Origin of the sequence: Flavobacterium sp. MAHUQ-57, assembly GCF_051908335.1 — a bacterium.
GTDB lineage: Bacteria > Bacteroidota > Bacteroidia > Flavobacteriales > Flavobacteriaceae > Flavobacterium.
Genome location: NZ_JBPZTE010000006.1, coordinates 1,443,583 through 1,487,041 on the forward strand (window position 1 = coordinate 1,443,583; position 43,459 = coordinate 1,487,041).

The 43,459-nt window shown below is 33.2% G+C and carries 42 protein-coding genes (1 of these 42 cut by a window edge); 16 read left to right on the forward strand and 26 right to left on the reverse strand.

The window, feature by feature from the left end:
- From ACS8MM_RS07100 to recR, 20 genes are all read right to left on the reverse strand, one after another.
- Positions 1-995 carry the 5' portion of a 3-oxoacyl-ACP synthase III family protein gene (locus tag ACS8MM_RS07100; RefSeq protein WP_379714660.1) on the reverse strand. Its footprint begins 16 nt before the window's first position, so the window shows 995 of its 1,011 coding nt (coding positions 1-995); it begins with the start codon at positions 993-995; its stop codon lies beyond the left edge, outside the window.
- Complete coding sequence (locus ACS8MM_RS07105) at positions 979-1,599, reverse strand: sugar transferase (RefSeq protein ID WP_379714663.1); 621 nt, start codon at positions 1,597-1,599, stop codon at positions 979-981. Before ACS8MM_RS07105 ends, ACS8MM_RS07100 begins: the two co-directional genes overlap by 17 nt.
- 4 nt (positions 1,600-1,603) lie before the next feature.
- Positions 1,604-2,752: a glycosyltransferase family 4 protein gene (locus tag ACS8MM_RS07110; protein ID WP_379714666.1), complete on the reverse strand. Its 1,149-nt coding sequence runs from the start codon at positions 2,750-2,752 to the stop codon at positions 1,604-1,606.
- A gap of 16 nt (positions 2,753-2,768) precedes the next feature.
- Entirely contained in the window at positions 2,769-3,842 is a 1,074-nt protein-coding gene (locus tag ACS8MM_RS07115) for an ATP-grasp domain-containing protein (RefSeq protein WP_379714668.1), read from the reverse strand.
- A gap of 10 nt (positions 3,843-3,852) precedes the next feature.
- Positions 3,853-4,386 (reverse strand): hypothetical protein, encoded by a 534-nt coding sequence (locus ACS8MM_RS07120; RefSeq protein ID WP_379714671.1) that lies wholly within the window; start codon positions 4,384-4,386, stop codon positions 3,853-3,855.
- On the reverse strand, positions 4,371-5,543 hold the full coding sequence (locus ACS8MM_RS07125; RefSeq protein WP_379714674.1) for a pyridoxal phosphate-dependent aminotransferase: 1,173 nt from the start codon (positions 5,541-5,543) through the stop codon (positions 4,371-4,373). Before ACS8MM_RS07125 ends, ACS8MM_RS07120 begins: the two co-directional genes overlap by 16 nt.
- A gap of 59 nt (positions 5,544-5,602) precedes the next feature.
- Positions 5,603-6,661: an EpsG family protein gene (locus ACS8MM_RS07130; protein ID WP_379714677.1), complete on the reverse strand. Its 1,059-nt coding sequence runs from the start codon at positions 6,659-6,661 to the stop codon at positions 5,603-5,605.
- 9 nt (positions 6,662-6,670) lie between these two features.
- A complete protein-coding gene (locus tag ACS8MM_RS07135) occupies positions 6,671-7,519 on the reverse strand; it encodes a glycosyltransferase family 2 protein (protein ID WP_379714680.1) in 849 nt (282 codons plus the stop codon).
- An 18-nt stretch (positions 7,520-7,537) separates the two neighbouring features.
- On the reverse strand, positions 7,538-8,797 hold the full coding sequence (locus ACS8MM_RS07140) for a glycosyltransferase (protein WP_379714684.1): 1,260 nt from the start codon (positions 8,795-8,797) through the stop codon (positions 7,538-7,540).
- The gene (locus ACS8MM_RS07145; protein WP_379714687.1) at positions 8,794-10,056 is read right to left on the reverse strand and encodes an O-antigen translocase; all 1,263 of its coding nucleotides are present in this window, start codon (positions 10,054-10,056) and stop codon (positions 8,794-8,796) included. The genes ACS8MM_RS07140 and ACS8MM_RS07145 overlap by 4 nt, the downstream gene beginning before the upstream one ends.
- Positions 10,057-10,071: 15 nt before the next feature.
- A complete protein-coding gene (gene rffA / locus ACS8MM_RS07150) occupies positions 10,072-11,223 on the reverse strand; it encodes a dTDP-4-amino-4,6-dideoxygalactose transaminase (protein WP_379714689.1) in 1,152 nt (383 codons plus the stop codon).
- Between the two features lie 10 nt (positions 11,224-11,233).
- The gene (locus ACS8MM_RS07155) at positions 11,234-12,109 is read right to left on the reverse strand and encodes a formyltransferase family protein (RefSeq protein WP_379714691.1); all 876 of its coding nucleotides are present in this window, start codon (positions 12,107-12,109) and stop codon (positions 11,234-11,236) included.
- 1 nt (position 12,110) lies between these two features.
- Complete coding sequence (gene rfbA / locus ACS8MM_RS07160; protein ID WP_379714694.1) at positions 12,111-12,983, reverse strand: glucose-1-phosphate thymidylyltransferase RfbA; 873 nt, start codon at positions 12,981-12,983, stop codon at positions 12,111-12,113.
- A gap of 74 nt (positions 12,984-13,057) precedes the next feature.
- Positions 13,058-14,104, reverse strand: coding sequence for a dTDP-glucose 4,6-dehydratase (rfbB, locus tag ACS8MM_RS07165; RefSeq protein ID WP_379714696.1), 1,047 nt, complete (start codon positions 14,102-14,104; stop codon positions 13,058-13,060).
- A 2-nt stretch (positions 14,105-14,106) separates the two neighbouring features.
- Positions 14,107-15,468 carry a UDP-glucose 6-dehydrogenase gene (locus ACS8MM_RS07170; RefSeq protein WP_379714698.1) on the reverse strand — a complete coding sequence of 454 codons (1,362 nt, stop codon included), beginning with the start codon at positions 15,466-15,468 and terminating at the stop codon, positions 14,107-14,109.
- A gap of 24 nt (positions 15,469-15,492) precedes the next feature.
- Positions 15,493-16,764 carry a nucleotide sugar dehydrogenase gene (locus ACS8MM_RS07175; RefSeq protein ID WP_379714700.1) on the reverse strand — a complete coding sequence of 424 codons (1,272 nt, stop codon included), beginning with the start codon at positions 16,762-16,764 and terminating at the stop codon, positions 15,493-15,495.
- 1 nt (position 16,765) lies between these two features.
- A complete protein-coding gene (locus ACS8MM_RS07180) occupies positions 16,766-17,731 on the reverse strand; it encodes an SDR family oxidoreductase (protein WP_379714702.1) in 966 nt (321 codons plus the stop codon).
- A gap of 14 nt (positions 17,732-17,745) precedes the next feature.
- The gene (locus tag ACS8MM_RS07185; protein WP_379714705.1) at positions 17,746-20,202 is read right to left on the reverse strand and encodes a polysaccharide biosynthesis tyrosine autokinase; all 2,457 of its coding nucleotides are present in this window, start codon (positions 20,200-20,202) and stop codon (positions 17,746-17,748) included.
- 5 nt (positions 20,203-20,207) lie between these two features.
- Positions 20,208-20,999, reverse strand: coding sequence for a polysaccharide biosynthesis/export family protein (locus ACS8MM_RS07190; RefSeq protein WP_379714708.1), 792 nt, complete (start codon positions 20,997-20,999; stop codon positions 20,208-20,210).
- Between the two features lie 73 nt (positions 21,000-21,072).
- Positions 21,073-21,693, reverse strand: a complete 621-nt coding sequence (recR, locus tag ACS8MM_RS07195) for a recombination mediator RecR (RefSeq protein WP_379714710.1) — start codon at positions 21,691-21,693, stop codon at positions 21,073-21,075.
- A gap of 166 nt (positions 21,694-21,859) precedes the next feature.
- Here recR and ACS8MM_RS07200 point away from each other — a divergent pair, with 166 nt between their 5' ends.
- Both ACS8MM_RS07200 and ACS8MM_RS07205 read left to right on the forward strand, forming a co-directional pair.
- Positions 21,860-23,356, forward strand: coding sequence for a sodium:solute symporter (locus ACS8MM_RS07200; RefSeq protein ID WP_379714712.1), 1,497 nt, complete (start codon positions 21,860-21,862; stop codon positions 23,354-23,356).
- A 1-nt stretch (position 23,357) separates the two neighbouring features.
- Positions 23,358-23,798, forward strand: coding sequence for a c-type cytochrome (locus ACS8MM_RS07205; RefSeq protein WP_379714714.1), 441 nt, complete (start codon positions 23,358-23,360; stop codon positions 23,796-23,798).
- Here the strand turns inward: ACS8MM_RS07205 and ACS8MM_RS07210 are convergent.
- Positions 23,795-24,151, reverse strand: coding sequence for a CoA-binding protein (locus ACS8MM_RS07210; RefSeq protein ID WP_379714716.1), 357 nt, complete (start codon positions 24,149-24,151; stop codon positions 23,795-23,797). The two genes, ACS8MM_RS07205 and ACS8MM_RS07210, sit on opposite strands and share 4 nt — an antisense overlap.
- Positions 24,152-24,261: 110 nt before the next feature.
- Here ACS8MM_RS07210 and ACS8MM_RS07215 point away from each other — a divergent pair, with 110 nt between their 5' ends.
- Complete coding sequence (locus ACS8MM_RS07215; protein WP_379714718.1) at positions 24,262-24,888, forward strand: MarC family protein; 627 nt, start codon at positions 24,262-24,264, stop codon at positions 24,886-24,888.
- Between the two features lie 36 nt (positions 24,889-24,924).
- On the forward strand, positions 24,925-25,251 hold the full coding sequence (locus ACS8MM_RS07220; protein ID WP_379714720.1) for a hypothetical protein: 327 nt from the start codon (positions 24,925-24,927) through the stop codon (positions 25,249-25,251).
- 150 nt (positions 25,252-25,401) lie between these two features.
- Here ACS8MM_RS07220 and ACS8MM_RS07225 read toward each other — a convergent pair whose 3' ends face one another.
- A complete protein-coding gene (locus tag ACS8MM_RS07225; RefSeq protein ID WP_379714722.1) occupies positions 25,402-26,130 on the reverse strand; it encodes a hypothetical protein in 729 nt (242 codons plus the stop codon).
- A gap of 924 nt (positions 26,131-27,054) precedes the next feature.
- On the opposite strand from ACS8MM_RS07225, the gene ACS8MM_RS07230 reads away from it, so the two are divergent.
- The 11 genes from ACS8MM_RS07230 to ACS8MM_RS07280 all read left to right on the forward strand — a co-directional run bounded on the left by ACS8MM_RS07230 (position 27,055) and on the right by ACS8MM_RS07280 (position 35,908).
- On the forward strand, positions 27,055-27,885 hold the full coding sequence (locus tag ACS8MM_RS07230; protein ID WP_379714724.1) for a hypothetical protein: 831 nt from the start codon (positions 27,055-27,057) through the stop codon (positions 27,883-27,885).
- A gap of 185 nt (positions 27,886-28,070) precedes the next feature.
- Complete coding sequence (locus ACS8MM_RS07235) at positions 28,071-29,510, forward strand: toll/interleukin-1 receptor domain-containing protein (RefSeq protein WP_379714727.1); 1,440 nt, start codon at positions 28,071-28,073, stop codon at positions 29,508-29,510.
- Positions 29,511-29,691: 181 nt separating this feature from the next.
- The gene (locus ACS8MM_RS07240; RefSeq protein ID WP_379714729.1) at positions 29,692-30,291 is read left to right on the forward strand and encodes a hypothetical protein; all 600 of its coding nucleotides are present in this window, start codon (positions 29,692-29,694) and stop codon (positions 30,289-30,291) included.
- A 192-nt stretch (positions 30,292-30,483) separates the two neighbouring features.
- A complete protein-coding gene (locus tag ACS8MM_RS07245; protein WP_379714731.1) occupies positions 30,484-30,852 on the forward strand; it encodes a hypothetical protein in 369 nt (122 codons plus the stop codon).
- A 219-nt stretch (positions 30,853-31,071) separates the two neighbouring features.
- The gene (locus ACS8MM_RS07250) at positions 31,072-31,680 is read left to right on the forward strand and encodes a hypothetical protein (protein ID WP_379714734.1); all 609 of its coding nucleotides are present in this window, start codon (positions 31,072-31,074) and stop codon (positions 31,678-31,680) included.
- A gap of 153 nt (positions 31,681-31,833) precedes the next feature.
- Positions 31,834-32,313, forward strand: coding sequence for a hypothetical protein (locus ACS8MM_RS07255; RefSeq protein ID WP_379714736.1), 480 nt, complete (start codon positions 31,834-31,836; stop codon positions 32,311-32,313).
- 194 nt (positions 32,314-32,507) lie between these two features.
- A complete protein-coding gene (locus ACS8MM_RS07260) occupies positions 32,508-33,083 on the forward strand; it encodes a hypothetical protein (RefSeq protein ID WP_379714739.1) in 576 nt (191 codons plus the stop codon).
- 194 nt (positions 33,084-33,277) lie between these two features.
- Entirely contained in the window at positions 33,278-33,802 is a 525-nt protein-coding gene (locus ACS8MM_RS07265) for a hypothetical protein (protein WP_379714742.1), read from the forward strand.
- Between the two features lie 214 nt (positions 33,803-34,016).
- A complete protein-coding gene (locus ACS8MM_RS07270; RefSeq protein WP_379714745.1) occupies positions 34,017-34,412 on the forward strand; it encodes a hypothetical protein in 396 nt (131 codons plus the stop codon).
- A gap of 299 nt (positions 34,413-34,711) precedes the next feature.
- Positions 34,712-35,125 carry an energy transducer TonB gene (locus tag ACS8MM_RS07275; protein ID WP_379714748.1) on the forward strand — a complete coding sequence of 138 codons (414 nt, stop codon included), beginning with the start codon at positions 34,712-34,714 and terminating at the stop codon, positions 35,123-35,125.
- A gap of 177 nt (positions 35,126-35,302) precedes the next feature.
- Entirely contained in the window at positions 35,303-35,908 is a 606-nt protein-coding gene (locus ACS8MM_RS07280; protein WP_379714751.1) for a hypothetical protein, read from the forward strand.
- 402 nt (positions 35,909-36,310) lie between these two features.
- Here ACS8MM_RS07280 and ctlX read toward each other — a convergent pair whose 3' ends face one another.
- The 3 genes from ctlX to ACS8MM_RS07295 form a co-directional block, all read right to left on the reverse strand.
- Positions 36,311-37,246 carry a citrulline utilization hydrolase CtlX gene (gene ctlX, locus ACS8MM_RS07285; RefSeq protein WP_379714755.1) on the reverse strand — a complete coding sequence of 312 codons (936 nt, stop codon included), beginning with the start codon at positions 37,244-37,246 and terminating at the stop codon, positions 36,311-36,313.
- Positions 37,247-38,203, reverse strand: a complete 957-nt coding sequence (locus tag ACS8MM_RS07290; RefSeq protein WP_379714758.1) for an arginase — start codon at positions 38,201-38,203, stop codon at positions 37,247-37,249.
- A 116-nt stretch (positions 38,204-38,319) separates the two neighbouring features.
- Entirely contained in the window at positions 38,320-39,603 is a 1,284-nt protein-coding gene (locus tag ACS8MM_RS07295; RefSeq protein WP_379714761.1) for a citrate synthase, read from the reverse strand.
- A 286-nt stretch (positions 39,604-39,889) separates the two neighbouring features.
- Here ACS8MM_RS07295 and ACS8MM_RS07300 point away from each other — a divergent pair, with 286 nt between their 5' ends.
- Positions 39,890-40,582, forward strand: coding sequence for a hypothetical protein (locus ACS8MM_RS07300; protein ID WP_379714763.1), 693 nt, complete (start codon positions 39,890-39,892; stop codon positions 40,580-40,582).
- A 104-nt stretch (positions 40,583-40,686) separates the two neighbouring features.
- Here ACS8MM_RS07300 and ACS8MM_RS07305 read toward each other — a convergent pair whose 3' ends face one another.
- Positions 40,687-43,284 carry a DUF7619 domain-containing protein gene (locus tag ACS8MM_RS07305; protein ID WP_379714766.1) on the reverse strand — a complete coding sequence of 866 codons (2,598 nt, stop codon included), beginning with the start codon at positions 43,282-43,284 and terminating at the stop codon, positions 40,687-40,689.
- Positions 43,285-43,459 lie beyond the last annotated feature (175 nt).

Below are 43,459 nucleotides of genomic sequence, written 5' to 3' on the forward strand. Positions count from 1 at the left end.
ATTCTTATTAGTCCTCCTGACCAGGACAATCCAACACCAAATCCAACAATCACAATATCTTCAGCATTAATTGATTCTTTGGAATCAGTATAGCGTTTCAAAGCTATTGGTATTGTAGACGAAACTGTATTCCCCCCATCAGCCAAATTATTATAGAAATTTTCAGTGTTTATTTTCAGACGTTTTCTCATATGATTCAACATAAACTCATTTGCCTGATGAAATATAAACTGGGAAATCTCTTCTTTTTGGATTTTATTTTTTTCTAAAACTTCTTCAGTAAATTTAGGAATTACCTCGCTTGTAAAATTAAAAACTTCAGGACCATTCATATACAAATGATTGTTCGTATAAATATTTTCAGAACCATAATCAATTTCCTCAGGATCTGTCTCTAGTGGAAAACGACTACATCCGTTTTTAACAATTAATTTATCATAACCAGATCCGTCAGTTCCTGACAAAAAATGCCCGATATTTTCTTCTTCTGAAAAGGAAATCAAGGTTGCTGTTGCTGCATCTCCAAATATAGCTCTGTTCGAACGATCTTTTTTATGCAAATATTTAGAATACGTTTCAGCGGTTACCAGCAACACGTTTTTAGCCTGCCCTGAATTGATTAATCCTTTTGCCATCCCTACTCCATATGTAAATCCGGAACAGCCTAAATTAAAATCAAATGCCCCAATATTTCTATTTAAACCAAGTTTATTTTGAAGTACACATGCAGTAGTTGGTAAAAAGTATTCCGGACTCTGAGTACAATAGAGAATAAAATCAATAGTATTTCTGTCGATTCTTAAAAAAAGTTTTTCACAGGCTTTAACAGCTAAATCAAATGCTGTCTCATTATCCGAAACCCAGTACCTGTTTTTTATTCCTACTTTTTCCTCAAATCTTGTAAAATCATAATCAGGGAATTGTTTAGACAAATCCTCATTTGTAACTTTCTTGACCGGAAAAAAAAAATCAATAGCTTTAATTGAAGCCCCCATAATCATTCCCTTTAAAAGGTTCTGTCATCGTAACGTCATCAGGGTTTATACCTTCCGACTTAATAACCTTGTACAAGGTCAAATATATAATTTTAAAGTCTAATAAAAAAGAAAGATTATCGACATAAAACACATCCAATTCAAATTTTCTGTCCCATGAAATTGCATTTCGACCATTCACCTGTGCCCAACCAGTAATTCCTGGTTTCACTTCATGACGGCGGTTTTGAAAAGAACTATACAGGTGTAAATAACCTGTTAGCAAAGGTCTTGGTCCAATTAAACTCATATCTCCTTTAAGCACATTAATCAATTGTGGAATTTCATCAAGCGACGTCTTTCTTACAAATTTCCCAATAAAAGTAAGCCTATCCAAATCTTGTAAAAGCCTTCCATGTGCATCTTTTTTATCATTCATTGTTTTAAACTTGATAATAGAAAAAACTTTACCGTTTTTCCCAGGACGCTGTTGAATAAAAAATGGCCTACCCGAATTGACTATAAAGAGACAAACAGTAATTACAATAAAAACCGGACTCAGAATAATAATACCGAATAAAGACAAGATAAAATCAAATAAACGTTTAATAATTGTTTTATACATTATATCAGGCTTTTTTATACTCTTCCAATAAAGACTCCCATATCGTTTGTCTATTATACTTATTTACAATTATATCACGTGCTTTATCTGATAATTCTTCTTTAAGCAATGGTATTGTACACAATTTATTCATTGCATCATAAATTGCGAATTCATTTTTCACAGGTATGATCAAACCATTAACTTTTTCAGTAATAATCTCATTACATCCATTTATATCTGTCACAATCGAAGGCAATCCCATTGCTCCAGCTTGCATAACCACATTTGGAAACCCTTCCCTATAACTCGGAAATACTAAAGCATCAGCAATACTAAAAAAAGGTCTGACATCGTTTTGAAAACCAGCCTGTATTATGGAGTCATTTTTTTCCAAAACCTCAATTGTTGTAGGCAGTAATGGATCTAAATCTCCCTCAAAACCTCCTACCAACAAAAGCTTGACATTTTGTTCTTTCTCTCTTAATGACACAAAAGCTTTTACCAGCTCATTGATTCCTTTATCAGAAACCAAACGCCCTACAAAAATAAAAACAAAATCACTCTTTTTAATACCTAATTCATTTCTTAACGCATCTTTCTCAACATCAGCATAAAAATCGGGATTAAAATAGGCAGTGTCTATACCGTTTGAGCTTCCCTGTCCAATTATTGATAATTTTTCCGTTTTACAATATTTGTTTTCGATTATAATTTCTTTTAACCCTGAAGAATTAGGCAAAACTTTGGTTGCACAGGCATAAATAATCTTTTCAACAAAATCCAGAATACTTCTTTTAAAACCAGTAGCTTCTAACAAAGGTAAGCCAGCAACTGTATGCCATCTGTTTGGAACCCCAGCCAATTTCGCAGCTAGCATTCCAACCAAACCTGCTTTTGGCGTATGAGAATGAACCATAAAAGGTTTTTCTTTTTTAAGAAAAACATACAATTTCCAAATTGCAGTCAAATCTTTAAATGGAGTAATTTTACGTGTCATTTCGACACAATAACCCGAGACACCTTCTTTTTTGACATATTCTTCAAGCTTAACTTTCTCCGAAGAGACAGCAATAACTTCATAAAAATTATTCATGAAATGCAGTTGTCCCGTCAGAAGTTTTTCAAGCGAAATAGGTATGGTTGTTATACGTACAAGTTTTTTTCTTTTCATAGCTTACAAAGGTATGCTATAACGAAAATTTTCTAAAATAATTGTCGGTTATTTTTTGGCGTAAATCAAAAACCACATCAACATAGGTTTTATAGTATGCTTCAGAGACAAAAAGTTTTTTCTTGTATTCTTTGTATGGGATTGATTTGTAGCGATCAGGTAAAGCAGGATTCAATTGATAAGAAGGACTCACTTCAAGTATCAAAGGCAATGTATTCAAATCATCTTTTTCCCAAGTTATATCAAAGGCACCGGTTGTCATTTTCATCCGGTTCATATAATCCACAAAAAGTGTTCTCCATTGCTCTGGAAACTCCCCAAAAACAGTCGAATTACCAAAAGAAGTTGCGGTTGGCTTCCATTCATCAGTGGAGTTCACACGCCAGTAAAACGAAATGACTTCTTCATTTAAAATCACAACTCTTAAATCACGACGCATATCAACCAATTTTTGAACAATGGTTTTAGAATGTCCTTTATCCCAAACTTTTTCAAGATTGACCAACAATTCTTCCATTGAATTAACTTTGGTTATACCTCTTGAACCTGCTGAATGAATTTCCTTGATTAATACAGGAAACTTTATTTCATCCAATTCCGATTGCACAAAATTACGACTAAGCACTACAGTTTTCGGATGACTGATTTCTAATTTTGCGAATTGATCCTGCATGAAGGCTTTATTTTCCCAATATTCAATTTCTGAAGTTTTTGGAAAAACATTATTACCTTGCCCTTCCAGTAATTTTACCGTCTGATGTAGTGTTTCAGAATAATTTGCCAACTTATAAGGGTTACAATTTTCTGAAACATTGTAAAAAACTTTTTTATTGACACACTTTCCTATATTACTACCAATGACAATTTTAAAAGGAATATTTTTTTGCGCAATAGCTTCTATTAATGCAAAATCACTTAATAAATCATTATGTTTCAAGTATCGTAATAATGTCGTTATTGGGTTTGTTTTAATCCAAACAATGGTATCGGCATTTTTATCGTGGTTTTTAATCCATTTTAATAAAGAAATCCTAATAAACAAATATAGGAAAGCAAGAATTTTTGAAATTAATCGGTTAAGAAATTTCATAGAGATCAATTTAGTGATTATTTAATTTTAAGATTGAATTGTAATCATAATATTTCACGTTTAATTTTTTCACTTCCTGAATTACTTCATCATAAAAAAGCACTTTCTCTTTTTCATGATTATAACTTAGATCGTCAAAATAAACAACACCAAAACGTTCACATAGGTATTTAAGATAAACTAATTTATCTTTCGGATTATTGGTAAGTATTAATATTTGGGGAGCATTAAAACTTCTTTTTTTCAACCATTTTTTGGTAACATCATAATCAACAATATTCCTATTACTTAAAAATACCACAGGCAAATCTCCGTAATTTTCTTTTATGTATTTTATAGTGCCCTCCAATGGTTCTAAATTTCTAAAATAAGCAAACCTGCCTTTTTTAAAATCATGCAGGTTTTTCCATGTATCAGCAATGGTATTATCAATATCTAAAACCAGAAATTGTTTTGTTTCACATTTCCGGGAAAATATTTTCAATTTATTGATAAAAAAAAACTTTATAAGAGGATTATATAAGGCTTTTATGATTGCGCGCATAACAACTCTTTTATTGCTTTAATGATCTGTAGGTTTTCTTCAAAAGTACGTGAAGCAATCCTAACAAACTGACCATCCAAACCAATTTTATCAGAACAATCTCTGACATAAATTCCATAGTTAACCAATAAATTAACGGTAAATTCAAACGAAGTCATTCCGTTTTCGATTTCAATTAGCGCAAAATTTGCTTTGGAAGGATAAACATTAATCCCTTTTATATTTTTCAGTTCATCTAAAAACATAAAAGTGTTCATGATGTATTTCTTTCTTTCAACATTATACTTTTCGATAAATGCCTCATCAGAATAAACCTTAAAGAAATAATTGGTAAGCCCTGAAACATTCCAAAGGTATCCGTTTCGCAACAAAACATCCACTTTTTCACTATTCATTACGGCATAACCTGCTCGTAATCCAGCAATACCAAAGTCTTTGGACATACTTTTTACTATAATAAGATTTGAATATTTATCTGTCAGTTCTTCAGAAGTAATTTGTGACAGTTCAATATCTTCATAAGCAAAATGAATAAAGCTTTCATCTATGATAACATTATCAACTTCGGTTAAATTTGATATCAAGTAATGAAAATCTTCCTGTTTTAAGTAACCTCCGTTTGGATTGTTCGGATTAATGATTACAATTGTATCTGGCTTTTCTTTTTTTACAAATTCCACATATTTTTTGGGATCAAGAAGAAATTTATCTTCTTTCAAAAGTGGAAAGTAAACTATATCGATTCCCTCTTTCACAAACTCATAATAGGATGAAAAAGTAGGCGATATTATAGCTATTTTATTCTTTACAAAGTTATGAAGGATACCTTGAATAATTTCAATAGCTCCATTTCCTACAAATATTTTCTTGTGATCGACATTAATAGCCTCCGAAATATACTTGGCTATTTCTCTATTTTGTGGTGGATAGAATTCTAAAACGTCACGCAGCCTGTTATTATCTATTAAATCCTCATGAAGGAATTTCATAAACAAATCTGTTGCATATGGATTTGACAAAAAACAAGCATCAATATTGATTTCAAGTTCCGGGCATTCTTTCATTATGGTATCCACACTTGGCGAATGCGTTCCGGAATTATTTTTTAGCTCCTTTATTTTATCAATAACATTATTATTTAAGTAATTTTTTGTCATAAATTAATCTTTTAGCGAGCGTAAATGTATAATAAAAATCTTTTTGAAAAAATTATGAATTACCTAATTGTATTATAAAATACGGTAAACATTAAAACATTAAGAAAAACCAGAAAAAAAGCTCCGAATTTATACCTATTATTATTAAGTAATGGCTCTAATATAAAAGGTAGAAAGATCCATGACAAAGCGCCGATCCTATCTGAAAAAGCTACATTAAAACTCAAAAAGAAAAAAGAACTTGATATCAAGAAAACTTTCAAAAAATATCCATATTTCTTTTGATCTTCAACATCATCAATTTTCTTATAAAAAAAGTATCCGAGTGCAGCAAAAATCATATTAAAAAGAACAAAAGAAGCCTTAAATCCCAACTCATAATCAATCCAATCCTCTTTATCAAAATAAGAATCAAAACGATTTTTAAAGAATATATTAAAAAAAGGCAGAAAATCCAGCAAGGAATTAATCCCCACTCCCATATAAGACAAAACTATAGAAATAAAAAAAATAGCGTAAAACAATTTATAGGTAATATTTCTTTTGGCAATCAAAAAAAACAAAAAAGGTATTAAGACAGATCCGTGAAAAGAAACTCCTAAAGCTCCAATAGCATAGGCCTTCAATTTCTTCATCTTAAGAATAAGCACAATAGAAAACAATAAAAAAGGAACTGCTAGACCGCTCCTAACTACATTAATCCCAAAAGATTCAAAAAAGAAAAAGCTGGTAAAAGTAAAATACATCAAATACATTTTTGACTTATCCCAAACATAAAACAAAAAAATCATTGATAAATTATACATTAGCGCAACCCCTACAAAAAAACCTCTTTCATCAGTAATTACCCTAAATATTTCAACAAGCAATGAAAAACCTAAGTCTTTGGCGTCCCTAAGGGTATTATACCTAAACTGTTCAACATACATCATCGTATCAGAGCCAATGGAATAATCCCTATATCCGAACACAAATGAATAACTTAGTGCTATGACAATCCCAAAAAACAGATTATTCCTTACATTTTTCTCCTTTTTTATATTATGTTCAATAGAAAAAAACACAGCAAAAATTGCAGATAATATATATACAAACAAATAGGAATCCTGATAATACATACTTTATGTTTATTTATCTGCTTTCACATTGTTTAGAATATCTTGATAGATCCCTTTTTTTTCAGGTTCAACGCCTTTAAACCTATGCCTAACCGATAGATAATCCAGTTGTAAAATTTCTAAAACACGGCAATATATGAATTTAAAATAATTCAGGTATACAATTCTAAACTTGTCAGAAAATGATAGATTATATTCTTTGGCAAATTTCTTTTTCCCCGGAAGCGATGTTAAAAATTTACTACTATTGTTTGTACTAATCTCGCGGTAAAACAATAAAGGCTCACTGATATTCAAAAAAACGGAATCATTAATTGATCTGTTCCAAAGTTCAAAATCTTCAACTCTGACGAAATCATTCGAATACATATGTTTTTTGAACCATTTTGTTTTGGCAAAAACCGTAGGATGGATAGGCACTTTTTCATCTAGTGTATCTCTTCTTGTTTTAATCACAGACGAATGCTTATATCCCAATATATTATTCTCATCATCAATACTTACAGCATCGGAATGAGTAACATCTGCATGCGGGTTTTTCTCCAATAACGCCAATTGTTTTTCAATTCTCTCCGGAAACATAATATCATCAGCATCCATACGTGCAAAATATTTCCCTTGAGCAAGATCAATCAACTGATTTAACCTGAAAATCAATCCTTTATTTTCACCATCTGAAATAATTTTTATACGAGGATCTTCAAACTGCTTAACAATTTCCAAGGATCCATCTTTTGAACCATCGTCGACAAGTATAATTTCCAAATTTTGATACGTTTGGTTCAAGATTGATTTAATACAATCCCCAAGATGGTTTTCAACATTAAAAAAAGGCACTCCAATTGTTACTAACTTCATTACTCTACTTCAAAAAATTTATAAACGTTTAAAAAAACTTAATTCATAAGTTCCCTTAATTTTTGACATCATCAAATGTATACTCAGTGATATCACAAAAAACAGACTATCTGCCCAATTCAATTTAAAATTAAAATTCTTACTATCATTGATCATTTTGCAAAAAATCTCCTCTGATTTCTGAATACTGAAAGCAAAAGCTCTTTTCCTTGCTTTATCACATTCTGCTTGATATTCTTCACTACTTTGATTGAGCAATTTAAATATATAGGTCTCTATAGCATTAACTGAATAATCCAAACCCTTTTCCTGATAAGAATACGTATGAGTATCATGTAAAAAACCATAAGTGATAGGCTCTTGCTCATTCTCAATACCAATCAATGCTGGAATAGCACAGGCAGAAGCCTCAATAAGAGCAGTTCCTGCCCCAATAAACATCAAAGAATCATTGATTGTCTCTTTGAATAAATGGTAAGGAACTCCAGGATGGAATTTGATTTGACTTTGAAGATTTTCATTTTTTACGATTTCCTCCAAATTTTCTCTTTCTATTCCATCTCCATACGAATCATAATGCAGTGCGACTCCTTGGCTGTTCATACTCTTAATGATCTCAATCATTTGGAAATTGTATTTCTTCCATGCAGTCAACCTTCCGATAGAAACTATTCTCTTATTCTGAACACCACTTTGGCTTCCCTCATATTTTTCCAGGTTAATTCCAATTGGCACAATATTACTTCCTCCGAATTTTTGATCATAGTCGGTTTCATAAAAAGCGCGGGACATTTCACTGTAGAAAGTAATATTTTGGGCTGGAAGTTTTCGAAGAAATTCATTGATTTTCTTTCCAAAAAAACTACCTGTGAAATCTTTCACATTAAATTCATTAATATGATAAACTCCAGTAGTGATATTTATTCCAGGTTTCAGCTTCAACAACCTTGCACTAAACAACATTGAATTTGTATCTGGTGCGTGAATATGCGTAATATCAGAAAGTATATCATTCTTGAACTTTCTCACTTTTAAAGGAAAAAGTAATTTTAGTATTGGGAAAGTTTTTCTAAAAAAAACAGGCATATAAACATAATCGTCCCAATGATATACAGTCGCGTAGCTTTTTAATTCATTAAGAAGGCCTTCATCAAATTTAGTGGTAAAAAACAAAACCGTTACTTGAATATTTCTATTGTGCAACTGTTTTATCATCCTAACCAAAAATGTTTCAATACCGCCTAATGGCAAACAGGAGTATAAAAACAATATTCTCATAATTTATCTTCGTTGTAAAAATAATATCCCATAAATCCTAGGCTTACCAAAAAACATAAGAAATAAGTTAAAACATGGGCATAATTAGCGCCAATCACTCCATATTTAGGCACAAATAAATATGAAAAAGTTAACATACACGTAAAGATCAACAATTCAAACAGCAAGTATACTTTTAGCTTCTCTTTGAGAACAATCAAAAATCCAAAAACTAAACAAAGAACTTTGAACACATCACCTACAGCTTGCCAGGTAACTAATTTTTCTGCTGGTTCAAATGACTCTGTAAAAAATAATGAAATCAAGAAGCTCTTCATGAAATACACTATAATCACATATATTGATACTAAAGGAATTAAAATTAGATACGCATTCTTGATCACTTTTTTTAATTCTGAAACAGATTCACTTTTTCCTAATTCGGGCAAATAATAATTGGCCATTACTACATTAAGAAAAACCAAACCGGACTCAGACAATTTTGCAGCCGACTGCCAGTACCCAACATTATTCCATCCACCATTATCCAGTATTAATTTACGAATAAGTACTTGTGCCAAAGGTAAAAGACATGAAGAAAAAATAAGCATGAAGGAATACTTCAGAAGACTTTTCACATTTTCTTTTTCAACTGAAGAAAAACGAAATAACTGAATTTCTTTTCTCAATTTAAAAAAATATGCAATTAAAAAAATGAATCCTGGGGAAACTGCAAGCCAAATAAGTCCTAGCATAGCGCCGGGTACTCTAAATAAATAAACAAATAAAATTAATCCCAAAGTTCCTACAACTGAAGCGATTATTGTTAGGATTGAAAAAAACTTACTTCTCTGCATTCCGTTTAAATATCCTCCATATATAACAGAAAAAATATTAAAAAACTGCAAAAAGGCTAGAATTCTGATTACAAATGCATAATCCGGAATTTCAAAAAGCTCTTTGGATATAACTCCAGCAAAAAGGAAAAGAAACATTCCCAATAGTAATGAAAATCCAAATCCAATCCAAAATCCGGCTGAGATAACATTATTAATTTTTTCGGAATCATTTTTGAATTGGGATACTTTACTGATTATCCCATTTGAGATACCTCCTCCAGCTGTTGTCGCTATTATAGCCATCAAACTCATAAGCTGTCCTAACATTCCAAACCCTTCCACACCGATGTAATAGGAAATTATCTTTATCCCGACAACTCCCAGTACAATCTTCAAACCAGTAGACCCAGCCAAATATAAGCCCGATTTTATAACACGCATTATTGAATCGATTTATTAAATTTTATAAAAATCTTTTATTGCATTGTTGATATAATCAACTTCAGAGTCAGATAAATCGAAATATAAAGGCAAACGAACCAATGTATCAGAAAAATGATCTGTATAAGGCAAATCACCTAAGCCTAATTCTTTATGTTTTTCAATATAAAATGGGCTTTTATGCAAACTCAGGTAATGAAAAACAGCCAAAATACCTTTTTCTTTCAAATGCGCCAATAAAGCGGTTCTTTCCTCTAAATTATTTGTTACCAAATAAAACATATGCCCGTTATTAGTTGCGTATTCAGGAACGAGAGGCAGACCGACATTCTTTTTCTTATTGATTTCAGAAAGACTTTGATTATATGAATTCCAAATTTGTAACCTTCTTTTTTGAATCATATCCAAATTTTCAAGTTGAGCCCAAAGGAAAGCTGCAATTGTTTCAGAAGGTAAAAATGAACTTCCCATATCAACCCAGCCATACTTATCTACTTCTCCTCTGAAAAAAGAGGATCTGTTTGTTCCTTTTTCCCAAATTATTTCTGCCCTATCTGAAAACTGTACATCATTGATTGCTAACATGCCTCCTTCACCCGAAATGATATTTTTCGTTTCATGAAATGAAAAAGCAGCAAGATGTCCAATTGATCCCAAAGCCTTTTTAATTCCATCTTTTCCGGTATAAAAACTATCAATTGCCTGAGCTGCATCTTCAACGACAAATAACTTATACTTTTCGGCCAATTCCATAATCCCATCCATATCACAGGCAATTCCAGCATAATGTACAGGTACAATAGCTTTTGTTCTGGGGGTAATTAGTGCTTCAATTTTTGTAACATCCATATTGGGATTGTCCCTTTCTGAATCTGCAAAAACTATGTTAGCTCCTCTCAGAATAAAAGCATTTGCTGTGCTAACGAAAGTATACGAAGGCATTATCACTTCGTCACCCGGTTTAATATCAATCAACAATGCGGCCATTTCTAGCGCATCGGTACAAGAAGTAGTCAAAAGACATTTTTTGAATCCATAGTTGTTCTCAAAATACTCCTGACACAACTTTGTATATTTACCGTTTCCCGATAATTTTCCGGTATTTACGGCATCATAGATATAATGTGTTTCTTTACCCGTTAAGTGGGGTTTATTAAATAAAATCATGCTTAACAAATTATTTTAGACGAATTCTGAAAGAATTAAAAACTACTTCATTACCATTTTCATGTTTTGCAACATCAATACGCAAAAGTCCTTTACCACAAACAATAACCGGTTTACGATTATCTTTAAAGATTAATTTTCCTGCTTGTCTGTTTTCAATACTGACATCATCAATTAAAGTAACTTCCTCTATTCTGATTTTTTCATTTTCATAAAAACAAGAAGCTCCATTGTAAGGATATCCGACTGAATCTACAAGTCTTTTGATATAAGCAGCATCATTATTCCAATCAATCGCATAATCCTCTTCATCCCTCCAAAGACTATACGTTGCATCTTCTTCATTTTGTGGAATGGCTTCCAAATCGACATTACCAGAAATTTTAGCTAGAATCTTAGTCAGTAATTCAGCGTATAAATCACTAATTAGTGTAATGGCGTCATTTATTTTTATGGGATATTTTACAGTAATGGAGGATTGGTAAATCACATCTCCTTTATCATAACTTTCTGTTCCGAACAAAGCAGTTACACCAACTTTTTCATCTCCATTAAGCAAAGCCGTAACCAAAGGATTAAAACCTCTATACTTAGGCAATAAAGAATCATGGATTACAATAAGTTTTTCATTTTCCCCGACATTAATCAACCAGCGCCAACCTATTGCTATGTGATAAGAAGCGCTGAGTATTGAATCATCACCACTTCTGAATTTATAATTTATTTTTCTCTCTATTGCTATTTTTTCAATAGCTTCAGAGTAATCATTTACAATACTTTTATCTTTAGCAATAATCAGAAGATCTATTGCTTCAATGAGTGTCTGATCTAATTCTGATATTGCCTTAAGCGCCTTATACCCCAGACCATAAACAACAGCCCCCATACTATTTAGCAATTTTCCTTAAATATTCGGCATAACCACTTTTACCAAGTCCTTCTGCACATGCTTTAAATTCGTCTTTGGTAATAAAATTTTTACGGTATGCCACCTCTTCGATACATGCGATTTTTAGACCTGTTCTTTTTTCAACTGCTTTTACGAATTCCGTTGCTTCGGTAAGGGATTCATGCGTTCCTGTGTCTAACCAGGCAAAACCGCGCCCCATCAATTGAAGGTTTAATTTCCCATGTTCCAAATATTCCTGATTCACCGTTGTAATTTCCAATTCACCTCGATCTGATGGTTTTATTTTCTTAGCAATTTCAACTACAGAATTAGGATAAAAATATAAGCCAACCACTGCAAAATTAGATTTGGGCTCTAAAGGTTTTTCTTCAATAGAAAGCACTTTACCATTAGCATCGAATTCTGCTACACCATAACGTTCCGGATCATCTACATAATAACCAAAAACAGTAGCTTCTTTATTATCAGTTACTATATTTACTGCATTGGATAATAAGTTTTGCAAACCAGCTCCATAAAAAATATTATCTCCAAGCACCAAACATACATCATCGTCTCCAATGAATTCTTCTCCTAAAATGAAAGCTTGTGCCAACCCGTCTGGTGAGGGTTGTTCAACATAAGAAAACTGTACACCAATTTGGCTCCCATCTCCAAACAAACGTTTAAAATTAGGTAAATCAAGTGGAGTCGAAATAATCAATATCTCTTTTATACCTGCTAACATAAGTACCGAAAGAGGGTAATAAATCATCGGTTTATCATATACAGGTAGTAATTGTTTGGATACTACTTGGGTAAGCGGATGCAAACGAGTTCCTGATCCTCCAGCTAAAATTATTCCTTTCATTGTAAAATCTTTAAATTTCAGACTATGATTTCATTTCAAACAGTATACAATTTCTGTTTAAAATCAGTCATAAATTATTGATATTGTTTTTTATAATAGTTGGCATACTCACCCGAAGTGACATTATTCAACCATTCGGTGTTAGCCAGATACCAATCGATGGTTTGTTCCAATCCTTCTTGAAAAGTAACCGAAGGTTTCCATCCCAATTCCTGATTAATTTTGGAAGCGTCAATAGCATAACGCAAATCATGTCCAGGTCTATCTTTAACGAAAGTAATTAGTTTCTCTGATTCACCTTCCGAACGACCTAACTTTTCATCCATTCTTTGGCACAACAAACGAACTAAATCAATATTTTTCCATTCATTGAATCCTCCAATATTATAGGTTTCATGATTTCTTCCTTTATGAAAAACTAAATCAATTGCTACAGCGTGATCTTTAACAAACAGCCAATCTCTCGTATAATTACCATCGCCATAGACAGGTAACGGTTTATTATTGATGATATTGTTAATAAATAACGGAATCAATTTTTCTGGAAAATGAAAAGGTCCATAATTATTGGAACAATTTGTAAGTACGTAAGGCAAACCATAAGTTTCTCCATATGCTCTCACAAAATGGTCTGAACTCGCCTTTGAAGCTGAATACGGAGAATTGGGATCGTAAGCAGTAGTCTCGGTAAATAATCCCTCGGCACCTAAAGATCCATACACCTCATCAGTTGAAATATGATAAAAACGTTTGCCTTCAAAATTCTCTTTCCAAAGATTTTTGGCAGCATTTAATAGGTTCATAGTTCCAATCACATTGGTTTTTACAAATGCCAGTGGGTCAGTAATAGAGCGATCCACATGAGATTCTGCAGCTAAATGTAGTACCCCTTCAAACTGATATTTTTCAAAAATACCGTTGATGAAATTTTCGTCAACAATATCTCCTTTTAAAAAGGTATAATTGGAAGCACTTTCAATATCCTTGATATTTTCAAGATTACCTGCATATGTCAATGCATCCAAATTATAGATATGATAATTAGGATATTCATTCACAAAACGTCGTACAACATGTGAACCAATAAAACCTGCGCCTCCAGTGATTAGTATATTTTTCATATTTAGTTTGAACTACCTACTGCTGTGTAAACGAATCCAATTTCCTTCATTTTTTGTTTATTCAGAATATTTCTTCCGTCAAAGACAAAAGCAGGTTTTAACATGTTATCATATATTTTTTGCCAGTCATAAGAAGCAAACTCATCCCATTCCGTCAAAATTGCAACTGCATGTGCATTCTTGCAGGCTTCGTATGGATCTGTTTCAATATTTACTACATCAGACTGGTTACCTAAGTCAAATTGAATTTGAGCGGCTTCCACCTTAGGATCGTAAACCGTTACTTTGGCTTCTTCATTGATAAGATCCTGCGCTACATTAATTGCAGCAGATTCACGAGTATCGTTAGTATCTTTTTTAAAAGCCCAACCCAGCATCGCGATTTTTTTACCCGAAACGGTATTGTACAAAGTTCGAACGATGTTTTTAGCGAAACGATGTTTTTGGTGATCGTTCATAATAACAACCTGTTCCCAATAATCTGCTACTTCATGTAATCCATAAGATTTAGCAATGTAGACCAAATTCAGAATATCTTTTTGGAAACAAGAACCTCCAAAACCTACAGAGGCTTTTAAGAACTTAGGGCCAATTCTGGAATCCATTCCTATTGCTTTTGCAACTTCTGAAACATCTGCTTCCGTTTTTTCGCACAATTCAGAAATAGCATTAATTGAAGAAACACGTTGCGCAAGGAATGCATTAGCTGTTAATTTCGACAATTCCGACGACCAAACATTTGTGGTAAGTATTCTTTCTTTGGGCACCCAATTTGCATATACTTCTACTAGAGATTGAATTGCATCAGTATCATTACCTCCAATCAAAACACGATCAGGATTATGCAAATCAGGCACAGCGGTTCCTTCGGCAAGAAATTCAGGATTCGATAATATTTGAAAATTCACTCCATTACCAGTGTTGTCTAAGATACTTTTAATCGCTTCGGCAGTTCGAACCGGTAATGTAGATTTTTCAACAACAATCTTATCTGATTTAGCAACGCGGGCAATTTGGCGTGCACACAATTCGATATATTTCAAATCGGCCGCCATACCTTTACCTGCACCATATGTTTTAGTGGGTGTATTCACAGAAATAAAAATCATTCCTGCCTCATCGATAGCTTTATCAACATCGGTGGAAAAGAACAAGTTTCTGCCTCTAGCTTCTTTCACTACATCGGCTAAACCTGGTTCGTAAACTGGTAGTTTATCAAGATCCGCATCATTCCAAGCTGCGATTCTGGATTCGTTCAAGTCAACTACTGTTACTTTTATATTGGGACATTTTTGTGCAATGACAGCCATTGTAGGTCCTCCCACATATCCGGCGCCAATACAGCAAATAGAATCAATCTTCATACATTTACTTTTAATTGTGCAAAATTACAGTTTTCCGTCGACTTGGGCACCTAAAACTCCTTTAACATCATATAAAACCGAATTTTCATTTTTCAAGGTAGAAAAATCAAGTTTCAAAAATTCATTATGCGCTACACCTAAGACAATTGCGTCGAATTTTTTTTCAGGTAAAGTTGTTAGAATATCTAAATCGTACTCATGTTTTACTTCTTCTGGATTTGCCCATGGGTCAAAAATGGCAACTTTTAGCCCATACTCCTTTAAAGAATGTATTACATCAACTATTTTGGTATTACGAACATCAGGACAATTTTCTTTAAAGGCAATACCCAGCATTAAAACTTCGGCATTTTTAAGATTAATTTCTTTTTTGATCATCAATTTGATGATCTGCGAAGCAACATAGCCTCCCATACTATCATTCAAACGTCTACCTGCTAGAATGATTTCGGGATGATAACCCATTTCCTGAGATTTTTGAGCCAAATAGTATGGATCAACACCAATACAATGTCCGCCAACCAAACCGGGTTTAAATGGTAAGAAATTCCATTTAGTACCCGCTGCTTCCAATACATCATAGGTATCAATCCCTAAAAGATTAAAAATTTTAGACAATTCATTCACAAATGCAATGTTAATGTCACGTTGAGAGTTTTCTATCACCTTGGCTGCTTCTGCCACTTTAATAGTTGGAGCCAAATGCGTACCGGCCGTTATAACCGACTGGTATAATTCATCCACTTTTTTTCCTATTTCTGGTGTAGAACCTGAAGTGATTTTTAATATTTTTTCTACCGTATGCTCTTTATCTCCAGGGTTAATTCGTTCCGGTGAATAACCAGCAAAGAAATCGATGTTGAATTTCAATCCACTTATTTTTTCCAAAACTGGAACACATTCTTCTTCAGTAACCCCTGGATAAACCGTAGATTCGTAAATTACGATATCTCCTTTTTTCAATACTTTTCCAACCGTTTCACTCGATTTGTATAAAGGATTCAAGTCGGGTCTATTATTTTTATCTACTGGTGTAGGTACAGTAACGATATAATAATTACAATTCGCAATATCTTCCAAAGATGTTGTACAATATAGACCAACGTCATTTGCATCTTTTGGCCTTAGAGCCGATTTTAAAGTGGCTTCATCTACTTCCAATGTAAAATCGTTTCCTTGATTTAATTCATCAACTCTTTTTTGGTTGATATCAAATCCTACAACATTATATTTTGTAGCAAACAATCTTGCTAAAGGCAAACCTACATAGCCTAAACCAATAATTCCAATCTTCATTTTATTTCAAATTTTCCCAGTACCATTTTACAGCTTCTTTCAAACCTGCTTCCAATGAAAACTCGGGGTTATATCCTACTAATTCTTTTCCTTTTTCAATACTTGCTAAAGAATGAGGAATGTCTCCCTCTCTATTTGGACCATACTTAATTTCTACATCCGCAATTTTAGCATCGAACTTGGCCAGTTCATTTTTTAGAATGTTAACCAATTGATTCAAAGTAGTCCTATCACCAAATGCAGTATTAAACACAGTATTGATTGCACTTGGATTTTGAGTCAACATTGCCAATTCATTCATCTGGATGACATTATCGATATAGGTAAAATCTCTGGAGTAATTTCCATCACCATTAATCACGGGACTTTCATACTTCATCAACTGCATTACAAATTTTGGTATCACTGCGGCATAAGCCCCGTTTGGATCCTGTTTTCTACCGAACACATTGAAGTATCGCAAACCTATAGTTTCAATTCCATAGGTTTTGCCAAAAATTTCAGCATACAATTCATTAACATACTTCGTAATGGCATAAGGCGAAAGCGGTTTTCCTATAACTTCTTCTACTTTTGGCAGTCCTTGAGAATCTCCGTATGTAGACGAACTCGCAGCATAGACAAATCGTTTTACACCCGCTTCTTTAGCAGCGTGTAATACATTTAAAAAACCAGAAACATTCACTTCATTGGAAGTTAACGGATCTTTAATTGATCTAGGCACTGAACCCAAAGCGGCTTGATGTAAAACATAAGTTACTCCCTGAACCGCTTTTTGGCAATCCTCATAATTTCTAATATCCCCTTCAATAAACTCAAAATTCTTAGTATTGAATAGATGTTCTATATTTTTTTTGTGGCCAGTTGCAAGATTATCCAAACAAACCACATGGTATTCTTTTTCTAAAAAATACTCACATAAGTTTGATCCGATGAAACCTGCCCCTCCCGTAATTAAAATTTTCATATCGGAAGTGTCATTTATTTTTTAAACAAGTTGTCAAAAAACTCTTTTATTCTATTTCTTTTTTCAGGCATATCTAGGTATCCTTCTCCATAGGCTCCATAACCATATCCATAACCGTAACCGTACCCATAACCGTAGCCATATTTAGCTTTATTTTCAAAACCATTGAAAAGAATACTGATATTATCCAACTCTCCTCTTTTGTGTTTGTTATTGACCAAAGTCAACATATCTTTTCGGGTCACATTTTGCCTTACCACATATATAGTTGCATCACAATACTCTGTTAATTCTAGAGCATCTGATACAAGTCCAACCGGTGGTGTATCTAAAATAACGTAGTCGTACTGAAGTTTTAAATCTTCAATCATTTGTTTCATGCTTTCACCCATGATTAATTCGGAAGGATTTGGAGGTACTGGCCCAGCCGTAATCAGGTCAAGATATGGAATTTCCGTTTTCAGCGTAATTTCTTCCAATGTTTTCTGTCCAATCAGGTGATTAACCACACCAACATTATTTTCATATCCGAAATCCTGAAATATTTTAGGTTTTCTTAAATCAAGTCCAACGATAACTGTTTTCTTTTCACTTAAAGCGAAAACAGTAGCGATATTCATCGAACAAAAAGTTTTTCCTTCACCACTGATGGAAGAAGTCAACATCAAAACTTTAGAACCTGCCTGTTGCTTTTTATACAAAAACTGCAAAGACGACCTAACAGCTCTGAAGCTTTCTGCTAAAGCTGATTTGGGTTTTTCAAATACGGCCAAATTAGAATTCGTATGTTTTTTACCAATAACACCGATTATTGGAATTTTAGTCAATTTTCCGATATCCTCAGTATTTTTAATGGTATTATCCAATAGCGTTAAAACAAAAATTAAAAAAAGAGGCAATAGCACACCTAAGAATAAAGCCAAAACATAATTCACACTGGTTTTAGGGCCAATTAACCCTCCGCCTGTATCCTTCGCAGGATCAATAAATTGAATATCCGATAAATTGGCCGCTTTGACAATATCAGCTTCGCTTCGTTTTTCAAGAAACGAATTATAGATGCTTTTATTCAAATCGTATTTTCTGTTGATTTTAACTAATTCTTGTTGCTGTTCAGGTAACTTTTTAATGGTATACTCGGCCGCATTAATTTTTCTATTTATGGCACTCAAATCATATTGCATCGACACTTTTGCGGCCTCAATATTTTCAAGTAGCACTTTTTTCAAAGCCTCCATCTGAACATCGAAATCCTTAAATTTCTTATCATTTTTCACAACATAAGCCATTTCGGCTCTTTCTGCTGACAAATTGGTAAGTTTAGACACATTGGACACAATATTTGGATCTTCGATACCTGCAACAGAAGGTGCCGGAAGTTTAGAAAAATCACTATTTGAAAGTAAGTAACTTTTAAGCGTGTTGTAATAGGTAATTTTCCTGTTCAATAAATCCTTTTCAACATCTAATTCGGTTAATTGGTCTGTAAATTTACTTCCACCCGCTTCCACTTCATAGATATTTTTGCCTCGGCTAAAATCTTTTAATTCGGCTTCAGTATTTTTCAATTGACCCTCCATTGCAATCAATGTACTATCGATAAAATCAATGGTGTTTTCAGCAAACTGATTTTTCATCTGTAACTGTTTTTTAATCAAAACATTTACAGTTCCATTCAAATAATCAACCATTCTTGCCTTATTTGTACCTGAAAGATTTAATCGTACAATCGAACCCGCTTTAACATCATTTTCAATATCTATTCCTTGGTAGGCAGCTACAACTCCATTAAAATCAGCGAAGCGAATCATATAGGTAGCACCATCATAAAAACCAGGGTTTTTTACCAATTTCAGTTTTAAATTCAAAAAAGGAAGCGCTATTTGTTGACCTAGACTATACTTTCTCTGAAATACATCAACCGGCACGTTCGTTTGTGAATACTCGCCAGTCGAATAATTATATAAACTTGCTTTTGGTTCTTCAAAGGGGATCGACAATTCAAATTCTTTACTATTCAAAAAGTGAATCGTAATTAATTTCCCGTGAAGTTGTGGCAAATTTTTATTTATTTCTACTGAAAAGGGCACTTCTCCATAAGCATCTTCAATGTCATATTTCCCTTGTCGTAAATACTCAATATAGTATTGCAATTCATTGACGACATCCTCATTATGCGAACGTGATTTTATGGTTGTCATTAAAGTACTCACCTGATCGGATGTTCCTCCCCAATTAAAAACCAAACTAGTATTAGAGGTAAAAAAAGGATTATTTTCTTCTTTATAGGCTATTGTCGTAGCCATCCCATAAATTTTTTGCTTTCTAATATTTACTTGATAGGCTATTGTAAAAGTTACCAGTAAACTAATTAAAAACCAATACCAGTATCCTACTATCTTAGAGAAAAGCGCTTTAAAATCGAATGTATTATGCGATTCGAAAAAGGTAAAATCCTTAGTATCCAGCATACCGATTAATTATTTTTAATGATTAAATATGTAGTCAACACTAGAGACAAAGCACTAAAAATAGTGGTAAACGATTGCAATCCGTTGGTACCAATACCCCATGTTTTTTGTTTTAAAGGTTTGACATAAATATAGTCATTCGGTTGAATATAATAATAAGGAGATTTAATGACATCTACATTCGTCAAATCTACAGAATGAATTTCAGTTCCATGTGGATACTGACGAATAATAACCACATCTTTTCTATTACCTACCAAAGTAATATCTCCACTATTGGCCACAGCTTCCAAAATAGTCACTTTATCTTGTAATAAAGTTTTGGTTCCCGGAGACGCTATTTCACCATTGATAGTATATCGTAAACCGGCCAATTTCACTGTAACAAAAACATCTGCTTCTCTATTGAAGTAATCTTGAAGCAACTGCTTTTCAATTTTTTGTCGGACTTCATCAAAAGTCAATCCCATTACCGCAACATCTCCTAAAATAGGAATACGGATATTACCATGGTCGTCAACGGTAAACCCATCAAAGTAAAGTCCTTCAGGACTGGTTGACACTTTACCATCTGACGCAACATTAAACATTTCCACCAATTTTGAATCCAGCGCCTTGATACGGATACTTACCACATCGCTTACTTTCAAACGATACGGTTTCAAAGCCATTTGTTCGATTGCGGCAGTTTGATTTTTTGAATTGGCATCTTGGATATACACCAAATCTTTGTTTGAGATGCATGAAGTCATAAAAAGTAATGACAACATTCCCAAAAAACAGTATATTTTACTCATTATTAGCTAGAATTTCGAAAACAAATATAGTTTTTCATTTACAAAAAAGAAACCTTACAACGATTAAATTGTATTAAATATTGCGAAGTGAGTTCTCGAATGGGATTCGGTTAACGATACTTCTTCCCAGCGTAACTTCATCTGCATACTCCAACTCGTCACCCACCGAAATTCCGCGTGCAATAGAAGAAGTTACGACACCTGTTTCTTTTATCTGTTTGTAGATATAGAAATTGGTTGTATCGCCTTCCATTGTTGAACTCAATGCAAAAATGATTTCCTCTACACCCCCACTTTTGACTTTCTCCACCAAAGAACTAATATTCAACTGACTAGGTCCGATTCCATCAATGGGTGAAATTTTTCCGCCAAGTACATGATAAATCCCACGATATTGTCCTGTATTTTCTATCGCCATAACATCTCTAACATCTTCCACTACACAAACCAAATGGTGATTACGGTTTGTATTAGCACAGATTTCGCAAACGGTTACGTCTGAAATATTGTGGCAGCTTTGGCAAAATTTGATTTCCTCTCTCATGGTTGTCAAAGCCGAAGTTAAAAAGCCGGTTTGCTCTTTCGGTTGTTTTAACAAATGCAGCACCAAACGCAAGGCAGTACGTTTCCCGATACCCGGCAATTGTGCCATTTCATTTACTGCTTTCTCTAAAAGTTTTGAAGAAAATTCCATGGTACAAAAGTAGTAATTTAGACTGTTTGATTGTTCAAATATTGGATTTTTAGACAACCAAAGGATTCTGTTTCTTTAATTCTATCCTGTCCAACAAATAAACTACCATCGAAATTAACCAATTGACAATTTTTCGTATTTTGGCACTTCTAAAATTCAATCACAAATGACGCCATTTGCCATTCTATCCCTTATCGTAGTTTATTTCGGTATTTTATTTTTCATTTCACATGTTATGAGCAAGAATAACAGTGACAATGATTCCTTTTTTAAAGCCAATAAAAACTCGAAATGGTATTTGGTTGCGTTTGGAATGATAGGAACCGCCCTATCTGGCGTTACGTTCATATCGGTTCCAGGGGAAGTAGGAAATCCCGATTTACAATTTAAGTATTTTCAGTTCGTACTTGGAAACGCTATAGGGTTTATTATAGTAGCCACTGTCCTACTACCTTTGTATTATCGCATGAATTTAACCTCAATTTATGGCTATATCGAGCAAAGATTAGGCAAGACGAGTTATAAAACCGCAGCTTCGATTTTCTTAATCAGTCGCACAATAGGTTCAGCGTTTCGATTGTATTTAGTGGTAATCGTTTTACAACGTTATGTATTTGATTATTACGGAATCCCTTTTACAGCAACGGTCTTTCTGTCCTTATTATTAATTTTTGCCTATACCTACAAAGGAGGATTAAAAACCATCATCATTACGGATACATTACAAACCTTCTTCTTGGTTTCCTCCGTGTTTCTTACGATATTTTTCATCTGCAAAAGTTTAGACTTGAGTGTTTTTCAAGCATTTGAAACTGTAAAGGAAAGTCAATATTCAAAAATCTTCTTTTTTGATGATTATTTAAAAGGCAATTATTTTTGGAAACAAATCTTGGGTGGAATTTTCGTAACCATAGCCATGGTAGGTCTTGATCAGGATTTAATGCAGAAAAATTTAAGTTGTGCCAATATTGGCGAAGCCCAAAAAAACATGTTCACTTTTACAGGAATCTTTGTAATTATTAACATTTTCTTTTTGAGTGTTGGCGCCTTACTTTATATGTATGCAGAGAGAAACGGAATTGCAGTTCCTATGTTAGATAATGTAGCCCGAACCGACTTCCTATTTCCCGAAATTGCTTTAAAATCGCTTGGACTAATTCCAGCCATTGTATTTTTATTAGGATTAACTGCAGCCACATTTGCTACAACCGATTCGGCATTAACAGCTTTAACCACTTCTTTCTGTGTTGATTTTTTAGGAATGGAAAAAAGTGAAAACATTAACAATCCAAACATTGTAAGAACACGTCATTTAGTACATATTGGTTTTTCGTTTTTAATGTTTTTAGTCATAGTATTTTTTAATGCGGTGAATGATGCTTCTGTAGTCAAAATGATTTTTAAAATTGCATCTTATACATACGGCCCACTTTTAGGATTGTATTCTTTTGGTTTGTTTGTAAAAACCAAGACGGTTCACGACAAATTAGTCCCTTTGATTTGTTTGATTTCCCCAGCAATCTGTTATTTCATCTCCACCTATTCGTCAGAATGGCTAGGAGGTTATACCATTGCAGAAGAGCTAATTATCATCAACGGATTGATTACCTTCATTGGATTGTTGTGTATTAGTAAACCGGCGACAGGAGAAACCCGTTTTTAAGATGTCCAAAATCAAAAAGAACCTATTAAAAACTGTATCCATTGTAGTATTCGGAATCAGTATAGTAGTTGTTCTTTTATTTTTTTACGCCCTTCAAAGACCACCGAAAGCGATAGTCGAGAAAAGGGAGTATGAACCCTTTGTTCCTTTTTGTGGCACCAAAAACTCTTCAAGCATCGGAAAAGCTATCTTTTCTATTAATTGTGCAGCGTGCCACAAACTCAATGGTTTCAATGACATTATCTTACAGCAATATGCTACTTACAGGGATACTCTTTATTTCGAAAATTACGTACGACATGAGGATTCATTGGTCACAACAAACAAAACAAGAGTTAGCAACCCGATGCATGATTCCGATTTTACTCATAATTTTGATTTCCTAAGTCCAAAAGACATGAGCGAACTCAAAATTTACATTGACTCATTCCTTCTCAATTAAAACTGATTGATAGACAGCAATACCAAAGTACAGGCAGCTTCATAGGGGATGTTGTTTTGTTCCAAAAGCGCATACAATTCGGGATTCTCGGTACCGGGATTGAAGATAACCCTTTGCGGTTGTAATCCCACTATATAATCATAATACTCTTTTTGACGCATTGGATTGACATACATCGTAATCGTATGAATTCCGTTCCAGTCGGGGAATCCTGTTTGAATTTCGACCGGGCCAACCTTTTCGTTTTTTAATCCAATGGCCACTACTTCGTGACCGTGATCCAACAATTTATTTATCGCTAAAAAAGAATAGCGCTGCGGATTGGAAGACGCTCCTATAACTAATGTTTTCATTCTGTTTTTTATTATATCATAAAATTAGTACATTTAAACTAATATAAACTCTAGCTTAACATTACTTTCATAATTGAAAGGAAATTGAAGGCTATCTTTGCAAAAAACAAATGGATTTATTTTTCTACATTTTCGCCGCCTTGTTTTCGGTATTGAACCCTATTGGCGCTATCCCCGTATTTGTTGGACTTACTTCAGGCTACTCTAAAGAGGAATTAGCCAAAACATCACTTTGGACCGCCATCAATGTATTTATCATATTGATAGTGGCGTATTTTATGGGTGAATATGTGCTTCAATTTTTTGGCGTAAAACTAGAAGCCCTGCGAATTGCCGGGGGATTGATTATTGCCAATTCCGGTTTCGGACTGTTATCGGGACAAGTGAAAAAACGCAAAGGAATTAACAAAAAAGTAGAAACCGAAGCGCAACAAAAACACGCTATTGCCTTAACACCACTAGCTATGCCTTTATTGGCAGGACCGGGTTCTATCTCGTTATTGATTGCCTTTTACCAAGAACACAACAATTGGGTGGCCCGATCGATTGCCGTAGTTTCGATACTTGGTGTTGCCGTTGCTATTTATCTTGTATTACGAAGCGCGAACTATTTGGTAAAATACTTAGGCGAATCTGGCATTGTTGCCATTTCGAGAATTGTAGGTTTCTTTGTTATTGCCATTGGCATTCAATATATCGTAGAAGCTTTGATTAAAATTATTCATGCTAATTTTTAATGGGATTGTTACTCATTAGATCGTTAGACTATTAGATTGTTCGATTGTCTGACTACTGAATACTATAAAGAAGTATACCGAGAATTAACGAGTGTAAAAAGTGCGAAAGCAAAAACGCTAAGTGCAGTCGCGAGAAAGCAAAGTGCAGGAGCGAGAAAGCAAAATGCAGGAGCAAGAAAGCAAAATGCAGGAGCAAGAAAACAAAGTGCAGGAGCAAGAAAGCAAAGTGCAGGAGCAAGAAAACAAAGTGCAGGAACAAGAAAGCAAAATGCAGGAGCGAGAAAACAAATTGCAGGAGCAAGAAAGCAAAATGCAGTTGCGAGAAAACATAAAAATGTTGTAGCAGTTACGGTGAAGCCATAAAAATACCTTGTCACTATCTGGAAAATTCTTGAAGTGACAAGGTTTTTTAGTTCTATTCATTTACAACTGTATTTGAAAGAAATGATTTTTACTCCTACTTGTTTTACATTTCAAAATCAAGTGGGATTGTCTTTCATTTTTGTTGTGTTATCAATCCACCTTCTTAAAAGGGATACCGCTTATTTCCTTGAATTGTATACTCCTTGCTCCATAGGCTGCTTTTACGTAATCTTTTACCTCTAGTGCAATGGCTACTAATCCGTTGTCTTTGTCATAAAACAGTTGGTTTCTTTGGTTGCGGGCGTTACCGATGCTCGCATGGGCTTCTGAGACGGCGTCATTTTTTTCGATTAGCTCGATTTGTTTGGCAATTAATGTCTCGATTTTAAGTTCGTTCTCGTTGGGTTTAAAACTCGCTTCCGACTTTAGTACTGCGATGAGTCCCATAAAGTGTTGCACTTGCTGCACATAGGATTGTTGGCTAGCGCTGATTATTTTGGGAGCGGGCGTGTTGAGATCGGTATGCTCGACAATTTTAGAGGCTCTCCTACCCAGCAGTTTGCGTTGGAACCCTTTGGCGTCGTCGATTCTTTGAGGTGAAGCGTCGGTAATTTTTAAGGTATTGACCAAGCGAGTGGATAAGGATTGCAGGTCTTGAAATGCGAGGGTTCTGTTGGCGATGGCTACGTTGAAATCGGAATTTTTCTCGATGACGTTCGCCAATTCTATTCTTGCTTTGTTGACAATGGTGTTGAGATGGGGGATTTTGAGGGTGTCTTTCGGCGGGTTGTAGGTTGTACCGAAGTGGTTTAGTTTGTCGATTAGACTTTTGAAGTTGGCTACATTTTTAGCGTGACCGGTTTCGAATGTTGTACTCATGATTAAAAAATTTTGATTGTTGATTGCGCAATGTCTTTCACTGCGTCTTGCTATTTGAGAGAAATACCTTACAAATGGTGTGCCAAAATTTAGACTGCATAGACTGCTTAGATTTTTAGACTACTTAGACTGCTTGGACTACTTGGACTGCTTGGACTACTTAGACTGCTTGGATTTATTAGACTTCTTAGACTTTTTAGACTTTTTAGACTTTTTAGACTGCTTGGACTGCTTGGACTGCTTAGACTGCTTGGATTTATTAGACTTCTTAGACTTTTTAGACTTTTTAGACTTTTTAGACTGCTTAGACTGCTTGGACTACTTAGACTGCTTGGATTAATTAGACTAGTTAGATTTTTAGACTGCTTGGATCTTTAGACTGCTTGGACTACTTAGACTACTTAGATTTTTAGACTGCTTGGACTGCTTAGATTAATTAGACTTCTTAGACTTCTTAGACTTTTTAGACTGCTTGGACTGCTTGGACTGCTTGGATTTTTAGACTACTTAGATTTTTAGACTGCTTGGTCTGTTTCGATTTGACTTTTAAAACGAAGGGGGTATGGGCAAGTGTGAGGATTTGTGGCTTCGAGTGCCTCAGCCACCAAGATATTTCGACAGGCTCAGTATCCGAGGCTCAGCCACCGGGGTGAAAAACGAGTAGAACTACGTATTGTGGGATTGGAGGGATTTTGGGATATTGCGGAGGGCTAGCACAATAGCACCGCTACCCACTGTGCTTCTGGAAGTATAAAAAACATTAAACAGAACCAAGGCGGATGGCGTAGTTGTAAAAAAATTCTGTATATTTATGAGCGCTGGTTTGTAGTGGGTGTATACCTAGAATAGAGTTGTAGGTGCTAGGAAGTGGTGGGTGTATATTAGTTGTGGGCAATTTTCCGCGTGAACGTAAAATAAAAAACTATGATAAAATGGTTTGCTGATAATACCGAATTAACGACTGAAAAAGGGAAAGAGAATAATGTCTTAATTTTCGGTGGAGTATTAGTCAATGAAGAGGCTGAAAATAAAATAATTGATTTAATGAAAACCATAAAAGGAGAATATACGTTTGCTGATTTACCCGTAAAATGGAACTTCAAGGATTTGGAAAAGACTTATAAGGAGTTAAACAAAGTTGATGATTATAAAAAAATGTTAGCCAAATCTTCCGAATGGAGGACAGCGATAATAGAAAATTCGATAAATATAGATTACAAAATAATAGTTGTGTGTTTAGAGCGACATGAGTCAGACAAACCAATCAAGATTATAAAGGAAAAACTTGTAAATATTTCCTTTGCGCAAGCTTTAATGAGAGTTGGAATGTTTTCAAAATATCAAACAGACGAAACAAAATTTGAAATCATTCTGGATTGGCCAGAAAGTAGTAATCCAAAACCTTTCAATAATGAGTATTATTATGCTTATAATCGCGGTCATTCAGCAAATAAGATCAATTATCTTTCTGGAAAACTTAAAGATTTAGGATTCAATGAATCATTATATTATACCAAATGCACTCATTCGTCTGTATTACAATTTTCTGATATTATAATTGGTGCAACTAAAGATTTTGTATTAAAAACTCTTTACGGTTTTGAAAACTCACTTGGTTATAATTTGACAGAAATATTTAAAGTTAAATTTTGTGGCTATCCTGATAAAACAATTGAGTATGGATTAAATTATAGTCCAAAAAATGAGAATTATAATAAAATTCAAAAAGAGATAAATAAGAAAAATGGGGTATAACAGCTGGCTTCACGCAATGGCAGTATAATTAGAAAATTCATGTATTTCTTTCGCAAGAAATATTATCTTAGCAGAAAGAACTCTGTCCCGAACTATGCCATTTCGTGAAGCTGACAGGAATTTAGCAGTAATAGTTTTGAAACTCTCAATAAATAAAAAACATAATAAAACATAAAAACAGAATTTTGAGCAAAAAAATATTTATTTCATATAGTTGGGGTACAAAAGAACATCAAGATTGGGTAGTTAATCTAGGCAAACGATTAATGGGAGATTCTGTTGACGTAGAATTAGACAAATGGAGTTTGAAAGATGGACATGATGTTCATAGTTTTATGGAATCAATGGTTAAATCAAAAGAGATTTTTCGTGTATTAATTATCTGTGATAAAATTTACAAAGAAAAAGCAAATGACAGACAAGGTGGTGTTGGAACTGAAACACAAATAATAACTCCTGAAATCTATTCAGACGAAAAACAAGAAAAATTTATACCAATTGTTGTTGAAAGAGATGAATATGACAAACCATATTTACCAATCTTTTTATCCTCAAGAAAATATATTGATTTCTCAAATGATGATTTTTTTGAAGATAGTTATGAAGAACTTCTACGAAATATTTTAGAAGCTCCATCAATTCCAAAGCCAAAACTTGGAAGTACAATTCCACTTTATATAACGGAAACAAAAGTAAATAATATTGCATCTAACTCTATTTTAAGAACATTAGAAAATCAGTTCAAAAAAAATCCTGAAAAAATAAATAATTACTCTTCTCAATTTTTAGAACAGTTTTTAACTGATTTATGGGAGTTTCAGTTTAAATCTACTAAACACCAAATTAATGAGTTTGGAGATGACTTAATAAACAATTTGAAATCATACAAATTATTGAGAGATGATTTTATCAAATTTTTATTTATCTCTACATCAACAGAATCGGAATTGGACGTTGATTTATTGATTGAATTTTTCGAAAAAAAAACTTTATATGAAAGACCTAGAGAAGAAGTTAGTAGTTTCACAACATCTACTTTTGATAACTATAAAATAATTTTTCACGAATTGTTCATCTATACAATTTCTGTATGTTTAAAGAATAAAAACTATAAACTTTTAGAAGATTTATTGCAATCAAAATACTATTTCAAAAATTCTTACGGCAAAAATGAAGGCTTAAGATTTACTAAAATTTATACTTATCATAGGAATTTAGAAAACTATTATGAAACCAAATATCAAAAAACATCTGGATTTGGCAATTACATCATAACAAATTTATTTGAAAAAATATCAAGAGAAGACATTATTTTGGGTGATACTATTTGTCATTATATCGGAGAATTATTTGGAACTAATGATTATGAAGATTCTTGGTTTCCAGCTACCTATATATTCAACAACACAAACAGTTTTGATTTTTTTGAAAGAATAAGTTCTGAAAGACATTTCAATAAAGTAAAAGGTATTTTCGCTATTGAAACTCCAGAAGAATTAAAAGAACTAATAATTAAATACTCTGAAACTAAAAAATCCTCTGAAAGAATTAGATATGGTCGCGGATATTCAATACCTTTTTTCCATGAAGTAGTAAAATCTGAAAATATTGCAATAAATAGATAACCACTACTGCTAACATCGGTAACTGTTGCCAATTCCTCTATTTTCAAAATAACTCCAAAAAAAACCTTGTAAAGGATTTTAAAGGATTTTAAAGGATTTTATAAAGAAGTATTTTGGTTATATTTGAAGAGGTTTGTGGGGTAGTTTCACGGGCTGATGTTGTACGATATTATAGAAAACCATGAATACATTTAAACAAAGTAAATTTTTCATAACGAGAGAATTCGAAATTACAGAAACACATTTAAACTATAGGGTTTTAAAATACGGGAATGAAACTGAATTAAAAATTCCTTTTGAAAATCTACGCGAAAAAACTTCTTTTCGTAATTTAAATATTGAATTTCTCTTTATCGCAGGATTTTTTGGATTACTTGCGTCCTTGTCTGTATTTTGGAAAATGGAAGACGAAACGATAGACAGTGGAATGATATTTTTCTTCGGATCCGTTTCAATAGGCTTTTTACTGTATTTTATAATCGGGAGAGTAAATCAATGGAGAATAAGATTGTCCAATAACCAATATGTGTTTATCAATAAAAAAAATCCTTCTCAATCACAAACGGAGGATTTCATAAACGCAATATATGAAGCTCAAAAAGAATATTTAAGATCAAATTATTTAATAATTGATTCTCGTTTAAATTATGAAAATCAAGTTGAAACCTTGAAATGGCTAAAGTCACTAAATGCAATATCTCAAGAAGAATATAAACAAAAATATGAGGAATTGAGAAAACTTATATTACCAGAAAAAAGGACTATTGGCTTTGAAAAATAACATCGCCTAACAGCAGTAACTGTTGCACAACTACCATTTTTTCAAAATAACTCCAAAAGCATCCTAGTAAAGTACTTTAAAGGCGTTTATAAGCAAGTATTTTAGGTATATTTGAAGGGGTTTGTGGGGTTGTTTCGCAGACTTACGTTACTGGCAATTTTAAATCAACTTTTAATTCAAAATCACGTTTTTATGAAAAAATATTATTCCATATTATTAATATCACTTACAATAGGATGCAATAATAATCCTTCACAAACAGAAAAAGAATATATTAAAAACTTAGAAGAAAAAAATGCTGCCTTAGAAAAAGAACTCCAAGAGAAAAAAGACAAATCTCAAGGAAATCTAGATGAATCAACAAAACCTTCAAGTAACTATTTTACTATTGGTTCGACAGAAAATGAAGTACTTGAAATTATGGGAGACCCTGAATCTTATCGTGATGTAGGTGTATTTAAAATGTTTATCTACGGACGGAGTACAATAACTTTTGAAAATGACAGAGTTAAAAGTTATGATAATTCAGACGGAAATTTAAAAGTTAGGGTAAGAAAATAAAACTGCCTACAACAGCCGTAACAGTATCAAAATCTCATTTTTCCAAAACAACTCCAAAAAAAACCTTGTAAAGTATTTTAAAGGATTTTATACGAAATTATTTTGGTTATATTTGGTGAGGTTTGTGAGTTTTTTCACAGACTGACGTTAGCCGTAATATTACTGAACGACAGAGAATTAAGACAAAAAAAAATACATGTAATTAATATAAGATAAAAATTGAAAGAATTTAAAATTTTTGAAAAACAGTTTGTTTGGACTAGAACTAATACTATCAATTTTGTAATTGTAATTTTAGTGTTGATAATTCTTTTTATTTCATTGATTTTGAAAATCGAAAAATCTACACTTTTAACTTCATTATTACTTACAGTTTTAGCTTTTTATTTCATAGGATTGTCTTTAAAACTTACTAACTTTAATCGTGTTCAACAACTTCAAGGGAAATTAACAGGAAAGGTTTTTTTTGAGAAAGATTATATTCAAATCAATGAATTAAGAATTAATCTTGACATAATAAAAAAAATTGAAATTACTGGGGTGGATTGGGTTGGTCTTAGAAATACAAATTACTTATTGAGTTATAATTATGAAAATGGATTATCTAATGGAACTAAAAATTATCTGTTAATTGAATTTAATGACAATAAAAAACGGAAAATACAATTTCAACAAAATAATGCTTGTGAATTTAAAGAAATTGAAGAAGTAATAAAACACTATTATGTAAATAACAAAATAGGATACTTGAATTGTGTTGCTATTCTTTGCTTATCAGAACAAAAAGAATGGAACGAATTTAAAAATCTGAATGAACACTACAGCTAAGAGGCGTTTGGCAAAAAAGCGGGGTCAGTGGTTAAATGAAGCTTTGTGCTTCGTATTAAGTTCAGTGCTTGGTTGACAGTGAAGTGCTTCGAAATTGCCAACTTCGGGGGTAGCTTCGGAACGATATGCGACAAATTTAAAACTATGAATTCAATGGAATTTATTATAAAATATAGAGATGGGCTTCAGCCAAGCAACCATAGATACCAAAAATGGCCCGAAGAATTGACAAACAAAAATTCACGTGTTTTCAAAAGAACCTTCAACCAAACAGAATACGAAAAACAACAACTATATTGGATGTTAAGCAACTACATTGGAGAGAGGAAAGATGGAGAATTCTACTTTCATCAACAGTTTGTTGAAAACAAAGACATTTCAGGAATAACTGTCGAAGATTTAAATAATTTCTTTTTAAAAAATGGAAAAATACAAGATGAATATTCTCCTAAAGAAGGAGATCAATTACTAATCTTCAGCGATTTTTATTATTGCGAAATAAAGAATATCAAACGGAAAGCTTCATTTGAAAATGTTTCGTACATATATCGTGAAGGAAAATGGGTTCACGACTATTATATTCATGCACTGCATAAAACCCAAATTATCCTAAATGGAATTATTACCATTTAATACGCGGTAAAACAGCGTTAACTGTTGCACAACGGCTCTATTTTCAAAACAACTCCAAAAACATCCTAGCAAAGCACTTTAAAGGCGTTTCTACGAAAGTATTTTGGTTATATTTGGGGAGGTTTGTGAGGTAGTTTCGCGGGCTGATGTTAGCGGTAGATTTGCTGAACTAATCGTAAAAAACAAATAAGAATATGAAAAAACTTCAAATATTACTATTCATAATTGCATTTAAAGGATTTTCACAAGCCGATACTACAAGAGTAGAAATAATAGAATCAAGAAATGAATCCAAAGTGGACACCGCATTTGTTGACACATATACAGACTATGAATATGGATATTCAATTAAAAAACCCAATTGGCTAAAAGTTGACAAACAATTTAATTTAAGCATGTGGGGCGGAACATTTCCAGCAGTACATAATATTGTAAACGCTGTTTTAATTGCTGGCTATAAAAAAGATAAATTTAAAAACTTTAAAGATTTTCAGAGAGTTTATATAACCGGAAATAAGTTTGGAGAAGTAACACTTTATAGCAAAAACCACATTTGGTACGGAAGAAATGAAAAAGACTTTAAAAAAATACGAAACGGAGTTTCTTCACGTGTCTTTACTTTCTTCAAAAACAAAATTTATCACAATCAATTTGTATTAATTGAAACCTCTAAAGCATATTTATTCATTAATTTTTGTGCTACACCAGAAACATATAATGAAAACATAACCAAATTTAATGAATTCATGAAAGGCTTAGAAATAAACTAAGCCCGCCAATAACATTAATAATTACAAATAAACCATTTAAAACTAAAAAAAACATCCTAGCAAAGCACTTTAAAGGCGTTTCTACGAAAGTATTTTGGTTATATTTGGTGAGGTTTGTGGGGTAGTTTCACGGGCTGATGTTATGTGGCAATTTTAACGAAAGGCAATTGAAAGAAAGAAAAACACTAAACAGAATGAATAAACTATTTATAGTATTTCTTATACCATTATTTTTACATTCTTGCAACCCAAAAAAGGATACTGAAAAGTTTCCCGCGTTTGACAAAAATGGAAAACTTAATGTTTACAGCGAAGAAGTTTATACAAAAATGTGGATGAAAAATAGAAACTTAAAGGTTAATGTTATAGATACATTTTGTATTAACCAAACAGCGAAAGCAAAAAAAGACATCCAAAACGGGAAATTGATCTATTTTGGTTTTCATGAAAGAGAATTTCCAAAGATGACAAAAATATTAAGTCAATTTGGGATTGAAACAAAAGAACATTTAGGGCGATGTGTTAGATTGGGCGGATTTGAACCTTATTGTTATCAAAAAGAAATGTATAAAGAAATTGATCGAAAATATGGAGAAAATTTTATTGATTCAATTTTTAAAGTTGCTCAAAGGGAGTTCATAATTGAAAATCCGAACATTGAATATATTGTAGATGGAATAGATTTAAGGAAAAAGATACTACAAGAAAACAGCCACTAACAAGCGTGAACGTAGCACAACTACTTTTTTTTTCCAAAACACTAAAAAACAACCTCATTTACTCCCTTATAAGCGAGGTTTTATTTAACAACTACTCATAAAACCAAGGAATTTCTTTTAAAGGAAGTATTTTAGGTATATTTGGTGCGGTTTGTGGGGTTGTTTCATGGGGTGATGTTAGGCGAGAGTTAAAAAAACCAACCAGAAAAAAAATATGAAATATTTTACACGTATTATTTTACTATTTATTAGTCTTTTACAATGGTCTTGTGAAATGCATTATACTTCAGCAATAGTAAATAACTCAAAAAAACCAATTACTGTTAAAGTCAAAATAGACAATGAAGCAATAGACAAAAAACGTAAAGAATATATAGAAAATGGATTTTTATTCGACAAAGAAAATCCGAAAGACTATGAAATATCAATTTCCCCATCAGAATCTTATGATCTAGCTGGAAGTATGCATACAAAACCAGACTTTTATAATATAAAAGAAATAGAAATTTACTCGGGAGATACATTAATTCTTAAATGCAGAAAAGATCAAATGCAAAAACTGTTTACTTCAGAAAGTAATTCAGGTAATTTAGAATTGATTGTAAAATAAACCTGAAATAAAAACTAGCAAAATGAAACCAAATTATGCAGAAACTTGAAAGTTTGATTTTGAAAAAAAAGCAAAATAAATGTATCTGAAAAAATCACTTAAGAAAAAATAACCCTCGCATAACAGTGTTAACTGTTGCGCAATTCCTCTATTTTCAAAATAACTCCAAAAAACATAGTATACAACCTTTTTTAAAGGCGTTTCTACGAAAGTATTTTGGTTATATTTGGTGCGGTTTGTGGGGTTGTTTCACGGGCTGATTTTGTACCTATTAACTCAAAGATTGTTTAAATTTGAAAATGAAAAACTTCCTACTTCTATTTTTTGTTTGTAGTACCCAATGTTTTTTTGCTCAAAACAATGAGTTGAAAAATAAAAAGGCTAGACCCTATTCAATCGAAAAAGACTTCGAAGTGGTTGCCACTTTCCCTACTGGTGAAGAAAATTTCAGAAAATATGTAACTGAAAATTTAAAACTTCCAGAAATAGAGGGTAAAATATCCGGAGAAATCATTATGAGTTTTACAATTGGAGTTGATGGCTTTTTAACAGACATTAAACCTGTAAAAAACACATTAGGAAATTACGGTGAACTAATTTCAATTGATGCTGTAAGAGTTTTACGATCTTGTCCAAAATGGAATCCTGCAACTATCGGAGGAAAACCAGTTAGAATGGAACAAAAGATTCCATTGAAAATTACAAATCCATAAATGTTACAACAAAGCACAACAGCATTTTGTTGTCATAGTTTTTTTTAGAGGTACTAGGAAAAATCAGAGTTTTTCACCAAATTGGTTTTGTACAAGCAACTCAACATTTGGGTAAATTAACACAACAACACAAGCTGGCAGGACGTTAGCGGTAATTCACCAAAAAACACACTACAAATGAAAGTCCTAAATAAAAGAACCCTAATTAACACTAAAAATGTGTTCGCAATTTCTTTACTTGTTATTGTTTTGACCATTTTAAGTGTTTGGTTTTATGGAATAGGAAAACATCAAACTGTTATTGAAAATTCTTTGATCTCAACTTCGATTATTTCAATCGTCTTTTTTCTTTTTATCTCTATCAGTTTATATAATGGAACTAAATTGAAAGATAATGTTGGAAAAATAACTGATACAATAAACACAAAAAGATTAAATATCCTAAAAGACTTAACGCCAGCAGATTTAAGTGGTTTAGAGATTGGAGCAGCTATTGCTGAAGGTATTGGAGGAATTATTATGAGCATAGTTTTATGGATTATTGTCACAATAGTTTTAAGTTTTTTATTTTACGCTTTGGGAGCAATTATTTGGTTTTCAGTTTTAGTGTTTTTAGCTATGTTGTATTGGATATTCTTCCGAGCTTTACGATTAATATTTAAGAAATCTGCTGAATGCAGTGGGAATTTTAAACTGAGTCTATTTTACGGAATCACCTATACTTTTTTATATAATTTTTGGATTTACGGCATACTATTTTTGACGGAATATTATGCAAAGTAAAAATCCTATTGCTAATTTAGTTTGGCCTCATTGCGGTATAACCATTACGTCGGAAAATTCAATGAAATGAGAAAACTACTTTTAGCATTTTTAAGAGGAAAAAGAAATCAAACTTTATGTAGTATATAGTATTGGTTTACCAAAGCAAAAATTCAAGATTGGTTTTCTCATGAATAAAAAACATTCTACTGTCGAGAAATATCAAAATGAAATAAGGAATACAGAAAACATAAAAATCATTTGGAGCAATCCACTGTCACTATAAATGCAGTTGCTAACAGCCGTTAAATTTACAAACCCCATAAGCCTATTATAAAGGTTTATGGGGTTTACACTTCATACAACCGACAAATTAATTCTATTTGTCTCCACTTTTAGCAGTAGTTTATACTGGGCTTTGAATTATTCTTTGGGTAGGAAAATTTCGGCCATCATGCAGCGGGCGCTTCCACCTCCGTATTTTTCAATTGTTTCAATATTTGAACTGATAATTGCTGCGTGTTTTTCCAGTTGTTCGATTTGTTTCGGTGACAATGACAAACGAGCCTGTTCGCTCATCACCAAATATTTCTTACCGTTTGCGCCTAAAACTTCCAACATATTTCCGGCAAATTGCGCGACCTGTTTTTCGTTGATTAGCAGAATTTCCTTTCCGTCCTGTTTCAGACTCTCCAATACGCTTTTGCGTTCGGTCTTGTCATCGATACATTCGGCACAAATAACGGCAAACGTTTCTCCAACGCACATCATAACATTCGTATGATAAATCAATTCTCTTTTATCATTAACCGTTTGATAGGCGTTAAAAATAATAGGTGTAAATTCGAAATCTTCACAAAATTCAATAAACAATTCTTCATCGGCACGCGGTGATAAAGCACAATACGCCTTCCCATTGACGCGATCCAGCACTATGCTTCCCGTTCCTTCGAGATACACTTGCTCCTCTTCCGCCTCAGAGTAATCCATCACATTTTCGATGACAAACCCTTTTTCTTCCAATATATCCAAAATATCTTCACGGCGTTCCAAGCGACGGTTTTCGGCAAACATAGGATAGATAGCCACATCCCCATTTTCATGGAAAGACACCCAGTTGTTCGGAAAAATACTATCGGGTGTATCGGTATCTTTGGTATCTTCTACTACAATGACATTTACCCCAACCGCTTCTAACTTGTCTACAAAAGCATCGAATTCCTGTTGCGCTTTCGCATTGATTGCTGCAGGCAACATGCCGTTTGATTCTTGTTGGTAGAAGTTGTTCACCTTGGTTTCTTCGTTCATTCGGAAAGAAACCGGACGAATCATTAGAATTGAATTCGTAATTTGTTGCATTTATTTTTTTTTAATTGCTTCTGTAATTGCTTCTACGATATCCATAGTAACTTCAGCCATCGTATTTTCTTTTTCATCCAAACACGGATTCACTTCTACAATTTCCATACAAGCTGTTTTAGGATTTTGAGCCAAAGTCACCAATAATTCTTTGGCTTCTTGAGGCGAAATACCGTTGGGTACCGGAGTACCTGTCCCGTGTGACGTCATGTCCGGATCCATAGAATCCACGTCGAAGGTAACATAGATGATATCACAATTTTTCAATTGGTCATTGATTCCTTCAACGATTTTTGCTACTCCTTGCGAACGTACATCGTTTACAGAAAACCATTTGATACCGTATTTATTGATGATGAATTCTTCTTGTTCTTCGGTATCGCGAACCGCAACATAGACAACATCTTCCGGTTTGATTTTTTGGGTTATGCCTCCAACATTTTTCAATTGGTTCCAAAGCGCCACTGTATCGGCATCCACTTCATTGATTTTGCATTCCAAATTATCTACATCCATGACCGAAGCCAAAGGCATTCCGTGCATGTTTCCAGAAGGTGTGGTATAGGGTGTATGAATGTCGGCGTGAGCGTCGATCCAAACTGCACCAATGCGTTTGTCTGGAAAGGCCGATTTCAATCCGGAGATTGTTCCGCCCGCAGAGCCGTGATCGGCAGCTAAAATGATAGGAAAAGAATTAGAATTTAGAATTTCACTCACTTTCGTATTAAGCTCCTGATATACGGAAAGTAGTCCGTCAATTCGTTTAGCGAAAGGATATTGTGTGGGTTTATCCAGATATCCGTTAGTGTTGGTTAGTTTTTCGAGAGTATTTTCCCCAAAAAGGTAACTCCCCTTTTTCCTGGCAGCGGTGATAATGGCATCTGGCCCCAAAGATGCACCACGCGTACCGGCAGTAATTTCTGATTTGTTGATTAGAAAAGTAACGTTAGTACTCATAAAGTTTTTATTTGATTGTAGTGCAGTAGTAACTGCGCAATCTATTTGTTTGCGGACAAATATAAAAAAAAGCTTCTCTAAAAGAGAAGCTTTTTGGGTATTAAATTGCTTTAATTTTATCTTTTATCCATTGGAACGAATGGTCGTAAAGGATAACCTGTATACACTTGACGCGGACGACCGATAGGTTCTTTATTGATACGCATTTCTTTCCATTGTGCGATCCATCCCGGAAGACGACCGATAGCGAATAATACGGTGAACATATCTGTTGGGATTCCTAAAGCGCGGTAGATGATACCAGAATAGAAATCAACGTTTGGATATAATTTTCTGTCTACGAAATAAGGATCTACTAAAGCTGCTTCTTCTAATTGTTTTGCGATGTTTAAGATTGGGTCGTTAACGCCTAATTCTTTCAACACTTCGTCAGCTGCTTTTTTGATGATTTTTGCTCTTGGATCGAAGTTTTTGTATACTCTGTGTCCGAATCCCATTAAACGGAAATCGTCGTTTTTGTCTTTAGCTCTTTCTAATGCTTTTTGTGCATCTCCACCGTCTTTTTGGATTTGCTCTAGCATTTCCAATACGGCTTGGTTAGCCCCACCGTGTAAAGGTCCCCATAAAGCAGAAACCCCTGCAGAGATAGAAGCGAACAATCCAGCGTGAGAAGAACCAACGATTCTTACTGTTGAAGTAGAACAGTTTTGTTCGTGATCAGCATGAAGGATGAACAATTTATCCAAGGCATTGATTACGGTTTTGTTTGTAGCATAAGGACCGGTTGGCAATGAGAACATCAATTTCATAAAGTTGTCTACATACCCGATAGTATTGTCGTAGTAGTTTAATGGGAATCCCATCATTTTACGGTACGTCCAAGTTGCAATTACCAAGAATTTACCCATGGTTTTGCAGATTGCCTCATACATTTCCGCTTCATTTTCTACGTTTACTACTTTAGGATTGAATGCAGTTAAAGCACTCGTTAATGAAGATAAAACACCCATTGGATGTGCTGTTTTAGGAAAACCATCGATGATGTTTTTCATTTCTTCATTGACCAAAGTGTATTTACGGATATCGGTTTCGAATTTCTCCAATTGTTCTTTGGTTGGCAACTCTCCGAAAATCACTAAATAAGACACTTCAAGAAAGTCAGCTTTTTCAGCTAATTCCTCGATAGCATACCCTCTGTAACGAAGAATACCTTCTTCTCCATCAAGGAAAGTAATATCACTTTTGCAAGAACCCGAATTTTTGTATCCTGGATCTAAGGTAATCGCACCCGTTAAGGCACGTAGTTTCTCAATGTCGATAGCGGGTTCGTTTTCGCTTCCTACAATCACTGGAAACTCATACTTATTGCCATCGTACTCTAATATCGCTGTTTTTGACATAATGTAATTTGGGAATTAATCTAAATTATATATTTTAACAAATTTATGGAAAACTGTGCGAAATAAAAAAGTTTTACTGAAACGTTTTCGTTAAATCTTTGCAAAGAGCAAACAGATAACCTAAAACACCTTACTACTTCTTAGTACACTATAAATTTACATGAAATTTAAGTGAATTGTAATTTAAAATCAAACAACTACGCCATCATCAAAAATAACAAGATAATTATAATAACTTTGTACTACAGCCGTTTAGTTGCTTAATGCTATTGAAACACAAGCCAAAATGCCTATTTTAAGATCACATCTTACTTTGTATTTTATTTTTGGAGCTTTGTATTTCCTTTCTACTTTCATGGATTGGAATTATGTTTCTTATTTTTCAAAGCCATTGTTCATTGGCGCCATTTTTTTTCATTATATAGAAGAAAGCAAAAAGAATGTAAATTTTTACAATTGCATTATCTTACTCTTCTTTTTTATCTCCGGAATCATCAATTTATTAGAAGGAGGCAGCTATTTAGTCTATGTACTGTTCTTTAATTTTCTAGCCTATTGCATGCTATTATTACAACTGATTAGAGAATTACGAAACAAAAAATTATACCGAATCGGAAAAGAAAACTACACTTCCATTTTATTGACGTTCATTTTCTTAGCCTGCTTACTTTACATATCGATATTGATCGTTTTTGACAGTTCATTTGAATTGTATAAAGTGATACTTGTCTACGATGCAGTTTTGATCACTTTTGTATTCTTTTCTGCTTACAAGTATGTTGCCGATCTCAACCAAAGGAACACCTTTTTAATTCTTTACGCTTTGATTACCATTATTTGTGAACTTTTTTACGGCATCTATTATTATTACTATAAAATAGCCTTCTTAAGATACACAAGTATTTTCTGTTATATCATTTCTTTTTATTTCTTAATGCATTACTTTTTAAAAGAAAAGGAAGCCGTAACTGAAGCATAAAACGCAAAAAACACCCTTTAACATTTGACGCTAACGGGTGTTTTATATTTACTAAAAACCTTTAGTTACGTATCTGCAATGCTTTTACCATAAAAAATTTACTTTTATTCTTTAATCACTTTTTCTATTTTAAGTCCGTCCTCAGTAAACACCTTAACAAAATAAAGTCCTGACGGTTTGGTTTGCAGTTCTAAAACATCATCGGTTTGATTCGTGATTTTATTTAACAATAATCTTCCCTGAACATCGAACAACTGGATCGATTTAATCATTCGGGCTGATTTAATATTAACTGAATTACGGGTAGGATTAGGATACACTTTTACCGAATTATCCCAAGCTACATCATCGAGATCCAATGTCTGAAAAACTGTAGTGGCAAAATTCGTAGTGATTGGCGCGTTATAATCGAAGAAAATATCTGCTTTATTAGCTACTTCATCACCTGAAACGAGGTTGTCTTTGGTTTTAATTTTAAATACCACATTTCCACGTCCTCCGGTTTCACCTCCATTTACAGGGGCTGCCAAATTGATATTTTTAAAAACAAATTCGACGTTATTCCCTTTTATCTTTGTTTCAACTGGATGCGAACTATTCAATACCTGTATTGATTCCTCATCAAACTTATTAGCATCAATAACATCTTTCACCACGACATTTACAGCACTTGCCGTTCCCACATTTTCGAAATTAATGATATAATGCAGATAATCCCCGATTTTAGTAGGCGATTCCACATTTCCTTCCAAACAAATTTTATCATTCGGATCACAAGCATTTACAACGATTTGATTATACACAAACTGATTATCAGCAGGCGTTTCGTCACTTGCCGTAGGATTAACCAAAACTGTAAAATTCAAAACATCACCACTATTAACCGCAGGAGTTTCCACTGAAGAATTTACATTGAATACTATTGCAATTTCCCTTTGTTCGAATGGCAATAGATTAGCAAAATTAAATGTGTACTGCCCAGTTGTTTGTAAATCTGGCGATGGCACTGAAGATACTAAATCCAAAACAGTATCATTAAAGTTCAGCATCACATTTCCAGAAAGCATTTGATTCCCTTTATTTTTATAAACTACCTTATAGAATGCATCAAAACCAGGACGAGCTAATAAAACAGGAGCAATCACAATTTCAAGATCAGGATGAACACCATTAGCAGTCATACAAAAATTCTGTACTACCGAATTATTATTGTTATTCGGAAAATTTATCGCTGTATTAGGAGGCGAGAAATTAAACCAAGACGGATTTTCCACATCAGGTGTCATGGTGAAATTTCCATTCTGTACGTGGAATAAATATTCAGCATTAGTATTTGTTAAAGAAGCACCTTCAACGAGGCCATCATTAATTTTAATTTTGATTGATGATTGTGGTAAATCTGCAGCATTACAGCCATCGTTTCCAGCATCGAACTTTACTATTCCCGATATAACATTGTAGTTTCCTCCAGGAATGAAGGAGCAGTATGTTGTTAAGCTTGGATTTATATTTTCACTTTGATCTACAATTGATTGAATAATGGAAAGCTCATCTTCATCGACACAAATAAATTGAAGAGTCGGATTGTCTGACCAAACATTATCTGTATTAAAATGATTAGTCCCATTTTTAATATTTATATAATTCAACAAGTTATTTGAACAAAGTAAATCACCAAACAAAGGGTTTTCTGAAAAATCCAATTGAGTCAATTGATTATTCCAACATAGCACACCTCTTAAATTCAACAAACCAGAAAAATCGAGATTGGTTAATTGATTATCTCCACAACTCAACGACACTAGAGCGGCTAATCCATTCAAGTTCAAACTTGTAAATTGATTATTATCACAGTGCAAATTTTGAAGTGCTGTCAATCCACCCAAAGAAACTGCTGCCATTTGATTATTGCTAAAATTTAAAGATTCTAAATTAACCAGTCCAGTTAGATTTATCGATATCAGATTGTTATTTGAGCAATTAACATTCTTAATCAAGACATTATTGGAAAGATCTAAACTACTTAGCAAATTATCATTACACTGCAACTCCTCCAAAACAGTTAAAGAAGATAAATTTAAATTAATTAACTGATTTTGAGAACATAACAACTTTTTTAGATTTGAAACCCCCGAAAAATCAATCGAGTTCAAATCACATCCAACAAGATTTAACTCCTCTAAATTTGAAAGATTGGCAATATTAAGCGAGGTTAATTGACCAGCATAACAATTAAACTTCTTTAAATTCATCAAGTTAGTCAAGTCTAATGTACCAATGTTTGTCCAGGCACAATCTAAACTATTTAAACTATTTAAATTTGAAAGATTTAAATTCGTCAATTCAAGATTCCCTCCCAGATCCAGAATTTCAAGACTGCTTAAGTTTGAGATAGATACTGTTGTCAGATTTACATTACTCGTACAATTCAGATACACCAAATTAATAAAATTATTAATACCCGTTAAATCAGTAATACCTCTATAATTCAAATTCAATTTCGTAACGACCAATGCTTCAGAAAGCTGAATTTCCCCATCATTATTTGTATCCGCATCTGAATCAAAACTATTATCCCCATCGCTATCTATACAGTTTGAATTCACTAATGCATTCTTAAAATTAACATCAGGTATATCAATAATCTGTGCTTCTGCGAATAAAGGAATTAAGACTAATAGTACTAAAAGTATTTTTTTCATATTTAATTTTTCAGTATTGTGCTTAGAAAATAACGTTTGTATGTTACAATTGAATGTTTGGATTTTTTTTTAGAGTTCTCAACATATTTTTCAGTAATTCCGTAATCAAATTACATTCAATGAAACCTTGTACTACTATGCACTCAAAAAAAAAAAAAAAAAAAAAAAAAAAAAA

Excerpts from the sequence above, each read along its gene's own strand:
- ACS8MM_RS07105 (WP_379714663.1), bottom strand. The coding sequence starts at position 1,599 with ATGTATAAAACAATTATTAAACGTTTATTTGATTTTATCTTGTCTTTA.
- ACS8MM_RS07110 (WP_379714666.1), bottom strand. The coding sequence starts at position 2,752 with ATGAAAAGAAAAAAACTTGTACGTATAACAACCATACCTATTTCGCTT.
- ACS8MM_RS07115 (WP_379714668.1), bottom strand. The coding sequence starts at position 3,842 with ATGAAATTTCTTAACCGATTAATTTCAAAAATTCTTGCTTTCCTATAT.
- ACS8MM_RS07120 (WP_379714671.1), bottom strand. The coding sequence starts at position 4,386 with ATGCGCGCAATCATAAAAGCCTTATATAATCCTCTTATAAAGTTTTTT.
- ACS8MM_RS07125 (WP_379714674.1), bottom strand. The coding sequence starts at position 5,543 with ATGACAAAAAATTACTTAAATAATAATGTTATTGATAAAATAAAGGAG.
- ACS8MM_RS07130 (WP_379714677.1), bottom strand. The coding sequence starts at position 6,661 with ATGTATTATCAGGATTCCTATTTGTTTGTATATATATTATCTGCAATT.
- ACS8MM_RS07135 (WP_379714680.1), bottom strand. The coding sequence starts at position 7,519 with ATGAAGTTAGTAACAATTGGAGTGCCTTTTTTTAATGTTGAAAACCAT.
- ACS8MM_RS07140 (WP_379714684.1), bottom strand. The coding sequence starts at position 8,797 with ATGAGAATATTGTTTTTATACTCCTGTTTGCCATTAGGCGGTATTGAA.
- ACS8MM_RS07145 (WP_379714687.1), bottom strand. The coding sequence starts at position 10,056 with ATGCGTGTTATAAAATCGGGCTTATATTTGGCTGGGTCTACTGGTTTG.
- rffA (WP_379714689.1), bottom strand. The coding sequence starts at position 11,223 with ATGATTTTATTTAATAAACCCCACTTAACGGGTAAAGAAACACATTAT.
- ACS8MM_RS07155 (WP_379714691.1), bottom strand. The coding sequence starts at position 12,109 with ATGGGGGCTGTTGTTTATGGTCTGGGGTATAAGGCGCTTAAGGCAATA.
- rfbA (WP_379714694.1), bottom strand. The coding sequence starts at position 12,983 with ATGAAAGGAATAATTTTAGCTGGAGGATCAGGAACTCGTTTGCATCCG.
- rfbB (WP_379714696.1), bottom strand. The coding sequence starts at position 14,104 with ATGAAAAATATACTAATCACTGGAGGCGCAGGTTTTATTGGTTCACAT.
- ACS8MM_RS07170 (WP_379714698.1), bottom strand. The coding sequence starts at position 15,468 with ATGAAGATTGATTCTATTTGCTGTATTGGCGCCGGATATGTGGGAGGA.
- ACS8MM_RS07175 (WP_379714700.1), bottom strand. The coding sequence starts at position 16,764 with ATGAAGATTGGAATTATTGGTTTAGGCTATGTAGGTTTGCCTTTAGCA.
- ACS8MM_RS07180 (WP_379714702.1), bottom strand. The coding sequence starts at position 17,731 with ATGAAAATTTTAATTACGGGAGGGGCAGGTTTCATCGGATCAAACTTA.
- ACS8MM_RS07185 (WP_379714705.1), bottom strand. The coding sequence starts at position 20,202 with ATGCTGGATACTAAGGATTTTACCTTTTTCGAATCGCATAATACATTC.
- ACS8MM_RS07190 (WP_379714708.1), bottom strand. The coding sequence starts at position 20,999 with ATGAGTAAAATATACTGTTTTTTGGGAATGTTGTCATTACTTTTTATG.
- recR (WP_379714710.1), bottom strand. The coding sequence starts at position 21,693 with ATGGAATTTTCTTCAAAACTTTTAGAGAAAGCAGTAAATGAAATGGCA.
- ACS8MM_RS07200 (WP_379714712.1), top strand. The coding sequence starts at position 21,860 with ATGACGCCATTTGCCATTCTATCCCTTATCGTAGTTTATTTCGGTATT.
- ACS8MM_RS07205 (WP_379714714.1), top strand. The coding sequence starts at position 23,358 with ATGTCCAAAATCAAAAAGAACCTATTAAAAACTGTATCCATTGTAGTA.
- ACS8MM_RS07210 (WP_379714716.1), bottom strand. The coding sequence starts at position 24,151 with ATGAAAACATTAGTTATAGGAGCGTCTTCCAATCCGCAGCGCTATTCT.
- ACS8MM_RS07215 (WP_379714718.1), top strand. The coding sequence starts at position 24,262 with ATGGATTTATTTTTCTACATTTTCGCCGCCTTGTTTTCGGTATTGAAC.
- ACS8MM_RS07225 (WP_379714722.1), bottom strand. The coding sequence starts at position 26,130 with ATGAGTACAACATTCGAAACCGGTCACGCTAAAAATGTAGCCAACTTC.
- ACS8MM_RS07230 (WP_379714724.1), top strand. The coding sequence starts at position 27,055 with ATGATAAAATGGTTTGCTGATAATACCGAATTAACGACTGAAAAAGGG.
- ACS8MM_RS07240 (WP_379714729.1), top strand. The coding sequence starts at position 29,692 with ATGAATACATTTAAACAAAGTAAATTTTTCATAACGAGAGAATTCGAA.
- ACS8MM_RS07245 (WP_379714731.1), top strand. The coding sequence starts at position 30,484 with ATGAAAAAATATTATTCCATATTATTAATATCACTTACAATAGGATGC.
- ACS8MM_RS07255 (WP_379714736.1), top strand. The coding sequence starts at position 31,834 with ATGGAATTTATTATAAAATATAGAGATGGGCTTCAGCCAAGCAACCAT.
- ACS8MM_RS07260 (WP_379714739.1), top strand. The coding sequence starts at position 32,508 with ATGAAAAAACTTCAAATATTACTATTCATAATTGCATTTAAAGGATTT.
- ACS8MM_RS07265 (WP_379714742.1), top strand. The coding sequence starts at position 33,278 with ATGAATAAACTATTTATAGTATTTCTTATACCATTATTTTTACATTCT.
- ACS8MM_RS07270 (WP_379714745.1), top strand. The coding sequence starts at position 34,017 with ATGAAATATTTTACACGTATTATTTTACTATTTATTAGTCTTTTACAA.
- ACS8MM_RS07275 (WP_379714748.1), top strand. The coding sequence starts at position 34,712 with ATGAAAAACTTCCTACTTCTATTTTTTGTTTGTAGTACCCAATGTTTT.
- ACS8MM_RS07280 (WP_379714751.1), top strand. The coding sequence starts at position 35,303 with ATGAAAGTCCTAAATAAAAGAACCCTAATTAACACTAAAAATGTGTTC.
- ctlX (WP_379714755.1), bottom strand. The coding sequence starts at position 37,246 with ATGCAACAAATTACGAATTCAATTCTAATGATTCGTCCGGTTTCTTTC.
- ACS8MM_RS07290 (WP_379714758.1), bottom strand. The coding sequence starts at position 38,203 with ATGAGTACTAACGTTACTTTTCTAATCAACAAATCAGAAATTACTGCC.
- ACS8MM_RS07295 (WP_379714761.1), bottom strand. The coding sequence starts at position 39,603 with ATGTCAAAAACAGCGATATTAGAGTACGATGGCAATAAGTATGAGTTT.
- ACS8MM_RS07300 (WP_379714763.1), top strand. The coding sequence starts at position 39,890 with ATGCCTATTTTAAGATCACATCTTACTTTGTATTTTATTTTTGGAGCT.
- ACS8MM_RS07305 (WP_379714766.1), bottom strand. The coding sequence starts at position 43,284 with ATGAAAAAAATACTTTTAGTACTATTAGTCTTAATTCCTTTATTCGCA.